Genomic DNA, 57671 nt, shown 5'->3' on the forward strand with positions numbered 1-57671 from the left:
CTAACGCTTTTTTTACCAAATCTTGCATTAACCCATGACCTGCATATTCAGGGTAAGTACCAACACCTGTAATGCCCCCCATTTTATATTCCGCACCATGAATATTGACCTCGCAAGGGTAAATAGCAATTTGCGAAATTAACTGATCTTTGTGAAACCAACCAAATACTTTTGATAACTCCAAAATTGGTTTTTTTGATTTAATCATCTCTTTTTTACTATCAAAGCCACTTTCTTCAATATCAGATTCGGTGATTTGAAAAACATAACTTAATAGTTCGTTAAATTGATCGACATCTTTTTCTTCCACTGGTAGAATTTGTAATTCGTCGCGAAAGTGTTCTTCCATAATTTCAACTCCAATTTTTGTTCTTAATTTTAGTATAACAAAGATTGCCAAATTTGTTGTTTACAAGCTAGGGAAAACTCTTTAAATATCTAAGTTTCGTTGGTATAATGAAAAGGCTGAAGTTAGCAGACCGCAGGGATTTTGTCGCGGTAATAAAGAAATGAGGGTATATATGAATCTAGCAGATATGAAAAAAAGACAGGAAATGATTCGGAACTTCTCCATCATTGCCCATATTGACCACGGAAAATCTACCTTGGCAGACCGTATCTTAGAGCAAACACACACGGTGACGAGTCGAGAAATGCAAGATCAATTGCTAGACTCAATGGATTTGGAACGGGAACGCGGCATTACCATTAAATTAAATGCTGTTGAATTAAACTACACCGCTAAAGATGGTCAAACATACATTTTTCATTTAATTGATACGCCAGGACACGTCGATTTCACGTATGAAGTTTCCCGTAGTTTGGCTGCTTGCGAAGGGGCTGTATTAGTAGTTGATGCAGCACAAGGAATTGAAGCACAAACCTTAGCCAATGTCTATTTGGCACTAGATAATGATTTAGAAATTTTACCGGTTATCAATAAAATCGATTTACCAGCAGCTGACCCTGAACGGGTACGTCAAGAAATTGAAGATGTGATTGGAATTGATGCCAGTGAGGCAGTATTAGCTTCTGCTAAAGCAGGGATTGGGATTGAAGAAATCTTAGAACAAGTTGTGGAATACGTTCCAGCTCCAAGTGGCGATTTAGATGCGCCTTTAAAAGCGTTAATCTTTGACTCTGTCTATGACTCTTATCGCGGCGTTGTTTTAAATGTGCGCGTAATGGATGGGGTAGTGAAACCTGGCGATAAGATCCAATTAATGAGTAATGGTAAAACTTTTGACGTAACTGAAGTGGGTGTCTTTTCACCCAAGGCAATCGCCCGTGATTATTTAATGGTAGGTGACGTTGGGTATATTACCGCTGCAATTAAAACAGTTCAAGATACACAAGTAGGGGATACCGTTACACTGGCCAATAATCCAGCATTAGAAGCATTGGATGGTTACCGAAAAATGAATCCAATGGTGTTTTGTGGGTTGTACCCAATTGATACTTCTCGTTATAACGATTTACGTGAAGCGTTGGAAAAATTACAATTAAATGACGCTGCTTTACAATTTGAACCAGAAACTTCACAAGCATTAGGTTTTGGATTTCGTTGTGGTTTCTTAGGTTTACTTCATATGGATGTTATTCAAGAGCGTTTGGAAAGAGAATTCAATTTAGAATTAATCACCACGGCGCCTTCGGTTATTTATCATGTTAACAAAACTGATGGCAGCCAAGTTATTGTGGACAATCCCGCTGATTTTCCTGATCCTGTCGCCATTCAAAATGTAGAAGAACCTTATGTGAAAGCACAAATTATGGTGCCAAACGACTATGTTGGTGCTGTGATGGAATTGTCTCAGCGTAAACGTGGAGACTTTGTCACGATGGATTACTTAGATGATTATCGTGTGAATGTTGTTTATGAAATTCCGTTGTCTGAGATTGTCTTTGACTTTTTTGACAAATTGAAATCAAGCACCAAAGGCTACGCTTCTTTAGACTATGAAATGTCTGGGTACCGCACCAGTAAGCTTGTGAAGATGGATATTTTATTAAATGGTGAAAAAGTCGATGCTCTAAGCTTTATCGTGCACCGCGATTTTGCTTTTGAACGCGGAAAAGCAATTGTTGAAAAGTTGAAAAAATTAATTCCCCGTCAACAGTTTGAAGTTCCCGTCCAAGCGGCGATTGGGCAAAAAATTGTTGCCCGTTCTGATATTAAAGCACTGCGTAAAAATGTTTTGGCCAAGTGTTATGGCGGGGACGTTTCCCGTAAACGTAAACTGTTGGAAAAACAAAAAGAAGGTAAAAAACGCATGAAACAAATTGGTTCAGTCGAAGTCCCACAGGAAGCCTTCATGGCCGTTCTGAAAATGGATGACCAGGATAACGCGAAATAGCTTGTTTCCAACGGAAAATCCTATTAAATCAATCTTTTCGAGTAGCGCAAAATTCGTGATTTACCCGTTTAAAAAAGTTTAAACTGTCATACGGTTGTCACGGTAGTATTGAAATTAACAAAAATGGAATATTTTCCTTGAAGGTTTTTAACCGTCAGCGTATGATGAAAGCATCTCATAGGAGGTGCTTTTTTCATGTCTGAAAATATAAGTGGAGAATTTCTTAAATCTTTAAGGAAAGAGAAAAAAATGTCTCAAAAGAATCTAGCCGACTTAGCGGGGATTTCGCAAAGTGCTTTAGTCAAGTATGAAAAAGGAACAAGGAAAATTCCAAAAGATGTAGATGATACACTAAGTAAAATTCTGAATGTAGAAACTCTATTAAAAGATGAGAAGAATAGAGTTGGGCTTCTTATTGATCAACTAATTGCATACAGAGACATGAACAAGTTACTCAATAAAGAGTTGGCTACTAAAGTAGGGACTAGTGAAGTATCACTTAGTTATGTTTTAAACGGAAAGAGAAAACCATCGAAGGAAATGCAACAAAAAATTGCTGTATTCCTCTCTAACGATGGTAAAGAAATTTTGATGGATATAAAACAAGATGACGGTTCGTTTAAATTACCCATCGTCGATAAAATAGCGATGGGAAAACGAATCCAAGAGATTCGGAAAAATCGAGGTGAGACACTGGAAAAATTTGGTAAGAACTTTACTCGACTAGCAGGTAAGAATGTTGTGAATAGATGGGAAAAGGGTGCGAACATTCCTGATATTGAAAGATTAATGAATGTTGCCTATCTTGGGAAAGTGACTGTCCCTTATATTTTGTATGGGGAGACTTTTAGCAAGATGTTGAAAAGGGGAAATAGGATTAACCAATTTGAAAAATTGGATCCTTTCCGAATGGGACTAAGATTTAGGAAGATTCGAAGGGATTATCGTTTAGAAAGAGAAGACTTTGGAAAGTTTTTTTCACCGCCTATTACAAAATGGTCGATGGATAAATACGAGAACGGTAAAGATATCCCAAATACAGATCGCATCATTCAATATGCCTATATCGGAAAAGTCTCCTTGGATTTTTTGATATATGGTGTTAATTAGTTTTTAAAAAGAATAGATTACTTGAATTTGAGATATTAAAAAAATATCTTAATACAATTTTGAGGAGAATCATCGTTTGTTATGAATTGGTGGTAAAATAATAGTGAATTCCAATTTTGGAGGAAACTATTATGACAATTTCAAAGGTAAAAGCTCTTAGATCTGTTCTTTCAGAGAAAAGAACGACATTCTTATTTGGAGCAGGAGCTTCGGTACCATTTTTTTCAAGCTTAGGAAAAATTGAGGAATATATGACTAGCAAAGATATAACTGAAGAAGGTAAAAGACTAGTTATGTTTATTTTTTATTATATAGCAATCAAAGATAATTCAATATTGGTTGAATATATAATAAAAGGTAAATCGGAAAACCACTTGGGTTCTGGGTCTTCTGTGATGAATCAATATTCAAGATTTATTTTTAATTGCGTGGAGTTCCTAAAACTAAGAAATAGTCGTGTTTCTCCAAGAAGAACTAATATCTTTACTACGAATTATGATTTGTTTCTTGAAATAGCTGTCGAAAAAAATATAGAATCGAATCCCAAAATTTTCTTTAATGACGGGACGAATGGTTATATGAAAAGATATCTTAGCACTGAAAATTTTAATAAGACAATGTTGTATGCTGGAGCCTTTGATAATTATGCCAACGAATTACCAACAATTAATTTGGTGAAATGTCATGGATCTGTGAATTGGATGAATGAGCAAAACTTTATCGGGAGAGATAGAGTGCTTGTTGATAACAGTCTTTTGGACACTATTAAAACTGCTAGAGAAGCAGAAGAAGTTTGGTCAGAACTTCAAAAAGATACAGCTTATGATACAACTTATCAATGGTTCTTTAACATGGATAAGTTGAAAGATGCCGTATTAGGTAAACGTATTGATGGATTTACTGAGAACCCTACTGAAGTGATTAATTATTTTGGTAACAAGTATTATGATCAATTACAAGGTATAAGTGAAAAAATTAGTGAAATACAGATTGTCTTACCCACAAAAAGGAAATTTCAGTCTACCTTAATTGAAGAACAGTATTTTAATATGCTTAGATTCCTGTCTTATGAGCTTGAGAAGGAACAATCAGTTTTAATAGCATTCGGCTTTTCATTTTTAGATGAGCATATAACAGACATTGTCCAAAGATCTTTAAATAATCCAAATTTATTAGTATTCATTTTCTGTTATAAAGACGGTACTAAAAGTGAAATAATAAATCAATTTAGCTTTGGAGCCAATGCGGTCCCATCCAATATTGTGTTTATAACACCTTCAGATTTTATTATGAAACAAACTGAAATCGAAGACGAGACTCGCCTACCGTTAGAAACAAATCAGATTAGATCAAATGATAGTACTATTGTCACTTATTCTGAGGAAGTATCAGTTTATGATAATAAAGATGCGGTTATAGATTTTGAAGCTTTTAACAGGATTATCGAAGGAAATCTTTCTGAAAAGTATATTGATAGTCAATATACGGAGGTAGTAGATGATGACGAATAATTCTAATATAGAGGTTGCTTTAGTTGTTGAAGTGAACGGAATCAGGTGTAAAGCTATCACTTTTGATGATATGAACCAAGCGACATATATTAATAATGGTGAAGTGATAAAAAACTTAAGTGTAAATAGTTTTGTAGTTATTCGTCAGAACTTTATTAAAATAATAGGCAGAGTCAATTCTGAATCAATTTGGGATACTCAAAATAACAAGCAGAACTATCAGTTGGATAACAGGTTCAGTAAGAATACCATCAAAAGAATTCTTGATATCCAAATTATTGGATATATTTCAGAAGGCTGTTTTACTACTGGTACAACATATATTCCAATGATTGGAAATATTTGTTCAATACCGACAACTGAGGAGACACAAACTATCTATGTAAATAGCTTTGATCATTTTAATGGAGATCAAACTATTAAAATCGGGAAAAGCTTAAATGAGCAAATTGAGGTTAACTTACCAATAAGTTCTTTTTTTGCGTCACATATTGGTATTTTTGGAAATACTGGTAGTGGTAAGTCAAATACACTTCATAAATTGTACTTTGAGCTATTTAAACAACCGTTCCCATTGCTAAGAGAGAAAAGTAGATTTGTTGTCATAGACTTTAACGGTGAGTACGTGCATGATAACTCATTTGGTGTACCTAAGAGCGAAAAAAATATATATGAATTATCTACTAGAACCGTTTCAAATAAAAGGTTACAGATTAAAAGGGATATCTTTTTTAGTTCTGAGATCTTGTCTATTCTTTTTTCCGCGACTCAACAAACTCAAAAACCTTTTTTGGAACGTGTTCTTAAAGGGATAAATAAGTTTGGTTTTGGTGAAGAGTCACTACAAAGATGGATAAGTTCTATACTCAGAGAGATATTTACGACTTTTCCCAATATGGATTTAAAGAATAGATTTGTAAGTATTCTGGATGAATTTTATGATTCTGGTGAAGCTTTGGAGCCAATCAAACAGGCACAGATATACAGCAGGGATGACCCTGCAAAATTTATTGTAAACAGTACTTTTTTTGATGGAAATTGGGAATGTAAACATATGCAGGCCGTTAATCTTAATCAGGTTGAAAATATGATTCTAACGGAAAAATTAAATATATTCAAAGAGTTTGAACTTAGATGTAAATTACAATTAGTCAAAGACTTACTATATCGAAATGTCATATCGGATCATATAGACCCGCTTCTAAAACGAATTGATAGCCGTATTGAAGGTTTTCAGAAGTATATAGAGATAGTGGAACAGATCGACAATGTCAAATTTCTTGAGATAATTTCTTTACGTGATTTGAATCAAGAAGCTAAACAAATTGTAGCGATGTTAACTTCAAAAATGTTTTTTGATGAGCAGAAGACGAGTAAAGATAAGATTAGTTTCCATCTTATTATCGATGAAGCACATAATATTTTGTCTGATCAATCAAGAAACGACAATACGTCATGGAAGGATTATAGACTTTCTACTTTTGAGGAAATCATTAAAGAAGGTCGGAAATTTGGTTTTTTCCTTACTTTATCAAGTCAAAGACCAGCAGATATTTCACCCACACTTCTCTCACAAGTTCATAATTTCTTTCTACACAAGCTAGTGAATGAGCGAGATCTTCAAATAATTGATAATTCATTATCAACTCTAGATAGAGTTTCTAAATCAATGCTTCCAGGTTTATCACAAGGTATCTGTATTATCACTGGGACAGCTTTGTCCTTACCAATGATTGTGAACGTTGATTTTATAAATGATAAAACTTTGCGTCCACAAAGTGATACTGTGGATTTAGTGGAAGCTTGGGTGAATGAATAACGTAAATTTTTACGATGAGACCTTCAAAAATTGAGGGTCTTTTTTTATGTTCAGAAAGAAAGGAAGGCTTTATGAATAAATGTAAGATGGATAAATACGAGGACGGAAAAGATATCCCGAATACGGATTGCATCATTCAGTATGCCTATATTGGAAAAGTCTCTTTGGAGTTTTTGATATACGGTATCTGACAATTTTTGAAAAGAATAGTTTTAAACATTTGAGACATTCAGAGATGGAAGTCTCTTTTTTTATTACCCAAATGGGAAAGGAGATTAATTATATGAAAAAGTCGAGATTTCAAAATTGGCGATTATTTGCCACTTTAGCTCTATTAGGTCAAACAATTGGCGGAGCGATTGGTCCTACGATTGCCTTCGCCGATGAAATTACTCATCCACAAACGGTAACCGTGGAATTAGATTTAGCGCATCAGTATGCTGTCGAAGGAACCTTTAGTGACGGCCGTCCAATGTCAGAAGTCACTGTTCCACATTATGCGGTGTACAATGGCGTGAAACAAGATATTTTCTGTATTGAACCAGGGGTGCCTATTTACAATGAATTCACTCCAGGCTATGAGAAAAATCCATTGCTGGATATACCGGAGAAAGCCAAATTAGTTTCCGTTTTATGGAAAAAAGCCGGCACAGATGTAGATACTCATATTGTGGCACAGAAGATGATCTGGCAAGAAGTTAACGGCTACACCCTTCACTCAATCAAACGTTCGGATGGTAGTGCCGTAAATATCCCAGCTATTGAAGCAAAAATTAACAAAGCAATCGCGAACTATCAGAAGAAACCAAGCTTCCATAATAGCACGGCTAAAACAGTGTTAGGTCAATCAACTACTGTAAGGGATACGAATAATTTGAATTTGTCAGAATTCGATGAAGTTGTGGAAAATACTGCAAACATTGATTATCGTGTCAATGGCAATCAGTTGGTCATCACCCCAAATGCCAATTCTAAAGAAAATGGTGTGCTGACGCTTAAGAAATCTGCTGGAACTGGAACACCGGTCGCCTATAAGATGGCTGGGCAACAAACCTTGATGGCCGGGGCGATTGATATACCGAACACTTACACGGTCAAAATTGATGTGGAAACTGAGGGTTCTTTAAAGATTAAAAAAATTGATAAAGAATCAGGTGCTATTGTACCAGGAACGGTTTTCCATTTAGACTTTGGAAAAACTTTACCTGCAAAAGATGTAACTACTGATAAAGAAGGGATTGCGACATTGGATGGGATTCCTCATGGTACAAAGGTAACCATTACTGAAAAATCAGTGCCGGCGCCTTATACGATTGATACCACACCTATGACTGCTACGATTAATGCGGGCGAGACCATTTCCGTGACTTCAAAAAATACGCGAGAAAAAGGTCAAATCATTCTGGATAAAACCGGGAGTGAAACAGGAAGTGATCTTTGGAACGACAATTACTCTTTAGCTGGAAACACGTTTGCTATTCGCAAGGACAATCCCACTGGTGAAATTGTTCAAGAAATGACCACGGATGAAAAAGGTCATGCGGAAACACCAAAAGAGATTGCCAATGCATTGGAATTGGGAATTTACTACGTGACAGAAACCAAAGCTAGTAATGGATTTGTAAATACCTTTAAACCCGTAAAAGTCGAATTGAAGTATGCCAATCAAACGATAGCCCTTGTGACCAGTAATGTAAAAGGGCAAAACCAAGAAATTACTGGAGAAACCACTTTGACGAAAGAAGACAAAGACACTGGAGATAAAACACAAGGAAAGGCAGTCTTTGAGGGTGCTGAATACACCTTGTTTACTGCTAAGGATGGAAAAGCGGTTAAATGGAGTGAGGACTTTAAACCAGAATTAGTTAAGGGAACGAAAGCTTCTGATGAAACGGTGACTTTGACTTTAGATGAAAAGAATCAAGCTGCCGTTAAACACTTAGCCATCAACGAGTATTACTGGCAAGAAACCAAAGCACCTGAAGGATATACCTTGGATGAAACGAAGTATCCTGTATCCATCAAAAAGGTGGATGATAGCGAAAAAAATGCCGTGATTACCCGAGATGTTACGGCAAAAGAACAAGTGATTCGCTTTGGCTTTGATTTCTTTAAATTTGCCGGATCAGCTGCTGGCACTGCCGAAACTGGCTTCAATGATCTAACCTTTAAAGTGTCACCATTAGAAGGGACCAATGAGATTACAGGCGCTGAAGATGAAGTGACCACAGCTTATAACGAGCAACTAGGTTTTGATGGCTATGGCAAGTTTGAAAATCTTCCTTATGGGGATTATTTACTTGAAGAAGTAGAAGCGCCAGAAGGATTTCAAGAGATTACACCATTAGAAATTCATTCTACTTTTAAAGAAAATAAAGAGGATTACGCCAAGAGTGAGTATGTCTTTACCATTACCGAACAAGGTCAAAAACAGCCAATTAAAACGGTGACCGTTCCTTACGAGAAACTGACGAACAAAGCATTTTCTGTTAGTTTGAACCGTTTAATGCTCTATGATTTACCCGAGGAAGAAGATAGCTTGACTTCCCTTGCGACTTGGAAGGATGGAAACAAAGAATTGAGTTCTCTAGATTCTACCGAACTAGTCGATAAATTGAGTTACAATCTACATGAAATCAAAGAAGACTGGTATGTGGTAGCGCAAGCCATTGATGTGGAAGCCACAAAAGCTGCCCAAGAAAAAGATGAAAAAGCCAAACCAGTGGTAATTGCCGAAACAACGGCTACCTTGGCGAATAAAGAGAAAACAGGAACTTGGAAAATTCTACATAAATTAACCGCTGAACAAGTTTTAGATAAAACTATTGTCTTATTCAACTATGTCTATAAAAACAAGGAAGCCTTTGAAGCAGGTGACGAGCCAGTAGCGAAGGATGCTAGTTTGAATAATCAAGCTCAAACTGTCAATTGCACAGTGGAACGTCATGTTTTCATCCAAACAAAAGCGCACTTAGAAGACGGTTCTCAGACCTTTACTCATTGTGACGTGGTGGCTATGTTTGATGATGTATCCATTACCCATGATGTACTGGATGGCTCAAAAGAAGCATTTGAAACAATTCTGTATGCACTACTACCAGATGGTACGAACAAAGAAATTTGGAAATCTGGCAAAATTGATTACGAAGTGAATGATAAAGAATTTACCAAAACCGTGCTTGCAGAAAAAGTGGACACAAGTAAATATCCAGAAGGCACAAGTTTTACCTTCAAAGAAATTAACTATGATAAAGATGGGAATATCAATGGGAAACACAATGAGGATCTAAAAGAAAAATCTCAAACCTTAACACCAAAAGAAGTGCCAACCAAACCAAGTACGCCAGAACAACCGGAAATGCTAACTGTTCCAAGCGACTCTCAAGAATCTAGTCCTACAGTGAAGACATTTCCTCAAACTGGGGAGAAAAATTCCAATGTGTTACTGTTCATTGGTTTTACTTTAATCTTTGCGACGGCTGGCTATTATTTCTGGAATCGCCGAAACTAAGGTGATGTGATAAAACCAGTAAATTATAAGAAACAACGTGCGCGACCGCCTCCTAAAAAAAGTGGTCGCGCTATTTTTGTATCCAAAACTAATAATGAAAAGAGGAAAAAAAGATGGAATTGAAATTTGTTGTGCCAAATATGGTTGAAACCTTTGGCAAGTTGAGTTACGCCGGTGAAGGTGAAATTTTAACAGAAGGATATGGGCGGAATACTACAGTAATTGGTCGTAGTTATCATTTGTATTCCAGTAAGCAACGAGCCGATGATATTGAAGTGGTGGTAGGTGCGGAAGCCGGAGAAAAGGATTTTGATCAAGATCAACCACTAAAAGCTGTAAATCCCCACTTGGTTGCCAAAGGGTATGAGATTGAGAATCGTGGGTTTACCGATTACGTGTTGTATGTCGATGATTTAGTGAAAGCATAGGAGGAAAAGAAGATGAGATTAACAGAAGGCATTGTTGTAGATTCAGGATTAACCTTTGGCAAGTTGCGTTTTTCCGCATTACGTCGGGAAGTACGCAAGCAAAATGAGGACGGAACGGTTAGTAACGAGGTAAAAGAACGGACCTATAATTTGAAATCCTCCGCTCAAGGTCGAATGATCCAAGTTAGTATCCCAGCAAATGTGCCCTTACGCGAGTTTGCCTATGATGCAGAGGTAGAGTTGGTCAATCCAATCGTGGATACCGTTGCCAATTATGTTTTCCGAGAAGGAACTACTGTCAATTGGTTCATTAAGGCAGATGATTTAGTCTTAAAGCGACAACCGAATCAAGGAAACCCTACGAACCAAAATGAAGGAAAGAAATAGGTGAAGAATATGGAAATTAATGTGGAACATATTTTAGATTGTCTCGATCAATATGGCAAAGGAGAACTAACCAAAGAGCAAGTCAACGAGGATTTGACGATAGACGAAAAAGTATTTCTTATTATGAATCAGGATTTTTTTGAAACCAATGAGGAAGATTTTGACTTACTCAAATGGTTGGATGAGGAAGAGTCCTTCTTTATGGTTGTCGAAGTAAATGAAAATTTATGTCGCCAGGCAGAATCTGTCTTGGAAGAAATCGGTGTAGAGATGCCGGATGCCATTGAAGGTTTTTTAACACAATTGGTTGAAACGAAACAACTTCCCGTGTCAGTAAATGACTAGCATAACTTTTTGAAATTGCCCAATAAAATTCTATTGGGCAATTTTCCATTGGAGGTGGAAACCATCAAAATGTACAAAGGGCATCGCATACGCGCAGGAGATCGGCACTTGGTTTATCACTTTGTTCTTGGATGGCTAATCGCTTTATTCATCGGTTGGATGAGCGTCTTTTATTTTCATGAGTTTAGACAATTTGAGATTTCTAAGCTATCACTTTCCACTATTGAAATTGTTTTGTCCATGAAAGATTTAATCTGCTTACTAGGAAGTCTCGCTCTTTCAGGAAGCATGATGTTGCTTTATATTCACTTTTTTCAGGACCATTGGCGAAGTTTATGGCATCGACAAAAGTTGGCTCGGATGATTCTAGAAAACCATTGGTATGAAGTGAAACAAACTCAAAGTGAAGGTTTTTTCAAAGATTTGAATAGTAGTCGAACCAAAGAGAGTATTAGTTACTTTCCCAAAATCTATTATCGAATGAAGGATGGATTACTTTCTATTCGCGTTCAAATTTCACTGGGAAAATATCAAGATCAGCTCTTGAAGTTGGAAAAGAAGTTAGAAAGTGGGCTGTATTGTGAGCTAGTAGAAAAGGAACTCAAAGACTCCTATGTGGAATACACCTTGTTATACGATATGATTGCCAATCGAATTGGAATTGAAGAAGTAGTGGCAGAAAACGGGACTTTGCGATTGATGAAAAATCAAGTATGGGCATATGACTCCTTGCCCCATATGTTAATTGCTGGCGGTACAGGTGGAGGGAAGACCTATTTCTTACTCACCATTATCGAAGCACTATTGAAGTCAGATGCAGAATTGTTTATCCTCGATCCCAAAAATGCCGACCTAGCCGATTTAGGTACAGTAATGCCTCACGTATACTCCCAAAAAGAGGAAATCTCTACTTGTGTGGAAGATTTCTATGAACGCATGATGGCTCGTAGTAAGGAAATGAAAGAAATGCCCGACTACAAAACAGGAGAGAATTATGCCTATCTTGGACTTCCGCCAACCTTTTTAATCTTTGATGAATACGTGGCTTATATGGAAATGTTAACGACTAAGGAGAGTGCGGTGATTTTGAATAAGCTCAAACAAATCGTGATGTTAGGTCGTCAATCTGGTTTCTATCTGATTTTGGCTTGTCAAAGACCAGATGCGAAATATTTAGGAGATGGGATTCGCGATCAATTCAACTTTCGCGTAGCTTTAGGACGTATGAGTGAACTCGGGTATTCCATGATGTATGGCGAGGTCGATAAAAATTTCTTTATGAAACACATCAAAGGTCGAGGTTATGTGGATACAGGAGGAAGTGTAATTAGTGAGTTTTATACGCCACTTGTACCAAAAGGGCATGATTTCTTGGAATCCATCAAACAAGTAGCGCAATCACAAGAAAAATGATAGCTACAGAGAAATTTAGTCTTCTAAGGTATCAGGCTAAAAGTATGATAAACTAGAGATGAAAGCGTCAGGAGGTGCAATAAAAATGACAGAGGATTATTCTTTACAGTATGCTAAAGAAAACAAAAAAGTATTAATTTCTTCGATTACTGATGGGAAAGAAAAAGAGGAAGAAAAGACTGCCATTTTTATGGCTGGAAGTCCTGGTGCTGGAAAGACTGAGGCTGCACAAACTTTGACGGCATTGAATAGTAATCTTTGTGTAATCGATGCTGATAAATTTCGTGAACTATTTCCAGGCTATGCTGGGAATAATTCAGATGAATTTCAACGAGGGTCAGCACTTTTAGTAGATGCTGGTCTCGATTTAGTTCTTAAAAAGGGTTATAGTTTTATTCTTGATGGCACGTTTGCGACTTCTAAGGTAAGTCAAAATATTGAACGGGCACTCAAAAAGAATTATAATGTGCTTGTCTATTATGTATATCAAGATCCATTTATTGCTTGGGACTTTACTAAAAAACGAGAAGAAGTTGAAGGCCGTTTTGTTCCTAAGGAACGTTTTATCAATGCTTTTTTTCAATCGAGAAAAAATTTGATGCAGGTGAAAAAGCAATTTCAAGAGAAAGTAACCATCAATATCTTAGTGAAGGACTTTCAAAATACGATTTCTGATTTTCTAATGGACATTGATAATGTTGAACTAGCATTACCAATCAGTTATACGAAAGAAAGATTGGAGGAAGCGCTACATGACTGAGAAAGAAAAAGTTGAAGAAATTATGGAGAAGTATAACCGTAACTTTTCTACACTACAAAAGAATGCCTCTGCGAAAGAGCTGAAGACAGTCTTTAAATTTGTAGCAGATGAATCCAATCGGAAACAACGAGAATTGATTGGTTTGGATAAAGAAAAATAAATTTGAAATTGAAATAGTTTTAAGAGCCAAGAGCAAAAATGTTCTTGGCTTTTTTCTTTGCAATGAATGAGGTGATTTATGACATTTTTAGATTTATTCGCTGGGATTGGTGGCTTTCGCTTAGGTATGGAACAAGCGGGTCACCAGTGTATCGGCTTTTGTGAAATTGATGAATTTGCTCGGCGGAGTTATAAGGCAATCCATGATACAAGAAAGGAGGTGGAAATGCATGACATCACAAGTGTACCAGACGAGTTTGTTCAATCCCTCGGACCAGTGGACATCCTTTGCGGCGGATTTCCGTGCCAAGCTTTTTCAATTGCGGGAAAGCGGCAAGGATTTTCCGATACTCGAGGTACTTTATTCTTTGAAATCGCTCGGTTCGCCACTCTTCTCCAACCTAAGTTTCTATTCCTTGAGAACGTCCGGGGATTGCTCAATCACGAAGGAGGGGCTACGTTCGAGACGATCCTCCGAACGCTGGATGGATTGGGGTATGATGTGGAATGGCAGGTGCTTAACTCAAAGGCCTACGTTCCCCAAAGCCGCGAGCGGGTCTTCCTTATCGGACATTCTCGAGACGCACGTACCAAACAAGTATTTCCTATCATTGGATCGTCTCCAACATCTGATCAAAACATCCGAAACTTGTTAAATATCAATCCTTCCAATCGAGGAATGGGTGGCCAAGTCTATGGTTCAGATGGGGTTGCCCCAACCTTAACCGGTGATGAAGGAATCAAAATCGCATTGCCGGTAAAGGATGGAATTTCTGTAGCCGGTATGTTATCAGGAAATTTTGAACAAGGCAATCGTGTTTATGAGGTAACTGGAACTGCCCCCACCTTGTCAACGAAACAAGGTGGAACAAAAATCATGATTCGCAAAAATGAAACAGAATATCAAGAGGTGAAGCCAGGGGACAGTGTGAACTTGGCTTTTCCTAATTCCATAAGTCGTCGAGGTCGTCTGGGAAAACAAAGTTTGCATACCTTACTAACAGGAGACCAACAAGCGGTCGTCACAGATCAGTATCAGATTCGGAAGCTAACGCCCAGGGAGTGTTGGCGACTTCAAGGCTTTCCCGATTGGGCTTTTGACCGAGCTTCTCAAGTCAATTCAGATAGTCAGTTATATAAGCAGGCCGGAAACTCAGTAACAGTTCCGGTCATTTTTGATATTGCCAGAAGATTAAAGGAGGTAAAACTAGATGATTTATGATGAGTTGATCGGAGAAATCTACTGGGTGATTGGCAAGATTCAGTCAGATCCGGAACTGGAAGAAGAACTGTACCGGCTCAATTTTGATATTCGAAAAAATGGGGTGAAGGTCCCTGGTGATTCATATGTAATGGATGAGGAAACCGATGCTCGAATTGAGTTGAATCAGGTTATCAGTGAATTCGAACGGATTGCGGACCTTGCCAAAGAACCTGATATCCGCCAATACTTGTTTGAGATAAAAGCAGAACTAGAAATTGAGGGTATTACTGCGGAGTAACAACCAAATAAACCACTGATAGGCGCTGACCGCGGGGGATTTGCGAAGCAGAAATCCTCCGTGGTGCTGTGCCTGTTCATGGACGGCGTTAGCCGGCCATGATGTCTCACCCCCCGTATCTAACAGGGGGGTACAAAAACACAAAAAATAAGCAAGTAACCATTAAGAATTACTGGTGTAGCAAGAATAGTAAGTAATTTGTATAGGTGTTAACTCATTTGAAAAAGTTAACACCTTGAATTTGGAGGTGAGAACTTGGCACAACGGAATTTAGATTACCGGTTATTAAAAGACCGACGCAACGAATATGGTGTTTCGCAAAATAAATTGGCTACGGCTTGCGGGCTTAGTCGTCCCTATTTAAATCAGATTGAAAACGGTGGCGTAACACCATCCGCAAAGACCATGAAGAAAATTTTTGACCAACTGGAAAGTTTCAATCCCGATTTGCCTTTGACGTTACTGTTTGACTATGTAAGGATTCGTTTCCCCACAACGGATGTACGGAAAATTATTCAAGAAATTCTCCATTTGAAATTTGAGTATATGCTTCATGAAGATTACGCCTTTTACTCCTATCAAGAACAATACGTCATGGGCGATATTGTGGTGATGTTGTCTCATGAAGAAGATAAAGGTGTGCTTTTGGAATTAAAAGGGCGAGGTTGTCGGCAGTTTGAAACTTTTTTACTCGCACAAAAGCGTAGCTGGTACGACTTTTTCGAAGATTGTCTAAAAGCTGGTGGCGTGTTGAAACGCTTGGATTTAGCAATCAATGATCGAGTGGGCTTGTTAGATATTCCTGAATTAACGAAAAAATGTCAGAAGGAAGAATGTATCTCCTTGTTTCGTACCTTTAAAAGTTACCGTTCCGGGGAACTGTTGAAAGCCGACGAAAAGGATGGCATGGGCAATACTTTATATATCGGTAGCCTCAAGAGTGAGGTTTATTTCTGTTTGTACGAAAAAGATTATGAACAATATATCAAGTTAGGGATTCCATTAGACAAGACCGAAACGAAAAATCGCTTTGAGATTCGACTGAAAAATGACCGAGCCTATCATGCGATTCAAGATTTGTTAAAAGGTCGTAGTATTGAAAGTACCACATTTTCCATTATCAATCGGTATTTGCGATTTGCGGATAAAGTAGATGGAAAACGGAGAACCAATTGGCCCTTAAATGAACAATGGGGTCGTTTTATTGGACGGAATCGGAAAGAGATTCAATTAACTTCTGAACCGAAACCGTATACCATTGAACGAACTTTGAATTGGCTAGGTAGACAAGTTGCCCCTACGTGGAAAATGGCTAAGGAGTTGGATCGTTTGAATCAGACAACCTATATACAGGATATGGTACAGAATGCCCGCTTATCAGACCGGCACAAAAAAATTTTGGAGCAACAAAGTATGGCAATTGAAAATTTGATTATATGAAAAGAGGAATTTTGATGGGAATTGTAAAAGATATTTTATTGGTATTTGGTGGCAGTATGCTTGGTGTTACTGTGATGTGCTTGATGAACGCAAGTGCAGCGGCAGACCGAGCAATGGAAAAGAAAGGAAAGTGACGAGATGAATTTCGGACAAAATTTATATCAATGGTTTTTAACTAACGCGCAATCGTTAGTCTTACTGGCAATTGTGGTCATTGGTTTATTTTTAGGATTTAAGCGTGAGTTTTCCAAATTGATTGGCTTTTTGGTGATTGCCTTGATTGCGGTCGGTCTAGTCTTTAATGCTTCTGGTGTGAAAGATGTCTTACTCAATTTGTTTAACCGAATTGTCGGAGCTTAGGGGGAATCACTATGGAACAGATGCGAGTATATATTGCGAACCTTGGAAAATACAATGAAGGGGAGTTGGTGGGGGCGTGGTTTACCCCACCTGTCGATTTTGATGAAGTAAAAGAACGGATTGGATTAAATGACGAATATGAAGAATATGCGATTCATGATTATGAACTGCCTTTTGAGATTGATGAGTATACACCAATTGAGGAAATTAATCGGTTGTGTGGTTTAGCAGAGGAATTAGAAGGAACGCCGATTGGTGAGGTTGCTTTAGAGATTCAACACGCTTTTTTCAATTCTTTTGAGGAGATGGTGGAGCATGTGGATGATATTATTTGTTATCCCGATTGTAATGATATGAGTGATGTAGCGTATTACTTGATTGTGGAAGCTGGTGATTTTGGAGAAGTACCGGAACATTTGAAGACGTATATTGATTTTGATGCGTGTGGTAGAGATTTGGAGATTGGAGGAAACTATTTGGTTACGAGTCGAGGGGTCTTTGAGTATGCAATATAAAGATATACGCCATTCAATTTGAATGGCGTATATCTCAATTTATTAATGGGAGTTTATCAGTGTTAGAAAGTGCCCAAACAATTGCGTTACCAGCTAAAGTAACAACTTTTGGATGTTTTTCGAGAAACTCAGAAAATCGTTCTAAAACGTTAGGCTTAAAATCTTTTGTTTCAACAATTTCGATAAGTTCTTTTCCTACTCGTTGGTCTTCAGGCGGTAAAGCATCAATATATTCTTTTAATTCCTCAAGAGAAGTATTCCAGCTGTTTGTGACAGTATTGTTGTTTCCAAACGCTGCTCCTCTATAGTCACCGGAAGAGTTAAAGTTAAAGGTATTTGTTGTCTGAATCGATTGATTATTTTTTTCTGAAGGATGAATTTTCTCAGCTCCAGCTTCTGTTAGTTCGACGTTGTCAGTCCAAATTATGGGTGTCATTTTGGTTTTTGTTATAGACGCACCTCGGATATAGCCAGAATTTGTTGCACTTTCTAATAATGATGCGAATTCTTGTTGGGACAGCTCCAATAAGTTTGATGTAACAGTAGTTCCGTCATAAACGAATTTTAAAAGTTGATTTAACTTCTTTTCTTTGGTTAGATAGTCCATACTAAACTCCTCTTGTTAAGTATTATTAGTTGTGTTATTACTACCGAAACTTGCACCCTTTTGATCCCCGCCATAGATATTGTAGATGTTACTAATGCTTGTATCGGATGCGTCTTTTTTTGGATAGGGGGTATCTAATACGTCGTATCCTTCTGTAGTAACCCTTGCAAATTGTGATAAAAAGAGATGAGGTTTGTTACTAGCATATTTAATAGCAATTCCTTTAACTAAATTTGAATCAATAGCATATTTAATTAAGTCGTAGTAGTCAATTTCTCGAACACGTTTGTTTGGAGTTCTTAAATCATCGTCTTGATCATCTAATCGTTTGAGAAATATCTGGAGTTGCTTATATCGATTCTCACGATTCATTTTAATAGGTTTATTCGATTCACTAATTTGCTCAATAAAGGCATATCCTTTATCTGTGATTATTGCCTGACTAGCATCTATATTTGGACCGCTGTAATAATATTCGATTTTTAAATTATGAACTAATCCTTTAGAAATAATATACTTATAAAGCTCTGCGTCTGATTCTGAGATATCAGCATTTGTGAGTATATCTGCTTCATTTTGGATTTTCAATAATAGCTCATACAATTTAAGATTAAGTTCTTCTTGTTTCAAACCGATCTACCTCCTAACTGCCTTTAATTATAACAGAATTTTCAACATGGATAATAATATATTTGGAGATGAGTCAATGAAAAAAATAAAAAGCTACACCAGTATTTGGGCAGTTGAAAAAGTCATTTACGCAATCAATGACTTTCAGTTGCCTTTTCCTGTGACCTTTAACCAGATGGCTTGGTTTGTTTTGTCCTTGCTGTTTGTCATCGTATTTGCCCATGTGCCTCCGCTATCTATGATAGAGGGGGCATTTTTAAAATACTTAGGCATTCCGGTTGCGGTTACTTGGTTTATGTCCCAAAAGACTTTTGATGGCAAGAAACCATTGGGATTTTTACGGTCTTTTATCAGTTATCACTTGCGGTTTAAGGTTACGTTTGCAGGAAAGAAAGTCAAAGAACAGAAGAAACGATGGGTCGAGCCTGTCACTTTAGTGAGGAGTGTGAACTATGTACCCAATTAAGTATATCGAAAACAATCTTGTGTTTAACCAAGAAGGTGAGTGTTTTGCTTACTATGAGTTAGTGCCTTATAACTACTCCTTTTTGTCACCGGAACAAAAATATCAAGTACATGATAACTTTCGCCAATTGATTGCGCAAAATCGTGAAGGCAAGATCCATGCCTTACAAATTGCTACAGAAAGTAGTATTCGTGCCACACAAGAGCGATCGAAGAAGGAAATTACCGGTAGACTCAAAGAAGTCGCGAAACAACGGATTGACCTACAGACAGATGCATTGGTATCTATGATTGGCGATAGTCAGATTGATTATCGCTTTTTTATTGGCTTTAAACTAATTGCGACAGATGAAGAAGTCAATCTAAAAAGTCTCAAGAAATCTTTCTTTTCTGGGTTTCAAGAATTTATCTATGGGGTGAATCATCATTTGATGGGCGATTTTGTTTCCTTATCCAATGAAGAAATTCGTCGGTATACTAAGCTTGAAAAACTAATGGAAAGTAAATTAGCTCGGAGATTTAAAGTCAGACGGGTGACACCGAGTGATCTGACGTATTTGATTGAACATATTTATGGCGAAAAAGGTACACCATTTGAAGAATATGAATTTCAGTTACCAAAGAAAAAGCTGAAATTAGAAACCCTAGTGAAACGTTATGACCTATTACGTCCAAGTCGTTGTTTGATTGAAGAAAAACCAAGGTACTTACGCATGGAACATGAGAATCATGAGTCGTATGTAGCGTACCTGACAATCAACACGATTGTGGGAGAGATGGATTTTCCTTCTTCGGAACTTTTTTATTACCAGCAACAACAATTCACATTTCCCATTGATACGAGTATGAATATAGAAATTGTCACTAACAAAAAGGCACTCGCTACTGTTCGTAATAAGAAAAAGGAATTAAAAGATTTAGACAACCATGCTTATCAATCCGACAATGAGACGAATTCCAATATCTTAGATGCTTTAGATTCAGTGGATGAATTGGAAACCACTTTGGATCAGTCCAAGGAATCCATGTACAAATTAAGCTATGTGGTTCGGGTGAGTGCGGAATCAGTAGATGAACTAAAACGCCGTTGTGATGAAGTATTAGATTTTTATGATGACACCAATGTGAAACTAGTTCGGCCCTTTGGCGATATGACGGGCTTACATGAAGAGTTTTTGCCTTCTAGTAAACGATACATGAATGACTATATTCAGTATGTTACCTCTGATTTTCTCGCCGGTCTTGGTTTTGGCGCTACCCAAATGTTAGGAGAATTAGAAGGCATTTACTTTGGCTACAATGTGGATACAGGTCGTAATGTTTACCTGAAACCGGCATTGGCTTCACAAGGAGTCAAGGGTTCAGTAACCAATGCTTTGGCTGCTGCTTTCCTCGGTTCTCTTGGCGGTGGAAAGTCCTTTAGTAACAATCTCTTAGTTTATTATGCCGTCCTTTTCGGTGGGCAAGCTGTAATTGTCGATCCAAAAGGAGAACGAGGTGGCTGGAAAGAAACGTTGCCAGAAATTGCGGATGAAATCAATATCCTCAACTTAACTAGTAAACCAGAAAATCAAGGCTTACTTGATCCTTATGTGATTATGAAGAAAAAGAAGGACTCGGAAAGTCTAGCGATTGATATCCTAACCTTTTTAACAGGGATTTCTAGCCGTGATGGGGAGAAGTTTCCCGTTTTACGCAAGGCCATTCGAACCGTTACACAGAGTAATCAACGAGGACTATTACAAGTCATTAACGAACTTCGAAACGATGGCTCACCAGTCGCGGAAAATATCGCCGATCATATCGAGTCTTTTACCGATTATGATTTTGCTCACTTGCTTTTCTCAGATGGTTCGATTACGCAATCGATTAGTTTGGATAAACAGTTGAATATCATTCAAGTGGCGGATTTAGTTTTACCAGATGCAGAGTCCACTTTTGAAGAATACACCACCATGGAATTACTCAGTGTTTCGATGCTGATTATTATTTCAACTTTTGCCTTGGATTTTATCCATAGCAACCGAGAAATCTTCAAAATTGTAGATTTAGATGAGGCGTGGAGTTTTCTTCAGGTAGCGCAAGGAAAGACGTTATCGAATAAACTTGTGCGTGCTGGTCGGGCCATGAATGCCGGTGTTTATTTTGTCACGCAAAATAGTGACGATTTATTGGATGAACGTTTAAAAAATAATATCGGGTTGAAGTTTGCTTTTCGCAGCACCGATATTCATGAAATCAAGAAAACCTTGGAATTTTTTGGATTGGATCAGGAAGATGAAAACAATCAAAAACGCCTGCGAGATTTGGAAAACGGTCAATGCTTGATGCAAGACTTGTATGGGCGAGTAGGTGTGGTTCAAGTCCATCCTGTCTTTGAAGAACTCTTCCATGCCTTTGATACCCGTCCGCCGGTTCAAGAGAGAATGGAGTGAGGGGATGAAAAAGAAACTTTTTCGGAGTGTGGGAATTGTTTTGGTTAGTCTAATTTCTCTTATCATTCTTTTGAGCTTAGTTGGGACGGTGGCGGAGGCAACGGGACTTGTTGATGATACAGTGAAAGCCGGAAATCTTTATTCCCAATATTCTCTAAACAACTACCAATTAGATTTCTTTGTTGATAGTTCTTGGGATTGGCTGCCTTGGAATTGGGGGGATGGCTTAGGCAAGAGCGTGATGTATGGCCTTTATGCCATTACCAATTTTATTTGGACGGTTAGTTTGTATCTGTCGAATGCCACGGGTTATGTGGTTCAAGAAGCCTATAAGTTAGATTTCATTTCAGATACGGCGGAAAGTATTGGGAAGAATATTCAAACACTCGCTGGCATAAACGAAAATGGGCTCCAGACCTCGGGATTTTACTTTGGGTTTCTATTATTGATGATTTTGGTTCTAGGAGCTTATGTGACGTATACCGGATTATTAAAACGAGAAACTACGAAAGCAGTCCGGGCTGTGATTAATTTTGTGATAATCTTTCTACTCTCAGGATCGTTTATTGCTTATGCGCCTACCTATATTGCGAAAATCAATGACTTTAGCTCGGATGTTAGTGAAGCTGCTCTTAGCCTTGGAACCGAGATTGTGGTCCCCAATTCGGAAAGCCAAGGAAAAGATAGTGTGGATTTGATCCGGGATAGCTTGTTTTCCATTCAAGTGCAACAACCATGGCTACTGTTGCAATTTGGTGATTCCAATATTGAAGAAATTGGGGAGGAGCGAGTCAACAAGATTTTATCTGTCAGTCCAGATGAAAAGAAAGGTAAGGATCGAGAAGAGGCAGTCAAAGCGGAAATTGAAGAAAACGACAATGCGAATCTAAGTATTACCAAGACCATGAACCGCTTAGGGACCGTGGTCTTTTTGGTGTTGTTCAATATTGGCATTTCCTTCTTTGTTTTTCTTCTGACAGGGATTATGTTGTTCTCGCAAATACTTTTCATTATTTTTGCAATGTTTCTACCGATTAGTTTCTTATTGTCCATGTTGCCGACTTATGAAAGTTTGGGGAAGAAAGCAATCATTCGTTTGTTCAATACGATTATGATGCGAGCTGGAGTTACGTTGGTGATTACGACTGCATTTAGTGTTTCCACCATGTTTTTCAATATTTCGGCAACCTATCCTTTCTTTATGGTGGCCTTTCTGCAAATTGTGACTTTTGCTGGAATCTATTTCAAATTAGGGGACATTATGAGCATGTTCAACCTTCAAAACAATGATAGCCAGTCAATGGGAAGGCGCGTCATGCGAAAACCTCAAATGTTAATGAATCGAAAGTTACGGCAACTTAATCGAAATGTAGGACGAACATTGGCTTTTGGTGGTGGTGCAGCAGTTGGCGGAAAACTAGCAAAAGATCAATCAATATCCAGATTGAAGTCTCCTGGTTTTTCTCCACGAAAGAATCCATCATTATCTAACAATAAAGAGGTAATATCTGACCCGAATAAGGAAAATCCAATTTCAATAAATAAGAAACAATCTCGAATGAATTTGACCGGAAGAAAAATCGGCAAGGTACTAGATACCCAATCAATGGTAAAAGACAAAGCACAACGAGCAAAGGATCAAGTGCGGAATACGCCAACTAATTTGAAATACAATCTGCATAAAGAAATCGAAAAGACGAAAAAAGCACCAGAAGAATTCAAGCGTGGACTTGTCCAAGAAAAAGCGAATCGAGCGGAGTTGCGAGAAAAACAACGACAACGTAGAGATGAAAAAATGGCTGAAAAGCGGAAAGTATTGGGAGATCTAGCAAATCGTCATAGAAAAGGTAGGACCAATGTTCCGATAAAAGAGGAATCCAAATCTCAGAAAAGTAAGATACCAAAGAATGCACCGGCTAATCGAATTGTAAAAGTAAATTCGAATCCTGAAATCAAACGAAGACTCTCAAATCAAAAATTGAGTACGAAAGAAAACAATCAACCAGTAAGAAAAGTGACTCCTATCCAACAGGCGAAGAAGCGATCCATTCTTGCAAAAGCAGGCAATCGAAAAGTACAAAGAAGAATAAAAACTCGTCCAAAACCAAGGTCGGGTGAGTCTAAATGACCATAAGAAAATTGAGTACAATCTCGTTATCAATTTTGACGATTTCTTTTATGGGCATCTTGTTGTGTGTCGGCTTATTATTTGGTGAGGATAGTGAAGGAAGCAACAGTTCTGGTACCTCTCCCGGTGGCAGTAGTGTCTCTGAGGAAGTTTTAAAGCATCGGTCACTGGTAGAAAAGTATGCCAAGGAATCGGACATTTCAGATTATGTACCGATTCTTTTGGCAATTATTCAAGTGGAGTCGGGTGGTACAGCAAAAGATGTGATGCAAAGCTCTGAATCAGCTGGCTTACCACCTAATTCATTAAGTACTGAGGCATCCATTAAACAGGGGTGTCTCTATTTTGCTTCCTTGGTTAAACGAGCCAAAGAGTTAGGTTGTGATCAAGATAGTATTATCCAAGCCTATAATTATGGTGGCGGCTATATAGATCACGTCGCAAAAAATGGAAAGAAGCATAGTTTTGCTTTGGCGGAATTCTTTTCAAAAGAAAAATCAGGTGGTCAAAAAGTTGATTACCCCAATCCAATCGCGATTAAGGAAAATGGTGGGTGGCGTTATAACTATGGGAATATGTTTTATTGTTTGTTGGTAAAACAATATCTCACCACTAGTAAATTTGATGACGAAACCGTACAAAAGATCTTTGATGAAGCTTTTAAATATGAAGGAACCGCTTATGTATTTGGCGGTTCGAGTCCGGAAACTGGTTTTGATTGTAGTGGCTTGACTCAATGGTGTTACGCCAAAGTTGGCCTGAAACTTCCACGAGTGGCACAGGATCAGTATGATGCCATGACTCATATTGACCTAAAAGATGCCAAACCAGGTGATTTGGTTTTCTTTCACTCAACTTATGATGCAGGTACTTACGTGACTCATGTCGGAATTTATGCAGGAGAGAATCGGATGTTTCATGCGGGAGATCCAGTGGGCTGGATGAATCTTACAGAACCCTATTGGCAGCAGCATCTTATTGGAGCAGGGCGATATAAATAAGAGAAAAGAGGAATGAACATGAAGATAAAAATTGAACGAAGACAGAAGGAGAAGATTCCAAAAAAGAAGAAAGAACGAGTAATTACAGTGGGCAAGCATCGAAAAATGGTGCTTGCCCTTTGGTTTTTATTGTTTTGCAGTCTCACTTTTGGAATATACAAAAATTTCACGGCGATTGATCAGCACACGGCTCATGAGAAAGTGGTTGTGAAAGAAAAAATAGTGAATACTTCTGGAGTTGAAAATTTCACGATGGATTTTGCGAAAGAGTATTTTTCATGGAAGAATGATAAAGAAGTCATTGAAAAGAGAATGGATAATCTTGAACAATATCTGACTGAGGAAGGGGTGACTTTAAGTCAAGATATGGTTCGAGCGGATATTCCCACTAGTTCTGAGGTACAGTCAGTCAAAATTATTAATGTGGAAAAACACTTGGAAGAATTTGTTGTTTCATTTTTAGTAGATCAAAAGATTACAGAAGGGAAAAAAGTACAGCAAGTTTCATCTGCATATCGAGTGACAATATATGAAGATAAGAAAGGCAACCATATTGTGTCCAGCTTGCCCACAATGATTGGAAAACCAGAGAAAGCGAAATATGAAATAAAACAAGTAGAAAATGATTCAGAAATTGATGCTAAAACGACTGAAGAAATCACCGAGTTTTTAGAGACATTTTTCAAGATTTATCCAACAGCGTCAGCAAAAGAACTTGAGTATTATGTAGAGAATGATGTAATGCAACCAATCAATAGTAACTTAAATTTTGTAGAATTAGTTAGTCCTATCTATCAACGAAAAGGAGATGTAATTCAGACAATAGTTGTAGTGAAATATCTCAATAATACATCTAAAATAATGCATAATTTTGAATACAATATCATTTTACAAGAAGTAGAGAATTGGAAAATAATTGGTATTGCTTATTAGATAGATTCAATAAATTCTTGATAAGATTCCTATAAACTAGTTGCTCATCAAAAGAAAATGAGTTGTCCAATTGTTTTAATTTAGTAATTAGAAATGAAGAAGGTATTTTCAAAGACTAAAAAAGATTTCTTGACGAATTCTTATCTGAAAGGATCATTAATTTATTTTAATCATCATGCTAGTCTAAAGTGTTTGGTAATGAGGATTGATTTTTTTAGAACGGGCTTCATTTTAATAAACTTATTGATTGTAAAAGAGTAGAATAAAGCTCATTTAGTTAGTTTTATTCTACTCCATTGTAAGGGGTTACTGTAAACTATTCCTATTGTTACAACGATCCAAATAGTTATTGGAATTGAGTTGTGACATCATATTACCGTTTCGAACTGTTCGGTTCTCATATTTAGAACTGGATAAATTTGCTAGTGCTGAATATCCAAGATTAAATAGGCTAAATAATCCAATTAATGATAGAATGCTCATACTAATAAACAATATTTTCGCTTTTTTTGTCATTTTTTATTCTCCTTTCTCATTAATTTTCATTTCATCTTCAGTTACCCACATGTGATTTTTTACCATCTCATCACCATTGGTTGGTGTGTAGTCAACTACGTATACTGTACCGTTAATAGCATCATCAACAGTCGCAGTTGCACCCATCATTCCGTCCATATGTTCAGCGTTCAATATGACTGTATCACCCTTTGCTGCAATATTGCTTGGGTCTTTGAGTTCTTCTTGTACAACCCATTTATGATTACTTACTTTTTCTCCACCATTTGTAGGATCATAACTCACTTCATAGATTGTAGTTTTGTAAGCTCCTACAACATATCCCTCAGCACCATTCATTCCATCCATATGATCGTCCAATAATATAATAGAACTTCCTATTGGAAACTTTGGGTTAGAGTCGTCTTTCATACCATCAGGAACAACACCATCATGATTCATTCCAGCCATACTGTCCATAGTACTACTAATTGTCGTTTCATTTTTTTCAGAAGAAGTTGTAGATGATTTCGTTGTATTAGGAGTGGAGCAAGCTGCCAGGGTTAAAATTGTACCTAGGCTAAGGAATATAATACTAATATTTCGTTTCATGAAATACCTCCATAATAATTAATTTTTGTTAATCACTGACTATTTCAAAATCAAAAAAATGTTTTGTTTGAAGGGTCTCCTCAAAAGATTCAATCGATAAACGTGTTTTTGAGAATACGATTACAGAGCGTGTTTGTATGTCCAAAAGTATTTTATCAACTTGTTCAAGAAAAATTAATTGATAAAATATCTTTTTAGCCCAGCATTCGCAAATCAAATTGTAAATTTTTAGATGTTGTTGAAACAATAAATTCACCACCTTTCCATCTGGTTTATTACAAAGGAATGCTAATAGTAAAGATTGTTCCTAATCCTAAATTACTTTTTGCTTCAATAGTACCATTATGTGCTTCTACAACACTTTTTACAATTGCAAGCCCAATACCTTGTCCACCCAAATTTCTGCTCCTAGAAGGATCGGCCATATAAAATCGATCAAATATATGAGTCAATTGATCAATTTCAATGCCAATGCCATTATCTTCAATAATCAAAAGAGCATTTTTGTTTTCTTTCTTCACTGTGAATGTTATTTTCCCTTCTTTTTGAGTGAATTTGATGGCATTACTTAACAGGTTTGTTAGTACTTGATTTATTTTATCTTTATCTGCAAAAAGATTAACTTTTTCGCCATGTACATTCACAGTTAGAGCTTTTTCTTCAATTTTACTTGCAAAATTATCTATAACAGATTCACAAAGTTGATATAAATCAAAATTAGTTTTTTCCAAATTATCATAATTTGTCTCGATTTTGTTGACTAGTTCAATATTTTTTATTAGGCGAGTTAAGCGATCTACTTCATCATAACAAGACTGCAAACGATCAGGAGTTAGCTCCCAAACTCCATCAATCATAGCTTCAATATTTCCTTTTAAAGTAGCTAATGGAGTACGTAATTCATGAGAAATATCCGTAGTTAATCTTTTGCGGAGACCCGCTTGTTTTTCAAGTTGGCTACTCAAATCGTTTAATGAATCAATTAGCGAATTAATTTCAATGATTGAAGTCTCTTGTGGGATTTTTAATGAATATTCTCCTCGTGTTAGTTGATGTGTCAAATCACTTACATGTTTTAGAGGCAGGCCCAATCTTTTTGATATCCATGATGCAAAGATAAATGAAACAAGAAAGGCAGTAAAAGCTACATACATTAGACTTTGCTTCATACTTGAAATGAACATTGCATCATGTTCAGTATATGCAAATGGCCCCAAATAATAAAATGTTATTACACCAAATACTTTATCATTACTAATCAAATCTTTTGTTACTGTAATGGTCTTATCTAGTTCTACACTTTTTGTTTCAGATACTCTTAACGCGTTCTCTTTTAACTTTATTTGAGCTGCTTCCAATTTTTTTCCTTGAAGTTCCCAAATGGTATTTTGTTGTTTATCTTCTATAGAAAAATAGAAATTACTTTCAATTGCTTTATCAGAGAGAGTAGAGAGTTCATCAAGATTCCAAGTATCATTGTTATTTATCCAAAGCAAATCAATTGTGTTTACATATTGATTTAGCAAGTCCTCTTGTCGCTCGTTTACATATTTACTGAAATGATTATTAGTTAGGCCAAGTGTAATCAAGCTTAAGGAACCTATAATTAGAGTAGCTATTACTAAAAAGGAAACAGTTAGTTGCGTTCTGATCGTTCGTTTTTTCATTTTTGATAACCAAATCTATAACCAGTTCCATGCACTGTTAATATATAGTTAGGCGTTTTAGGATCAGCCTCAATTTTGTGTCTTAGATTTTTTATATGAGAGTCAATGCTCCGATCTAATCCATCAAATTCTGTTCCTTTAATTTTCTCTATCAAATCACCTCTAGAAAAAACTTTATTGGGAGTAGAAGCTAAAGTATATAGAATATCAAATTCCGTTGTTGTAAGATTAAGTTCAATTTGATGAAGATATACTTGACGACTCTCTGGGTAAATCAGTAACTCCCCCTTATTGATGGAGAGTTTATTGGGATTCGTTAATGTCTCAGATCTGCGTAAAACTGTTTGAATTCTTGCAACTAATTCTTTAGGGCTAAAAGGTTTTACCATGTAATCATCTGCGCCCAATTGAAGTCCTGTAAGTATATCCTCTTCATCAGATTTGGCAGTTAGCATAATGATCGGGATGTTTGAACTTTCTCTGATTTTTCTACAAACAGTTAATCCATCCGTATCGGGTAACATTAAATCTAATACAACCAAATCGGGATTAATAGATTCAAACTTACTTAATGCCATAGATCCATTTGTTGCTTTATAAACTGAGAATTTGTTAGCGACTAGATATGCGTCAATGATTTCCAATATTTTAGCTTCATCATCCACAATTAAAATTTTCATATAAAATCTTTCCTTTACCACATTTATTTTATTTCCATTTGTCCCATCATTCCATATTCCTCATGTTCTAATATATGACAATGATACATGAAAACACCTTCATGGTCGAATTCTACGAGTAGTTCAACTGTTTCCTCTGGATTTACTAAAACAGTATCTTTCCATCCACGTTCATTAGCTTGTGGGAGCTGCCCGTTTCTTGAGATAATTTGAAACTGAACACCGTGAATATGAAAGGGATGGATCATGCCACCCATCATGCCCGAAATGTTGTTTACTTCCCAGACTTCTTGAGTGTTCACTCTTTTGTAGAGATCAATTCTATCTGCATCAAACTGTTTATTATTAATACTTACCATATGCGACATACCTTTTAGATCTATTTTTTGTCTATCTAGTTTATCCAAATTTTCTGTATCTATGTCTTTTATAGAATTAAGCTTCTTTGAAGGCTCAAAGGTGGTATTCGATTTATTTTTATTTATTTTCATCGTCAGTGCAACTGTGTTGTTTGCCAATAATTTTAGAGTATCACCATTTTTGTAATCATTAGTATCTACTAAAATTTCAGCACGTTCTCCGGGTGATAGCGTTAATGAAGTCAATTTAGTAGAAGAATTTAGTAGACCTCCATCTGATGCTATCTGGTAAAATGGTTGATTATCTTTTAAGGAAAAGGTAAAATTTCTTGAGTTGGAACCACTGATTATTCGATATCTCATCCATCTACTATTTACTTCAATATAAGGATTGATAGTGCCGTTTACAAGCAAAGTATCTCCTTGGGTTCCATCCGAATAAAAATCGGTTTCATAATCAATTTGGTTATCGGAATCAAATGATTTATCTTGAACTATTAGCGGAATATCATCCTTTCCATAATTGTTCGGAAGATTTAAAGAATCCGAATTTTCATCATCTATATACATTAATCCTGCTAAACCTCTGTAAACTTGCGATGCAGTTTCTCCTTCCGGATGTGGGTGGAACCATAGTGTAGAGGCATCCTGGTCGACAGTGAAAGAGATCACTTTTTTCTCTCCGGGTTCTACGACTTGATGAGGTCCACCATCAACTTCTGAAGGGATTTTTAAGCCATGCCAATGAAATGAAGTTTTAGACTTCAATTGATTTGTAGTTGTTAATGTCACTTTTTGGCCTTGTTTCATTCTAATGACAGGGCCTAGAAAATCACGGTTATAACCTAAAGTTTTTGTTTTTTTTCCTTCTTTGATTTGAAACTCGCCCTCTTTGGCAGTTATATTATAAGATATATTTTCATCGTCTTCTGAACCAGGTTCTAATAGTGGTGGTATAAGTAAGGGCTGCTCTGACTGACTAATATTTTTCAGTTCAATATTTTGCTCGTTTGTCATCATATTTCCCATCGTATTTCTATTAGGTCTTTCTTCTTGCATTGTTTCTTTTGATGGGGAATCTGAGAAGGAAGTACGAATATTTTTTTGCTGAACAATAAAAATTCCTAATCCCCCAAGTATTAATGCTATTGCAGCAATTAATAATATCCAATTTCTACTTAGTTTATTCATAAAAATCCTCCTATATTGATTTCACAAATAGAATAAATAAAAGATGTGGAGATTTTGTGTAATTATCTCCACATCTTTTATTTATTAATTGAATTCTTTAGTAGCTGTATATTTAGTATCTTTTAATAATTGATTGATTAAAGTAAGAGATAATCTAGAGTCCGTTTTAAAAGTAACAATTCCTTTTTTCAAATCAATTTTTTCTACAGACAGTGGCTTGTTAGTTTCTAATGTATTTCTAACAGTTGTTGCACAACCAGTGCATTTCATTCCATCTATAGATACAGTTTGCATATATGATGTCATAATGTTTCCTTCTTTCTTGTTCTTGGTTTAAATTTTTTTAGTCGAAGTGCATTTAAAAGTACTGAGACTGAACTGAAGCTCATTGCTGCGCCAGCTATGATCGGACTTAGAAGAGGGCCACCAAAAATGTATAAAACTCCCATTGCTACAGGTATTCCCAATATATTATATGCAAAAGCCCAGAAGAGGTTCTCCTTAATGTTTCGGATTGTTTTTTTGCTCAATTCAATTGCTGTAGGAACAGATTGAAGGTCATCTTTCATCAATATTATATCTGCTGATTCGATTGCGATATCTGTTCCAGAACCAATTGCTATACCTATGTCTGCTTGAGCAAGTGCTGGAGCATCGTTAATACCATCTCCAACCATAGCAACTTTTTGCCCTTCTGCCTGATAAGTCTTTACATGTTGAGCTTTATCCTGAGGTAATACTTCACTAATAACATAATCAATACCTACTTGTTTTGCAATTGCTTTTGCCGTGCGCTTATTGTCACCTGTTAACATAATTACTTTAATTCCTAGTTTTTTTAGTTGTTCAATTGCAAACATGCTAGTTGGTTTGACGGTGTCTGCAACGGCGATAATTCCAAGAAGTATTTGATTGTTTGAAATAAACATAGGGGTTTTTCCTTCAGAGGCTAGCCTGTTTGAATCTTCTTTCAATTTACTAATATCAATATTTTGGGTTTCAAAATATTTTTCATTTCCAAGACTAATGTCTAGCCCATCTAAGTTTGCTTTGATTCCCAAACCAGACAAAGCTTCGAATGAAGTCGGATCAACTAATTCAATGCTGTTTTTCTTTGCTTCTAATACAATTGCCTCACCTAAAGGATGTTCAGAACCTTTTTCAGCAGAAGCAGCTAAAAATAAAAGGAAATTTTTGTCAATATTTTCTGTTGTTACGATATCGGTCACAATTGGTTTCCCCTCAGTTATTGTTCCAGTTTTATCAAAAATTATTGTTTTTAACTGATGGGTAGTTTCTAATGCTTCTCCACTTTTAATTAAAATTCCATTTTCTGCTCCTTTACCAGTTCCTACCATAATTGCAGTTGGTGTTGCAAGACCTAAAGCACAAGGACAGGCGATTACTAGCACTGAAATTAGAATAGTTAGAGAAAATAGAATACTCTGTCCTGATATAAACCAGAGTACGCTAGCTACTAATGAGACAAGAATTACAATTGGCACAAAATAACCTGAAATAATATCAGCTAATTTTGCAATAGGAGCTTTAGAAGTTTGTGCATCTTCCACCAATTTTATAATTTGTGATAATGTCGTATCTTCACCAACTCGAGTTGCTTCATACTTAATTAATCCATTTTTATTTATACTAGAACCAATAACTTTATCCCCAATTTTTTTCTCAACAGGTATGCTTTCACCAGTAAGCATGGATTCATCTATTGAAGTTCTCCCATCAATAACTATGCCATCAACTGGTAATTTTTCACCAGGTTTTGTGATAATCGTATCTCCCACTACAACTGCTTCAATTGGAAGCGATAATTCAGTGCCATCTCTAATTATTGTTGCAGTTTTAGGTGCAAGTCCCATGAGTTTTTTTATAGCTTCAGAAGTTTTTCCTTTTGTTAAAGATTCAAGGTACTTTCCTAAAGTTATCAAAGACAAAATTACTGCTGCTGCTTCAAAGTACAATTCATTTGTATATGAATCGTTTCCTTGAATGATTTGCCAAGTTGCAAAAACGCCATATGAGAAAGCAGCACTTGTACCCAGAGCAATCAAAGAATCCATGTTTGGATGTCCTTTGATAAGCGAAGAAAATCCTATCGTGTAGTAAGAATGACTCACAAAGATAACAGGTATAGTGAGAAATAGCTGTATTAAAGCGAAAGTAATTGGATTTACCATAGGATCAATTATTTGAGGAAGAGGTAAATTGAGCATGTGCGCACCAGCAATATACAAAACGGGTATTGTGAAAATAGTGGATACAATGAATCGTCTCCAAATATTTTTTAGCTCATTTTTCTTTTTTTCTTCCTGATCGGTGTTTTCCTCAAGTGAATATAGAGTATAGCCAAGTTTTGAAACAACTTCATCAACTTTGCTAAGTACATTTGGATCTGAAGTAGTTAGTGAAAGTTTTTCTGTTGCTAAATTCACACTGGCATATGTTACATTTTCAATAGAAGACACTGCTTTTTCAATTTTACTTGCACAGGATGCACAAGTCATTCCACTAATTCCAAAATTAGTGGATTCAGTTTGACTCCGTAATTCGGCATCATATCCAATACTCTTCATTGTCTTGATAATAGTATGATTATTTATTTTGGTTTCATCGTACTCCAATTTTAATATTTCTGTAGCCAAATTGACATTGGCTGATTTTACCCCGTTCAATTCACCAATACTCTTCTCTATTGTTGCTGCGCAAGATGCGCAGGTCATTCCATAAATATTAAGTTTTGTTATCATGAATTACCTCCATTTTATTTGAGTTATCCAACTCAGCTAAATAGCTGCTTATTTCAGCAATACATTCACTATTCATTCCTGACATTATTCGTTGGATTTCAAATAATAAAAATTCCTGTTCAGAAATTATTGCTGAATAATAGCGCCGCCTGTTTACTGTACTGTAACAAATTGTTTGTTTGTTTAATAATCTTTTAATGAGCGTTTTTGAGGTAGATGGGTGCCAATTATTACATAACTTCATTTCATGTGTAATAGAACCAGATGGAACAGGTTCCGATTTCCAAATAAATTTTAGGACTTCTAATTCAGAATTAGTCACTTGAATTTGTCTACTTGACATTTTTATCCTCCTTTCGCTAGTGGGAACATCAAGTGTATTAAATTATTAAACCAAATCTTTCTTATTAAATAGCAAGTGGATTTTGGATAACGTAAAGAAATTTATCAAGAAAATTAATACAAAACATGCTAGAAAAAAGGATTCTGGTAAGAAAAGTATAATTGGATCTGTTTCATAGTTAAAGATCCAATCGTTGTTAGTGAAAAATAATTCATGAAAAACAACAAAAGATTTTTCAAAGAATAGTAATGCTATCAGACAAAATGATATCCAAAAAATCTTAAGATAGTGAGATACTATTTTTGCTTGTTCGCGTAGTAAGATTTTTTTGTAGAATAACCAAAATACTACTAATCCAGACAAGATAAGAATGGAATAATTTAGTTGGAAAAGCAATTTAACATCTTTAAAATGATTAATTCCTCTATTAGATAGAAATAAATAATCAAATTTTAGTGATTTTTGAAAGGGATTGTTTAAGTAGCTCATCAAATTCCTAAAATCAATATTCACCTGACTTCTATTCCAAATGTCAAAATTTGAAGCATCTTGAAATAGCAAATTTATTTTGAGCAAACCAGGAAAATTAATTGTAACTGAAATGGCATGCGACAAAGCAAAGACAAATATAGTAAGAAAACTAAATCCTATTTTCAATCGATTAATATGAATAGTACATCCCTCCTTGAGAGAATCATAATAGAGAATTATGTAGAAAATATGTATAGACGTAAAGATATAAAATAATTTGATTCTACATAAAATTTCCATAATCGGCTGATATAGTCATTGCAAGATCAAGAAGGAGGAATGACTTTGAGAGAACCATACAATAGAGTGTTCATATCTTTTGGACCGTTTACTATATACTGGTATGCTGTTTTTATAGTTAGCGGAATTTTGTTAGGATACTTTATTGCTAGTAAAAGGGCAAAGAAAGAAGGGATATCAGAAGATGTAATCTCTGACTTATTGCTGTACGGATTGCCAGTCTCTATAATTTCAGCTAGATTGTACTATGTTTTTTTTGAATTAGATTCTTATATAAGAAATCCAGTAGACATTCTGAAAGTATGGGAAGGTGGACTTGCTATTCATGGAGGCTTGATTGGTGCGGTTGCTACAGGAGTAATCTATTGTAGAAAAAAAAACCTTTCGTTTTGGAAAGTAGCTGACATTGTTGCTCCAAGCATTGTGATCGGTCAAATTATTGGTCGCTGGGGTAACTTTATGAATCAAGAAGCTTATGGTGGTGAAATAAGTAGAGAAGCTCTAAAAGGATTTTTGTTGCCAAATTTTATTGTAAACCAAATGTATATCGATGGAGCTTATAGACAGCCGACATTTCTTTATGAGTCTTTATGGAATATAGGAGTCCTCATCATATTGATATTACTAATTAAGAGAAAGGCATTTAATGGTCAACTCTTCTTGGTATATATTATCATGTACTCAATTGGAAGATTCTGGATAGAGGGCCTGAGAACGGATAGTTTGATGTTGACTCAAAACTTACGGATGGCACAGGTACTATCTATTTCTTTGATCTTTAGCGCTCTTTTAGTATATTTTTATTTAAAAAAAAATAAGGAGGAACACTATAATGGAAACTATACTTAATTATTTACCATTTTTATTGTTGTTAATCTGTCCCATTTCAATGATGTTCATGCATAAAGGGCATGGACATGGAGGGCATAATCATGATAAGGAAGAGGACCATACTAAGCATACAGAAGCCAATCATGAATTGATACTTTTGAGAAAACAAACAGAACAATTAAAAGAAGAAGTGTCAATTTTAAAAAATTTAGTTAAGGAGCGAATCTAATGCAGTGGCTATTACTTTTACTTTGTCCTATCATGATGATTTTTATGATGAAAGGAATGCACTCAGTTGCTAAAAGTGACAATGATGATCCAATGATGAAAAAGGAATTGGAAAATCTAAAAGCTCAAAATGAAATTTTAAGTAGCGAGTTAAGTGATTTAAAATCTAAATTGAAATAGGAAAACAGCCCAAAAAGTTTTTGGGCTGTATTTTCTCAAAATCCTTTCTGCAAGTATAATAGTTGACATTCTAAAATAATCAGTTATTATTAGTGTGAACATATCGTTTACAAATGTAGTCGTTTTTGAAGTTGAATTTAAGGAGGAACGTAACATGTCTAATAAAGAAACTCATTCTCAACATAATGGACATCATCATGCTACCATGAATCACGAAGATCATCACAATGGACATGATCATGAAAAAATGCATCATACAAATCATGAACATGGGGGAATGGACCATTCAATGCACATGGGTAATCTTAAAGTAAAATTCATTGTATCTCTTTTTCTTTCCATCCCAATTATTCTATTATCTCCAATGATGGGTGGAAAACTGCCATTCCAATTAACTTTTCAAGGATCTGAGTGGATAGTTCTAATCTTAGCTTCAATATTATTCTTTTACGGTGGCATGCCTTTTTTAAAAGGGGCTAAAATGGAATTAGAAATGAAGAATCCAGCAATGATGACATTAATTTCATTAGGTATATCTGTTGCTTACATATACAGTGTATATGCTTTTATTGCTAATAATATAACAAAGAGTAATACTCACGTAATGGATTTCTTCTGGGAGCTTGCTACATTGATATTAATTATGCTATTAGGACACTGGATAGAAATGAATGCTATTAGCAACGCTGGCAATGCGCTCCAAAAAATGGCAGAATTACTACCTAACTCGGCAATAATAGTAGATGAATCTGGCAATACTAAAGAAGTTGATCTGAAAGACGTTCAAGTGGGAGAAAGAGTACTTGTAAAAGCAGGTGAAAAGATTCCAACTGATGGAGTTATTGTAGCCGGAAATACCAATGTCAATGAATCTATGGTAACTGGTGAGTCAAAAGATGTACAAAAAGGATTGAATGATAAGGTTATTGGTGGATCGGTAAATGGTTCAGGTACAATAACCGTAGAAGTAACGGGAACAGGAGAATCTGGTTATCTTTCACAAGTTATGGAATTAGTAAGTAACGCTCAGAAAGAGAAATCTAGAGTGGAATCCTTATCAGATAAAGTTGCAAAACTTTTATTTTATGTTGCATTGATTGTCGGTATTGGCGCGTTCATAATTTGGATGGTCCTTACAGGTGATTTGAATATAGCTCTAGAAAGAATGGTTACTGTGTTAATAATCGCTTGTCCACACGCATTAGGACTTGCTATACCTTTAGTAACAGCTAGATCCACTTCACTGGGAGCGAAGAATGGTTTATTGATTAAGAACCGTCAAGCACTGGAAGTTGCCAAAAAAGTTGATGTTATTATGATGGATAAAACAGGAACTTTGACTGAGGGTAATTTTGCAGTTAATGAGTATCTTTCATTTAGCACTCAGTACACTGAAGAACAAGTACTTGAATTCATGGCAGCACTTGAGCAAAATTCCAGTCATCCACTTTCAGTTGGTGTATTGAAAAAGATAGATGAACTACAGTTGACTATTCCAAAAGCAGAAGATGTAACAAATTTACCTGGTATTGGTTTGGAAGGTCGAGTTAATGGAAAAGATATAAAAATTGTTAGTGTTTCTTATTTAAACAAGAAAAGTATTTCGTATGATAAACAGATGTTTAATGATCTATCTAATCAAGGAAATTCAATTAGCTTTCTACTTTTGGATGATCAGAGTATTGGCCTAGTAGCACAAGGAGATCAAATAAAACCGGAAGCAAAACTCATGGTTGAAAAAATGAAGGCCAGAGGGATTAAACCTGTAATGTTAACAGGGGATAATAAGCAAGTTGCTTCAGTTGTTGCAAAACAATTAGGAATCGACGATGTTCACGCAGAACTTATGCCAGAGGATAAAGAAAAAATTGTAAAAGAATATAAAGATAAGAACTTAATAGTTATGATGGTTGGTGATGGAGTCAATGATGCTCCAAGTTTAGTAAGAGCGAGCATTGGAGTGGCTATTGGTGCCGGGACCGATGTGGCGATAGATTCAGCAGATGTTATTTTGGTGAAAAGTAACCCTTCTGATATATTACATTTTCTATCATTAGCAAAGAATACTCAAAGAAAGATGGTACAGAACTTATGGTGGGGAGCAGGCTATAATATTTTAGCAATACCATTGGCTGCTGGGATATTGGCAAGCTGGGGTATTATTCTTAGCCCGGCTATTGGAGCTATCTTCATGTCACTGAGTACGGTTATAGTTGCTATAAATGCTATGCTACTAAAGATTGATTAAAATATCATTTCAAATTAGTGCTCTGAGAATTGTATAAAATGCTTTAAATACTCTATTTCTATTGTAATTAATAACATAACTTTTTCGGAGTAGTATTTTTCTACTCCGTTTTTTTCAATGAAGTTTAAAGATAGGATCATTTTTTCTAGAAAACGCCATTGTAGTAAAACATAAGAGTGAACTAGTAATCTAAACAATTATTTTATAATATGGATTTCGTTTTTTATGATCTTAAGGCTTTTCCAAAAGCCTTAAGATCATAAAAAAAACCATAAGATCAGTTTGTTAAAACATTGACTTTAGGGAATTTATGTTTTGTTAATTTCGTGATATTAATATGAAAAGTTACTTTTGGGTCAGCCTCTTTTAAGTTGAATTAACCTTGATTTATTTTATGGATAACAGTAATAATTTCTGCAAGTGTGTTGATTTAAGTAAAAAAATGGTATTTCCACACTATTTAAAGTTTATAAAATAGATTTAGTGACTACTTAATAGAGAGTTGAAATCATGCGTTATAACAATTCTCCTAGTGATAATATAGTAAAATTTCTTTTTAAATATTCTTTCCCGGTAAAATTTTTTATAAAAAGAGAACTACTTTCATCTGCAAGAGCAAGGTTGACAAATACAATTTTTTCTTAAAACTTCTCTCATTAGCTCATCAATTAATTGAGAGATCTAGTCTTTGAAAGATTTGTTGTTGTAATTCTTCATATGGTTCCAACTATTAACGGTTTCTACTTTTATATTTTTTAAAGACTCGTTACTAAGTTGGTTATTAGCTGTTACAGCCAATCCTTTAAAAAAAATCGTTATCAAAAGAGATAAAACTATGGTCCTAATTTTATCTCTTTTTTTGTTTGTAATTTGTCACTTGACTGTTTGTCAAAATCCTTGTTCATCTGTAGCAATCCTCCATAATTCAAGTTCTGTATTGATAAATTGATGTTGAGCAGTGTAGGCATGAAAAAATTTCAGTAAATTAATGGATTTTCATCAACACCTAATACTTCAATAATAAGTTTATGGGGAAGACAGATACTCGTATCACCTGGTCTACTAATCCAACTAGTACGAACTGCAACTTGGTCTGGGCTGTTATCTTCTTTAACTCGAATTTTTCCAGGAGCAACTTCAATAATGTTATATTTCTCTTTGGCCGGGTAATAAGTTTTCTCAAACGATTTTTTGGTAGTAGTTAAGTTAAACTCATCTACTATTTTCCCATCGATTTTAACTACTGCAATAACTTCTGTCATTTTATTTGAATCACTTTTGACAGACGCTTTCCAAGCAGCAATGCCTACGGGAGAAAATGAAGAGATTGATATCAGGATAATGAGGATAATATCCCAAGGTTTTAACATTTTTCTAAAACTATGCATATTTATTATCTCCTATATTAACTTTCTATATCATACATTACAATTATGTGATTTTTATGGAGCTTTCAAATTTTTACATAAAATCTCCATAACTATTAGTTACCTTAATTCTAACTTCAGAGTTTAATAGATATAGTTTTTCGTTTTAAAGGGTAATATTTCCCAAAAATATAAAGTTTGAAAGGAGGATTAATAAAATTAATGAACTCTGACAATTTTAAGTAAAACAGGAAAGAAGTGAAAGATTAGTTTGAAGAAGTCGCTTATTTTAGTATCTTTAGTAGTCTTACTCTCAGTTTTTGGTAACAGTACTTTTGCTGCTGCACAAACAATTGATGAAAAAATACAAGAAAAAGATAGAGAAATCGAAACTATTGTTAAAGATCAGCAGTCAGCAGAAACTTATTTGGCAGAATTGAATAACCGAATTTCTACTCTACAAAATGAATACCAAAATGCGTTAAATGAGAAAAACTCTCTTGAAGAAGAGCTTAACAGTTTGGGAAATGAAATTACTGAGCTTGAACAAAAGATTGAACGTAGAGACGAAGTGATAGATAAACAAGCCAGAAATGCGCAAGTGAATCAATTAAACGGGTCCGTTCTTTCATTATTGATCAATTCAGAATCTTTAACTGATGTTGTTAATAAAACAATAGGCATGGCAAAACTTGTAAATGCAAATAACGAGATAATGAGTGCCCAAAAAGATGACAAAGAAAAATTAGAAATATTAGAAAATGATATTGAAAATAAATTAATTGAGGCTGAAAAAAAGACGAATGAATTAGAAGAGAAAGAAATGGCCCTTGCAAATGACAAATTAGACCAAGATATTAAGATAAAAGGAATCTCTGCAACTTTGGCAACTGAAAAAGCTGAAAAAGAAAAGTTTGAAATTCAAAAAATTGAAGCTGAAAAAAAGAAGCAGGAAGAGCTAAGAGTTTTAGAGGAAGAGAAGAGAAAAGAAGCCGAAGCACAAGCGATATTAGAAGCCCAAGAAGCTGAATTAATAAAAAAAGAAACGTCTAATGTAAATTCAACTAATCAAGTTGTTGATTCTAAACCTTCAATAAGCAATCCTAATATAACTGATGTGAAACCAGCACCAACCCCAAGTACATCAGGGTGGGGAGCACCAGTATCTAACATTATTGTGACAAGTCCATTTGGTTCTAGACCAGACCCTACTGGTATCTCTGGAACTTTTCATAAGGGGATCGACATGGGTGGTACATCAAATACTCCAATTCTAGCAACTAGGAGTGGAACTGTTTTGCAAGCAGCTTTTGAAGCAACTGCAGGAAATTACATTATTATCGATCATGGTGACGGCTACTATTCATACTATTTTCATATGAGTAGCCTTGTCGCATCTGCAGGACAAACAGTTAGTGCTGGACAGACTATCGGTGTGATGGGAACAACAGGAAATTCTACAGGCGTTCATCTCCATTTTAGTGTAGCAACAAGTCAAAATTGGACTGGATTTGTTGATCCTGCACCTTTACTTGGAATATAGATGTATAAAAGAAGCAAACTAAAAAGAATTACTATTAATGTGTTAATGGTAGTAATGTTGGTTATTGGTTTTGGATTGATTTTCAATAATCAAATTCGATCGTACATGTTGAGTCAACGAACGAAACAATACAATCTTACAAATTTCACTCAGGAGAAACTCGAAAAAAATTTAAAGAAATCAGGAAACTTTGATTTTGACTCTGTAGAATCAATATCAAATGAGCTAGTATTAAAAACCCAATTTGATAATACAGAGCTTCCTGTAATTGGTGGAATTAACATACCATCAGTGAAAATATCGTTACCAGTACTTAAAGGATTGGATAACATCTCACTTCTCACGGGAGCAGGAACTATGAAATCAAGAAGACTTTGGAATTCTTTGGCTTAGATCAAGGAGATGAAAACAACCAAAAACGCTTGCGAGATTTGGAAAACGGTCAATGCTTGATGCAAGATTTGTATGGTCGAGTGGGTGTGGTCCAAGTTCATCCAGTCTTTGAAGAACTCTTCCATGCTTTTGATACCCGTCCACCGGTTCAAGAGAGAATGGAGTGAGGGGATGAAAAAGAAACTTTTTCGGATTGTGGCAATCGTTTTTATTAGCATCATCATCCTGACAATTCTATTGAGTTTAGTCGGTACGGTAGCAGAGGCGACAGGTCTGGTTGATGATACAGTTGAAGCAGGAAATTTATATTCTCAATATTCACTGAACAACTATCAACTAGATTTCTTTGTGGATAGTTCATGGGATTGGTTACCTTGGAATTGGGGTGATGGCTTAGGCAAGAGCGTAATGTATGGTCTTTATGCCATTACTAATTTTATTTGGACTGTGAGTCTGTATTTGTCGAATGCCACGGGTTATGTAGTTCAAGAAGCTTACAAGTTGGATTTCATTTCAGACACAGCTGAAAGTATTGGGAAAAACATTCAAACCTTAGCCGGCATTACCGAAAATGGACTTCAGACCTCGGGTTTTTACTTTGGGTTTCTATTATTAATGATTTTAGCTCTAGGAGTTTATGTGGCGTATACGGGTCTACTCAAACGAGAAACTACCAAAGCAGTTCGAGCCGTATTAAATTTTGTGATGATTTTTCTACTTTCAGGTTCGTTCATTGCGTATGCGCCCACCTATATCACAAAAATCAATGACTTTAGCTCAGATGTTAGTGAAGCGTCCCTTACCCTTGGGACCGAGATTGTTGTACCGAATTCGGAAAGCCAAGGAAAAGATAGTGTGGACTTGATTCGAGATAGCTTGTTTTCCATTCAAGTCCAACAACCCTGGTTACTATTGCAATTTGATGATTCCAACATAGAAGAAATTGGCGAAGACCGGGTCAACAAGATTCTATCTGTAAGTCCAGATGAAAACAAAGGCAAAGATCGGGAAGAAGCAGTCAAAGCGGAGATTGAAGACAATGACAATGCGAATTTAAGTATCACCAAGACCATGAACCGATTAGGGACCGTGGTCTTTTTGGTGTTGTTCAACATTGGTATCTCCTTCTTTGTTTTTCTACTGACAGGGATTATGTTATTCTCGCAAATTCTCTTCATTATCTTTGCGATGTTTCTTCCTATCAGTTTTTTATTGTCCATGTTGCCAACTTATGAAAGTTTGGGAAAGAAGGCGATTATTCGCTTATTTAATACGATTATGATGCGAGCGGGAGTAACATTAGTCATTACGACTGCATTTAGTATTTCCACGATGTTTTTCAACATTTCCGCAACCTATCCATTCTTTATGGTAGCCTTTCTACAAATTGTGACCTTTGCCGGCATCTATTTCAAATTGGGTGACATTATGAGTATGTTCAATCTCCAAAGTAATGATAGCCAATCAATGGGCAGACGTGTTATGCGGAAACCCCAAATGTTAATGAATCGAAAATTGCGGCAACTCAATCGAAATGTAGGGCGAACTTTAGCTTTTGGTGGAGGTGCAGTAGTTGGAAATAAGTTGTCAAAGGAACAATCGAAATCCAAATTTAAGCCATCCGGTTCTGCTCTACGAAAGAATTCACGATTAGCTAACGATCACGAGGTACCATCTGACTTGAATAAGGAAAATCCAATTTCAAATAATAAAAAACAATCTCGAATGAATTTGGCCGGGAGAAAAATAGGCAAAGTTCTGGATACCCAAGCTTTGGTGAAAGATAAGACCAAACAAGTAAAGGATCAGGTACGAAATACACCAACTAACTTGAAATGCAACCTCTATAAAGGAATCGAAAAGACGAAAAAAGCACCAGAAGAGTTCAAGCGTGGACTGGTTCAAGAAAAAGCAGATCGAGGAGAGTTACGAGAAAAGCAACGACAACGTAGAGACGAGAAAATGGCTGAAAAGCGTAAAGTATTAAACGAAACAGGGAATCGCCATGGGAAAAGAAGGGAAAATGTTTCAATAGATAAAGCGGCTCAATCTCAAAAAGATAGGACGCTGAAAAAAGAAGCACCAAAGCGGACTAAGAGAGTAAATTCGAATTCCGAAATCAAACGAAAACTCGCTAGTCAAGAAATCATTTCAAAAGGGAAAAGCCAATCATCAAGTAAGAAAAATTATTTCCAACAAGTGAAACAGCGGTCTACTCTTTCAAAGCGAACCAATCAAAAAGTACAAAAAAGAATGAATCCCCATCCGAAATCAAGGTCGGGTGAGAAAAAATGAATGTAAAGAAAGTAAGTGCCATTTCGCTAGCTTTTCTGACCATCTCCTTTATGGGCATCTTGATGTGTGTGGGCTTGTTGTTTGGGGAAGACAGTGAAGGAAGTGATAGTTCTGGCACTACTCCTGGGGGAAGTAGTGTCTCAGAAGAAGTATTGAAACACCGTACAATGGTGGAAAAATATGCTAAAGAATCGGATATCTCAGAGTATGTCCCAATTCTTTTGGCGATTATTCAAGTGGAATCTGGTGGCACAATGGAAGACGTTATGCAGAGTTCTGAGTCAGCCGGCTTACCACCGAATTCATTAAGTACCGAGGCATCCATCAAACAAGGGTGTCTCTATTTTGCGTCTTTGGTTAAGCGTTCTAAAGAATTAGGTTGCGATCAAGATAGTATCATTCAGGCCTATAACTATGGTGGCGGGTATCTGGATTATGTTGCGAAAAACGGGAAGAAGCACAGTTTTGCTTTAGCAGAATCTTTTTCAAAGGGAAAATCAGGTGGTCAAAAAGTCGATTACCCAAATCCCATCGCGGTTAAAGAAAATGGTGGTTGGCGGTATAACTATGGCAATATGTTTTATTGCTTATTAGTGAAGCAATACCTAACTACAACACAGTTTGATGATAAAACCGTCCAAAGAATTTTTGACGAGGCGTTTAAGTATGAAGGAACAGCTTATGTATTTGGTGGATCAAGTCCCGAAACGGGGTTTGATTGTAGTGGATTGACCCAATGGTGTTATGCCAAAGTTGGTTTGAAACTCCCACGGGTGGCTCAGGATCAATATGATGTCATGACCCATATTGATCTAAAAGATGCCAAACCAGGTGATTTGGTTTTCTTTCATTCAACCTATGATGCCGGTACTTATGTAACCCATGTCGGTATTTATGCAGGGGAGAATCGCATGTATCACGCGGGAGATCCAGTAGGTTGGACGAATCTAACGGAAAACTATTGGCAGCAGCATCTTATCGGAGCTGGACGGTACAAATAAGAGAAAAGAGGAAAAATAATGAAGATAAAAATTGAACGGAATCAAAAGGAAAAGATTCAAAAAAAGAAGAAAGAACGAATCTTTTCAGTGGGCAAGCATCGAAAAATGGTACTTGCTCTTTGGCTTTTGTTGACTTGTAGCCTTGTTTTTGGCATCTACAAAAATTTCACTGCTATTGATCAACACACGACTCATGAAAAAATAGTTGTACAAGAGAAGGTAGTGAATACTTCTGGCGTTGAAAGTTTTACGAAGGATTTTTCGAAAGATTACTTTTCATGGAAGAATAATAAAGATGTAATTGAAAAGAGAATGAGTAATCTCGGACAGTACCTCACAGAAGAAGGTCTCGCTTTAACCCAAGAGATGGTTCGAGCGGATATTCCCACTAGTTCCGAAGTTCAATCCGTAAAAATCTTAGACGTTGAGAAGAGCTCGGAGGAATTTGTCGTTTCATTTTTAGTAGATCAAAAGATTACAGAGGGGAAAAAGACACAATCAGTTTCTTCTGCTTATCGAGTGACGATCTTTGAAGATGAAAATGGGAATCATGTTGTAACGAGTTTGCCTACCATGGTTGCAAAACCAGAAAAAGCGGAGTATGAAGTAAAACAAGTAGAAAGTGACTCAGAAATTGATGCCAAAACAACGGAAGAAATCACTGAATTTCTAGAGACATTTTTCAAGCTTTATCCGACCGCATCAGAAAATGAACTCGATTATTACGTAAAATCTGATGCAATGCAACCAATCAACTCTAACTTAAAATTTGTGGAAATATTTAACACTGTTTTTCAAGGAATTGGCGAAGATATTCAAGTCAATGTTGATGTGAAATACTGCGATGTTTTTTCAAAAGCAATTAATTATTTTCAATATAGATTGAAAATACAAAAATACGGAACCTGGATGATTATTGAATCAAAAAAAAAGATTTATAACTAAGAGATGACTAACCTAGTTTTTTGAGTATTGTAAATTAGTCATGGGAAACCGTATCGTAAATGATGCGGTTCCTTGTAATTTATATTTCATATATCAGAATCGATATAGTTTTTTAGAAATGAAATGATGAGGTAATAATTCAGATAGTGGGCTAATACTCATATACAAGTAATTTTGAACGAATATAGTTTTGTAAAAAAACTGTGGAAGGTATTGATTACGCTTGGATATAGGTCTTCTTGTACGTCTTTTTTCAATCGTTGAGATATTTTACTATTGAAGTATACTGGAGTGGTAGAAAGAAACTTTTTATGAAAGTGTGGTTGGTACAATGAAAAGAGAAGTCATTTTAAGCAAATTAAAAAGGCAGATTTATGGTGGCAAGTTTCTTTTAGGTATTGCTACGGCAACTGGGATGAGTGCAGTTAACGCTAAACAAGGTGGAGCAGATTTAATACTAGCCTTAAATTCGGGCAAATTCAGACAAATGGGGAGGAGTTCACTGGGAGGTTATTTACCATTTGCTAACAGTAATGACCTAGTAAAGGAATTTTCTACAAAAGAATTGTTGCCTGTGTTGGATGATTTCCCTGTATTATTTGGAGTAAATGCAACGGATCCCTTAATAAAATCAGATGAATTGATTCGTTATATCAAAGAATACAATTTTGCAGGGGTTGTAAATTATCCGACGGTTAGTTTGATTGATGGCAAGTTTAGAGAGGCTCTAGAAGAAGAGGAAATTACCTTTTTTCAAGAGGTAGAGTTTATAGAGCTTGCCAAAAATAATGGGTTATTTACTATGGGGTTTGTAACAAATAAGAAGGAAGCTGAACAAATGGATAAGGTTGGACCAGATATTGTGTGTATACACTTAGGTCTTACTGAAGGAGGAAATTTAGGTGCAAAAAAAATGCACTCCTTTGAAAATATGCTCAGTACTATTCAAGAAATTTGTGCAAAGTTGATTGAGCGGAAATCGAAGAGCATCATCATGGTTTACGGCGGTCCAATAAATGACTTAACAGAAGTGCGCTACATTTATAATAAATTTCCTGAAATAAAGGGATATATTGGTGGATCAACCTTCGAAAGAATTAATTCAGAACAAATCCTCTCTTCTCAGATTAAATCATTCAAAGATGCTACGCACACACAACACGATAACTTAACTATCCAGATTTTAGAAGGTATTGAAAAATATTATGATTATGTTGACTTTGTAAAAAAATACATAAGTGAAAATTATTCGACAACCATTTATATTAGTGATTTAGCAGATTTTACCAATTTATCTTCAAGCTATCTAAGTGATCTTTTTAAACGAAAAGTAGGTGTAAGTTTTACTGAGTACCTAATCAAGTTTCGGCTAAATAAGGCTATTGAATTAATGAACTCAACGAACTTAAGATTGGTAGAAATTGCAAGTAGCGTCGGTTATTCTGATTACGCACAATTTAATAAGATTTTCAAAAAATATATGAAACAATCACCAAAAAAGTACAGAGAATCTAATATATAAACTATTTCATCACGATGTGAAACGTTTTCAATCGGTCCTGATATACCTATAATCAACTTGTAAGCAGTTAACTGTGACTAAATAAGGAGGTAAAAACGATTGAAAACTGTTGCCTTAGTAGGAACTTTTGATTCAAAAGGGACAGAGTACCAGTACATTAAACAGCTTTTAGAAAAACTTGATTTGAATGTATTTACCATTCATACAGGGGTATTTGAACCATTTTTTACTCCAGATGTTGATGTTTCTGAAATTGCTGCCGAGGTTCAAGAAAATATTGAGACAATCCGTAAGCGCAATGATCGAGCTTATGCCACGGATGTTTTGTCTAAAGGGTTAGAACAGTTGCTTCCTAAACTATTTAAAAAAGGGCTTTTTGATGGGGTTCTATCCTTTGGGGGAACTGGCGGGACTTCGCTTGTGGCACCTGGCATGAGAAAATTACCGATTGGTATTCCCAAAATGATTGTTTCAACAGTCGCTTCAGGAGATACTAGTGTTTATGTTGGGACCAGTGACATCATCATGATGCCTTCAATTGTAGATGTATCAGGATTAAATAAGATATCAAAACGAATTTTTGGGAATGCTGTTTCAGCGATAGCTGGATTGCTAAATTATCGTATTGAAAATGAAGTGGATGAACATCCTCTAGTGGCCGCTACTATGTTTGGTGTGACAACGCCTGCTGTAAATTTTGCTCGAGAATATCTTGAGCAAAATGGTTACGAAGTATTGGTATTTCATGCAACTGGGATTGGCGGTCAGACCATGGAATCTCTAGTTTCGGATGGGTATTTTGCAGGAGTACTTGATTTGACGACGACTGAATGGGCCGACGAGTTGGTCGGTGGAGTTTTAAAGGCAGGTGAAAATAGGTTAGAAGCTGCAGCTTTAGCAAAAGTTCCTCAAGTTGTATCTTTAGGTGCAATGGATATGGTAAATTTTGGACCATTTGATACAGTTCCAGAGAAGTTCAAAAATAGGAACTTCTATAAGCATAACCCAACAGTAACTCTGATGAGAACTTCTGTTGAAGAAAGTCGAGAATTGGGCAAAATCGTAGCAAAAAAATTGAATATGGCACAGATAGAGACAGTACTGCTTATCCCAAACGGTGGTTTTTCTTCTATTGATGTTGTAGATGGCCCATTCTATTATCCAGAAGCTGATAAAGCGCTAATTGAATCAATTAAGGAAAATCTTGACAATGACAATGTAAGAATAATTGAAAAAGAACAAGCAATAAATAATAAGGAATTTGCAGAACTTTCTGCGCAACAATTAATTAATTTAATGAATAAAGAAGGAGACATAATCAATGAATAGTCAAACACGAAAAGAAGTCATTACGAATTTTAAAGAGAAAGTTAATAAGGGAGAGATTCTTGTTGGCGTAGGCGCTGGAACAGGGATTACTGCAAAAAGTAGTGAAGCTGGCGGAGCTGATATGTTGATTGTTTACAACTCTGGTCGTTACAGAATGGCAGGGAGAGGTTCATTAGCAGGCCTTCTTTCCTATGGAGATGCAAATCAAATTGTTGTTGAGATGGGACAAGAAGTTTTGCCCGTTGTGAATGAAACGCCTGTATTGGCCGGTGTTTGCGGAACGGATCCTTTCCGAGTAATGGAGATCTATTTGAAACAGTTGAAAGAACAAGGATTTAATGGAGTTCAAAATTTTCCTACAGTTGGTTTAATCGATGGTGTATTTAGACAAAACTTGGAAGAAACTGGGATGGGGTACGATTTAGAAGTTGATATGATTAAAAAAGCACATGAATTAGACATGTTAACAACACCGTATGTCTTTGATCCTGAACAAGCCCGAAAAATGGCAGAAGCTGGAGCGGATATTCTAGTTGCACATATGGGATTAACCACTAAAGGTACAATTGGTGCCAAAACAGCATTGACCCTTGACGATTGTGTAGAAAAAATTGAAGCAATTATTGATGCCGGTAGAAAAGTGAACCCTGAAATCATGGTAATTTGCCATGGTGGCCCAATTGCTGAACCCGAAGATGCTAAATATATTATTGAAAAAACAAAGGGAATTGATGGTTTCTTTGGTGCTTCCAGTATTGAGCGCTTTGCAGCTGAAAAAGGTATCAGAGAACAAACAGCTGCATTTAAAAAGATTAAGAATTAATAGAGTTTGTTTTTTATATCAAAATCGTTAATAAAAATTTTCTTGGTTTTTCTAATTGGGACATCTAATGAAATTTGTTTCTAGCATATATTGACGATTTTGTAAGAAATCAGTATATATAACATACTAGATACTTTTTTTTAAAATATAGTTAAGTTGTTTATAGTTTTAAGCAAAGACTAACTTCAAGAGAGAGAGAAAAGATAGTATGAGGTTTTTATGTGAACTGATGAAACAAAACTACAGTCCAGCACTCTTTTGAGTGCTGGACTTATTTTAATACTTATAAATACTGTTCTGCTTTTGTACTATGGACAGATCAAAGTCTTGTTTATTATTCACGATTTCATTGTAGACAGTGAGTATGTTCTCAAAATCTTTTGGAGTAGGATTTGAATGGATAGATACTACGGTACACTCTGGTACGAACAGTGAGGGAAGATTAGTTATCAAAAGATCGTACTTGCACATTCTTTCTCTAACTGAGGTAAGGCTAGTAGCATCAATCAAATCCACATTCACTCGCGTTTTTAAATGATATATAATATCTTCTTTCAAAAAATTACAGTGTTCGTAGCTCGTATTGAAAAAGAGTCCAGTCTTAATAGTTGGTGATTTTTGTTCCAATTGATCAGATAATGAGTCCCATGAAGTGACCACCATAAATAGTAGTCGATTAATAACGGAATCATCTACGTAAATTGGTAAATCATTATTTAAAAAATAACGATTTATGATTTCTTTGACTCTTTGTGTAAATCCTTCGTAATAATTATTGAGATTGATAAAAAATTCTTCATTAGGATTATAAAGGATTTTTGCAGGTCCCCAAATATAAGTGGTTGCGTTGTATAGATAAAGCATAAGTTCTTCTTTATTAGAAAGGATTAGATTTTCCTTTTCAATAATTGAATTTAGTGTATTTTCTATCGCGACACGAAGATGATTAATTTTTGGATTTAAGGAGCATTTTTGTTTTAAATCTGTCATTGACCATGCATATTTGTCGTTGAAAAATATATAAAATAATCGATATATGCTCTTTGAGGTTATCTCAGTGTGATAGTGTTGAAAAAGTTTTTGAGTTAACTCTTCTGAAAAAGTAAACCCATGTTTTTGGTCATTTTGTGATTGGCTTGGAAGTAAATGACCTCTACGAATGCGTATAAAATTAATAAATAACATAGTTCTAAATTTATTTACATAAGAATAGGTTTGGCGTGCAGGAGTTTGTAAAAATGGGTAGCAATGCATAAACTCTTGCATGACCTCATCCATCAATTCAACATCTCTCTCAGTAATTACTTTTTCAATGAGTCCATATTTTTCGATTAAGTAGCAAAAATAGAACCAGCATATTTTTCTTTCATCACCGATTATGTCCATATAAGTACAGTCAATGTGAAAGTCGAAAGGTGCTAAAAGTTCATTGATTGTTCCTATCTTTCTTTTCAATGTAGAAATGCTGAGGAAAAGATGATCAGCTAAAGAGGGCAAGTTGGTATGTCTACTTAAAAAGATTTCTTCAAGTATGGAGAATCTTGCAGACTGATTGTAAAGTGCAGAAAAAATAAAAAAAGGATTTTGATCAGGCATGAGAATTAGCCGTACCCCAAGTTGTTTACTACTTTCCAGTTTAGCTGGGTTGATGTATCGGTTGATATCTCCAATGCTTTTACGAACTGTGCTTTCAGAGATTTGGGTAAATTTCGAAATAGTACTTATTTTTTCCCAGTCTCTATAAATGAGAAATTTAATGATTTGATAGTGTCGTTGTAAGCTTTTTTCTAATAATGTTTCCATATGGAGCCTCCAATAGTTAACGAACGTTAGATTAAAAATGAACTTTCTCGATGAGAAGGATTGTTCTATAGTTATTACCGTTGTTGGAAACATAGGTAAGCTGACAAGCTACAATTATTATAACAACATTAGAGTAAGAAAAACAATGGAAGGTAAGGAGAATGGAAAGAAAAAAACGGTCAAGAGTTGTTATCCTTTTAATTTTGTTGATAGCTCTGTTAGTGGGAAGTGTGTACTACTATTTTTTAACTCATCAAACTGCTCCCAATGTAGTTGCTGGCGAAACTGGTGGAAAATCAGGTGAGTTTGTAAAGGATATGAGCGAAAAAGAGTTTGAAGAGCTTCTTCAATCAAAGGCGGATAAAAGCGAAGTACGTTTGAAAATGAATTCTGATATGGTTTTTGAATCATCATCAGAGGTTGGCGAGGTAAGTATATTAAATCCGGCAGGTAATCAATATGCTATACGCGTTCAGACTACAATTGATGGAGAGAATAAAGTTGTTTATGATTCAGGTCTCATTAAGCCAAAACAATATGTATCCCAAGGAAAATTAAGCACTACCATCAAAAAAGGTGTTTATAAAACTCAAAATTTAGTCACCTATTATGAGAACGATAAGGCACAAAAAAAGGTTGGAGAAACCCTGGTAGTAGGGCAATTATCTGTGAATAACTAGAATATCTAGTTATAAATAATAGAAACAATGGAGGAACAAAAATGAAAAAAACGCAATTTGTAGCACTTTTCGGTGTAGTCGCATTTGGAGGAGCAGCATTATTAGGGCCATCAGCTGCGTTTGCCTATGAAGATGGTCAACCAGATCCGAATACCCAACCACAGGAAGTCAAAAAACAAGATTCTGCTACTATTCCGGCAGAAGGAACATTTAAAGAATTTGACCCAACAGATCCAACAGACCCGACTCAACCAGATCCAGATCCAACAGATCCTGCATGGGTTGATGTTAAAATTCCAACAAAAATCTTATTTGGTCAAACGGATGTAAGTACAGGTATTATTTCTCCACTATATGAAATTGAAAATCTTTCCTCAAAAGGAGTTAAGATTTCTGTTAACGATTTTAAGGATAGTGGTACACCGGGAGGATCTGGAAGTCAAACGGATGCTGAAAAAATTAGTGATAAGTTGACTTTGAACTTAACCAATAAAACTGCAAACAGAGACATTGCTTTGCACACGACAGATCCGCAAAATCCTGCTCAATTCCCGGCGGAAATTGGTACTTTGAATCCAACTGGAGACAAGCTTGAATTTAAATTAAGCGGTGGAGTAGCAACAGGGTTTAATTTTGAAAAGAATGCTTTAAATCCACAATATGATTTAGTTCTTAAGTTTGAAGTTCAATAGGAATTGATATGAAAAAATACTATGGTTTTATAGTGCTATCGTTAGTAATCATTCTAACTTTTATTTGTCCAATCGAGACCTTCGCTGAGTCATCAAGTATTCAGTTTAATCATATTCCGATTGAGGGAATCATTGGCAAAGGAAGCGACCAACATTCTAATGTAATTGATGAAAACCAAAATGATAAGATGGATAAATTACCACAATTAGGCAATGAAGGAGATAATAGTAAATTTCTCTCCTTCATTGGAGTGGTCCTTATGCTTATCGCTTTAGAGCTGAGGTTTCTATTGGGAGGTGCTTATGAAAAAAAGTAGCTTTTCTTTGATTATGGCTTTCGTTTGCATTATTGGAAGTTTGTCATTTCCCACATATAGCTTTGCAAGTGATTCTGGTGATACTGCTAGAGACGTAGCGCAAGATGCAACACAGAAAGAATGGAATGACATGAAAGTCTATTTTGAGCAAACTGTGCTTCCAGCTGATGAGGGTTATACTCGAGGATACCAAACATCTACTGATTTTGAATTTTATTGTAATGATTGGTATAAAAATGAGTATGCATATACTGGACCAGCTAAAAGAATTATCAAAAGCATGACTAGTAGTGATCCAAATACTGTGAGTATTAGCTATAATTCAAATAATATTCAATTAAAAAGAGGAAGTGGCTCCTCACCTAAGGTAACAATAAATATTGAATATCAACTAGATTGGTCTTTTCACGTTAAAGAGAATGTGGCTGGAGTTTGGTGGACAGTAAATGATCGCTTTGGTCCAAGCGGGACAATAAAGGATTCTTTTACAGTGAATGTAGCACAAAAACATCTTACAGTAATTCCAAAACAGACAAATAAAATCCAATTAAATCTATTCGATATCAAGGTAGACGATCCTTTAAGCTTCGTGGATTATAGTGGAAACACAGGTGAAGTATCTTATTACATGAAAGAGAAACCTGATGATACAAAAATAGGGGAAACTAGTGGGAAATTTATTTTTTTTGACGATAGCCATACAGTACCTGTTGATATTCCCTTTACTGTTATTGATACCACTCCTCCAACGGGACAGTTGATTAATCCAATTTTCTTGGAATTGGGCACGAATGCTGAAATCAGAGACTTTCTTGAATATGAGCCTTGGGATAATGACACAAAACCTGTTTCTATTTATTCAGATACTGATCCTAACAGTTTAGGCTTGGGAAATCATCCCTTTGAAATGAAGTTAACAGATAGTTCAGGTAATGCATCTTTATTGAAGTCAACAATTGGTGTACAGGATTCTACTCCACCACTAGTTAACACAAAGGAAAAAATCATTGAGTATGGATCAAAAGTAGATGCAAATGATTTTATTCGTTCAATTACTGATAATGATAAAACCGGAAAAATGAGAACTTCGTTTGATCCTTCAAAACCAGCTCCTGATGTAAAAAAGATTGGAAGCCAGGATGTTTTTCTTGTCGTGAGCGATCCGTCTGGAAACAGTACTAAAGCACAAGCAAAGCTAACCGTGAATCCTGATGCTATTGCACCTATCGGGGATGGTATTTTACAAATGGTGCCTGTTAACGGCAGTATATCAACTAACCCACTTGATGTAGTAAAAAATTTGCAAGATAACGATGATACTTCAAAAATAACGGCAAAATATGTAAAAATACCTGATACATCTAAAATTGGTTTGACGGATGCGAAAGTTGAATTATCTGATCAAAATGGGAATAAGTCAGAAGTGACTGTGCCTGTTTTTGTACATGATCATCATAGTATCTTTGATAATCAATATGTATTGAGTTCGCAAAATTTCACTGCCTATTCTAACCAAGTTCCTGCTTCAAAAATTGAAGAATGGATTTTGCAAGAAAGCCAATCTAAAGCGTGGGAACTTTCAAGTGGAAATGAAATATCTAAGCAAATTAAAGTGATTAAGCATGATGTAAAGCCTCAGTTTGGCTCCTATACTGCTACGATCCAACTTGGCAATCTTACGAAAGATATTACGATTAATATTTTAGATGCCAAAGATTTAATTGATGTTACTATCCCGCAAAAAGTAATTTTTGGATCAACAGATGTTCAAAACGGTAAGGTATCATCACCTAGTTACGAAGTGAAAAATAATTCAACTGCAAAGCTCAAAGTATCTTTAGCCAAAATGCAAGTGGATTCTAGTTCAACGATTGATGTCATTCGAGCTAATGATATCGAACCTAGTGGGAAAGATGAAAAAGTGAAATTAAGTTTGAGTTCATTGGAAGAATTTCAGTTTCCGATGATTGAGTTACATCCATCAGTTGTAAATCAAGAATTGGGAATTTTAAATTCTCAAGCAGTTGGTGGCTTTCAAATTAAAGGAGCGTATTACGGAAAATATCAAAATACAAAATGTAACATCCAAATGACCTTCAAATTTGAAGCGATTTAGTAGAGATAACTAGGGTGGTCCCCTGGTTATCTCAATACATAGATTTCATGAGTAATGAGGCGATTGGTTATGCAAAGAAGATATGGTCATCTGATTATTTTAGATAAATTAATTCAAAATGGTTATAAAAAGTATCACTGCCTTTGTGATTGTGGACAAGAAACAGTTGTTTATCATTCCAATTTAGTATCAGGTCGAACAAAAAGCTGCGGGTGTGGAAATGTTAAAAATCGGCATAGATATAAGGATTTATCTAATAAAAAATTTGGTGAACTAGTTGCCCTTACCCCAACAGAAGAACGTAGCGAAGGAACCGTTGTATGGAAATGCCTATGTTCGTGTGGCAATGAAATAATAGCATCGGCAAAACGATTGCAACGAGGAGAAATCCGGAGTTGTGGATGTCTTAAGGAAAAAAAGTTTCACATTGAAACACAAATATTCGGTAACCTGACCGTCATTGAACCATTAAATAAGAAGTTAGATTGGAAAACAAAATGGAGATGCAAGTGTAGCTGCGGTCAATTATGTGAAGTAAGCTATGGTAACTTATCATCGGGTCACACAAAAAGTTGTGGTTGTTTGAAAAGAGTTGAAAGTAGAACTTGTGTAAAAGGAACAATTGTCGAATGTTTGAAAGCTAAATTGGCCAAAAACAATACTAGTGGCGTAAAAGGAGTTTATCGATGTAAGGGAATGTGGGTAGCTTATATTACTTTCCGTGGAAAGCGACACTATCTGGGTACGTATGACAATCTAAGTGAAGCGGCGCTGGCGAGAAAAAAAGCCGAAGATAAGTATTTTTTGCCATTGTTAAAACAATTTTCGAGCTGATAGCCGAATTTCCTGATTGCTTTTATTTAAACCATTGAAAAAGTAAAAGAAATATAGATTTTAGTAATAGTAAATACTGAATGTGAGATTGTTAGAATCAACGATGAAAAATAGGAGGATAGTATAATGTGGCAGGCCAGCCTTAGACATCTATTTAAGAAGAAAAGGTTTCAAGACGTTCGACTTCAAGAGTATTCAGAGAACATTTTGAGAGAGTTTGATTTTCTTATAGAAAATATTTCGCCAGATAATCTAAGAACAACAATCACAAAAATTAATGTAATAAAGGAAAAAGCTAGTTTACTAATGTTTTTTCTAGAGATAAATGAGGAAGAACAATTAACGAGTGATAGAATTATTGAAATAATAGAAAAGGGGTATCCAGATACATTTCTGGAAAAGATATCTTTTGGAAATGATTTAACTAATAGGTATTCATTACTCGAAGAGAGTGTAAAATATTTTGTGTAAATGAATAAAATCCATACAAAAAAGGAAGTCCCTTCTGTAGAATTAAGTTTACGACAACCAATTCACAGAAAAGAGGACTTCCCTATGAATGATTTTACTACAGAAATTGTGCAAACTCTAGTCACTAAAGGAGATTTAAATGAATTATTCCGTTCACACTTAGAAAGAGCGGTAAACACCCTCCTACGGACTGAATTAACGGCTTTCTTAGAGTATGAAAAATATGACCGCACTGGTTTTAATTCAGGTAATTCGAGGAACGGTTCTTATTCTCGATCCATCAAAACCGAATATGGTGAATTAACATTGGAGATACCTAGAGATCGAAATGGCGAGTTCAAGCAACAGACTGTTCCTGCTTATAGACGGACGAATGATACCTTAGAGGAGACCGTCATTCACCTCTTCCGAAAAGGTATTACCATGTCGGAAATCGCAGACTTGATTGAGAAAATGTATGGGCATCACTATACTCCACAAACCATGTCCAACATGACTAAAGTGCTGACTGAAGAAGTAAATGCATTTAAAGTTAGAACTCTAAATGATAAGTATGTCGCTATTTTCATGGATGCTACTTATATTCCTTTAAAACGGCAAACCGTCTCCAAAGAAGCAATCTATATTGCCATTGGTATACGAGAAGACGGCACTAAAGAAGTACTAAGTTATGCGATTGCTCCGACTGAATCGACCTACGTTTGGAATGAGTTGTTACAGGACATTTACTCCAGAGGGGTTCATGATGTCTTACTATTTATTACCGATGGCTTAAAAGGCATGAAAGATAAGATTTACCAGATTTATCCTAAAGCTAAATACCAACATTGCTGTGTTCGCGTTTCCCGTAATATTGCTCATAAAGTACGTGTCAAAGATCGAAAAGAAATCTGTGATGATTTTAAGCTGTTTATCAAGCTAGCTCAAAGGAAGAGGCAAATACCTTTTTAGGGAGTATGATTGAGAAGTGGCAGAAAACTTATCCTAAAGTGACGCAGTCACTGATAAAAAATCAAGATTTATTGACTTTTTATGAGTTTCCGCCTGGTATCCGCCGAAGCATTTACTCAACTAATTTAATCGAATCTTTCAATAAACAAATCAAGAAATACAGCCACCGCAAGGAACAGTTCCAAAATGAAGAGTCGATGGAACGTTTCTTAGTCTTGCCTTTTGATACTTACAACCAAAAATTCCTAGGTCGCAGTCATAAAGGTTTCCAACAGGCCGAAGGCGAGCTCGAACAAATGCTGAGTCAACCGATGGAGAATTAGAAACAATCTACAGTAGGGAAGAACCATTTACACAAAATTATTGACGCTCCCAAGCTAAAACTCCTATTAATCGATCTACTAAA

At 35.8% G+C, this 57671-nt stretch carries 53 protein-coding genes and 2 pseudogenes (1 of these 55 cut by a window edge); 42 read left to right on the plus strand and 13 right to left on the minus strand.

All coding sequences use genetic code 11. The features are described 5' to 3' along the window. A protein-coding gene (locus tag RK01_RS02915; RefSeq protein WP_016171799.1) for a GNAT family N-acetyltransferase crosses the window boundary here: on the minus strand, nucleotides 1-349 show its 5' portion. It extends 872 nt beyond the left edge of the window; 349 of the gene's 1221 nt are visible here — the first part of the coding sequence; it begins with the start codon at nucleotides 347-349; its stop codon lies off the left edge, out of view. Nucleotides 350-521: 172 nt separating this feature from the next. Between RK01_RS02915 and lepA the strand changes: the two genes are divergently transcribed. From lepA to RK01_RS02990, 17 genes are all read left to right on the plus strand, one after another. Further along, nucleotides 522-2357, plus strand: coding sequence for a translation elongation factor 4 (lepA, locus tag RK01_RS02920; protein ID WP_016171800.1), 1836 nt, complete (start codon nucleotides 522-524; stop codon nucleotides 2355-2357). A gap of 195 nt (nucleotides 2358-2552) precedes the next feature. Further along, nucleotides 2553-3467: a helix-turn-helix domain-containing protein gene (locus RK01_RS02925; RefSeq protein WP_016171801.1), complete on the plus strand. Its 915-nt coding sequence runs from the start codon at nucleotides 2553-2555 to the stop codon at nucleotides 3465-3467. A 131-nt stretch (nucleotides 3468-3598) separates the two neighbouring features. After that, nucleotides 3599-4978: an SIR2 family protein gene (locus RK01_RS02930; protein WP_016171802.1), complete on the plus strand. Its 1380-nt coding sequence runs from the start codon at nucleotides 3599-3601 to the stop codon at nucleotides 4976-4978. Further along, nucleotides 4965-6797 carry an ATP-binding protein gene (locus tag RK01_RS02935; protein WP_016171803.1) on the plus strand — a complete coding sequence of 611 codons (1833 nt, stop codon included), beginning with the start codon at nucleotides 4965-4967 and terminating at the stop codon, nucleotides 6795-6797. Before RK01_RS02930 ends, RK01_RS02935 begins: the two co-directional genes overlap by 14 nt. 283 nt (nucleotides 6798-7080) lie before the next feature. Then, complete coding sequence (gene fss3 / locus RK01_RS02940; protein WP_034864568.1) at nucleotides 7081-10308, plus strand: fibrinogen-binding MSCRAMM adhesin Fss3; 3228 nt, start codon at nucleotides 7081-7083, stop codon at nucleotides 10306-10308. Nucleotides 10309-10421: 113 nt separating this feature from the next. After that, on the plus strand, nucleotides 10422-10736 hold the full coding sequence (locus tag RK01_RS02945; protein WP_016171806.1) for a YdcP family protein: 315 nt from the start codon (nucleotides 10422-10424) through the stop codon (nucleotides 10734-10736). A 12-nt stretch (nucleotides 10737-10748) separates the two neighbouring features. Continuing rightward, nucleotides 10749-11123, plus strand: a complete 375-nt coding sequence (locus tag RK01_RS02950; RefSeq protein WP_002335604.1) for a YdcP family protein — start codon at nucleotides 10749-10751, stop codon at nucleotides 11121-11123. A 9-nt stretch (nucleotides 11124-11132) separates the two neighbouring features. After that, complete coding sequence (locus RK01_RS02955) at nucleotides 11133-11468, plus strand: type II toxin-antitoxin system RelB/DinJ family antitoxin (protein ID WP_016171807.1); 336 nt, start codon at nucleotides 11133-11135, stop codon at nucleotides 11466-11468. 69 nt (nucleotides 11469-11537) lie between these two features. Next, on the plus strand, nucleotides 11538-12881 hold the full coding sequence (locus RK01_RS02960) for an FtsK/SpoIIIE domain-containing protein (RefSeq protein ID WP_016171808.1): 1344 nt from the start codon (nucleotides 11538-11540) through the stop codon (nucleotides 12879-12881). An 85-nt stretch (nucleotides 12882-12966) separates the two neighbouring features. Further along, the gene (locus tag RK01_RS02965; protein WP_016171809.1) at nucleotides 12967-13641 is read left to right on the plus strand and encodes a zeta toxin family protein; all 675 of its coding nucleotides are present in this window, start codon (nucleotides 12967-12969) and stop codon (nucleotides 13639-13641) included. Further along, nucleotides 13634-13801, plus strand: a complete 168-nt coding sequence (locus tag RK01_RS13590) for a hypothetical protein (protein ID WP_002298811.1) — start codon at nucleotides 13634-13636, stop codon at nucleotides 13799-13801. Before RK01_RS02965 ends, RK01_RS13590 begins: the two co-directional genes overlap by 8 nt. Nucleotides 13802-13879: 78 nt before the next feature. Then, complete coding sequence (locus RK01_RS02970) at nucleotides 13880-15022, plus strand: DNA cytosine methyltransferase (protein WP_016171810.1); 1143 nt, start codon at nucleotides 13880-13882, stop codon at nucleotides 15020-15022. Next, nucleotides 15012-15302: a hypothetical protein gene (locus tag RK01_RS02975; protein WP_002390861.1), complete on the plus strand. Its 291-nt coding sequence runs from the start codon at nucleotides 15012-15014 to the stop codon at nucleotides 15300-15302. Before RK01_RS02970 ends, RK01_RS02975 begins: the two co-directional genes overlap by 11 nt. Nucleotides 15303-15557: 255 nt before the next feature. After that, entirely contained in the window at nucleotides 15558-16742 is a 1185-nt protein-coding gene (gene mobT / locus RK01_RS02980) for a MobT family relaxase (protein ID WP_016171811.1), read from the plus strand. Further along, on the plus strand, nucleotides 16739-16876 hold the full coding sequence (locus tag RK01_RS13450; RefSeq protein WP_080114501.1) for a DUF3789 domain-containing protein: 138 nt from the start codon (nucleotides 16739-16741) through the stop codon (nucleotides 16874-16876). Before mobT ends, RK01_RS13450 begins: the two co-directional genes overlap by 4 nt. A gap of 4 nt (nucleotides 16877-16880) precedes the next feature. Beyond that, nucleotides 16881-17102: a hypothetical protein gene (locus RK01_RS02985; protein ID WP_002298822.1), complete on the plus strand. Its 222-nt coding sequence runs from the start codon at nucleotides 16881-16883 to the stop codon at nucleotides 17100-17102. A gap of 11 nt (nucleotides 17103-17113) precedes the next feature. Beyond that, entirely contained in the window at nucleotides 17114-17617 is a 504-nt protein-coding gene (locus RK01_RS02990; protein ID WP_016171812.1) for an antirestriction protein ArdA, read from the plus strand. A 34-nt stretch (nucleotides 17618-17651) separates the two neighbouring features. Here RK01_RS02990 and RK01_RS02995 read toward each other — a convergent pair whose 3' ends face one another. Further along, the gene (locus RK01_RS02995; protein WP_016171813.1) at nucleotides 17652-18224 is read right to left on the minus strand and encodes a hypothetical protein; all 573 of its coding nucleotides are present in this window, start codon (nucleotides 18222-18224) and stop codon (nucleotides 17652-17654) included. A gap of 15 nt (nucleotides 18225-18239) precedes the next feature. Continuing rightward, complete coding sequence (locus RK01_RS03000; RefSeq protein ID WP_016171814.1) at nucleotides 18240-18854, minus strand: hypothetical protein; 615 nt, start codon at nucleotides 18852-18854, stop codon at nucleotides 18240-18242. Nucleotides 18855-18930: 76 nt separating this feature from the next. On the opposite strand from RK01_RS03000, the gene RK01_RS03005 reads away from it, so the two are divergent. The 5 genes from RK01_RS03005 to RK01_RS03025 are packed head-to-tail and all read left to right on the plus strand — an operon-like array spanning nucleotide 18931 to nucleotide 25816. Then, on the plus strand, nucleotides 18931-19320 hold the full coding sequence (locus RK01_RS03005; protein WP_010776408.1) for a conjugal transfer protein: 390 nt from the start codon (nucleotides 18931-18933) through the stop codon (nucleotides 19318-19320). After that, on the plus strand, nucleotides 19307-21754 hold the full coding sequence (tcpF, locus tag RK01_RS03010) for a conjugal transfer ATPase TcpF (RefSeq protein WP_016171815.1): 2448 nt from the start codon (nucleotides 19307-19309) through the stop codon (nucleotides 21752-21754). Before RK01_RS03005 ends, tcpF begins: the two co-directional genes overlap by 14 nt. Before the next feature lie 4 nt (nucleotides 21755-21758). Then, a complete protein-coding gene (locus RK01_RS03015; RefSeq protein ID WP_016171816.1) occupies nucleotides 21759-23882 on the plus strand; it encodes a CD3337/EF1877 family mobilome membrane protein in 2124 nt (707 codons plus the stop codon). Then, nucleotides 23879-24883, plus strand: a complete 1005-nt coding sequence (locus RK01_RS03020; protein WP_010776405.1) for a bifunctional lytic transglycosylase/C40 family peptidase — start codon at nucleotides 23879-23881, stop codon at nucleotides 24881-24883. The genes RK01_RS03015 and RK01_RS03020 overlap by 4 nt, the downstream gene beginning before the upstream one ends. Before the next feature lie 18 nt (nucleotides 24884-24901). Next, nucleotides 24902-25816, plus strand: coding sequence for a conjugal transfer protein (locus tag RK01_RS03025; protein ID WP_016171817.1), 915 nt, complete (start codon nucleotides 24902-24904; stop codon nucleotides 25814-25816). A 519-nt stretch (nucleotides 25817-26335) separates the two neighbouring features. Here the strand turns inward: RK01_RS03025 and RK01_RS03030 are convergent. The 8 genes from RK01_RS03030 to RK01_RS03070 all read right to left on the minus strand — a co-directional run bounded on the left by RK01_RS03030 (nucleotide 26336) and on the right by RK01_RS03070 (nucleotide 34582). Next, nucleotides 26336-26923, minus strand: a complete 588-nt coding sequence (locus RK01_RS03030) for a YdhK family protein (RefSeq protein ID WP_016171819.1) — start codon at nucleotides 26921-26923, stop codon at nucleotides 26336-26338. Nucleotides 26924-27198: 275 nt separating this feature from the next. Next, nucleotides 27199-28590 carry a sensor histidine kinase gene (locus RK01_RS03040; protein WP_016171820.1) on the minus strand — a complete coding sequence of 464 codons (1392 nt, stop codon included), beginning with the start codon at nucleotides 28588-28590 and terminating at the stop codon, nucleotides 27199-27201. Then, entirely contained in the window at nucleotides 28587-29270 is a 684-nt protein-coding gene (locus RK01_RS03045) for a response regulator transcription factor (protein WP_016171821.1), read from the minus strand. Before RK01_RS03045 ends, RK01_RS03040 begins: the two co-directional genes overlap by 4 nt. Before the next feature lie 23 nt (nucleotides 29271-29293). Next, nucleotides 29294-30820, minus strand: coding sequence for a multicopper oxidase family protein (locus tag RK01_RS03050; protein ID WP_016171822.1), 1527 nt, complete (start codon nucleotides 30818-30820; stop codon nucleotides 29294-29296). 84 nt (nucleotides 30821-30904) lie between these two features. Next, nucleotides 30905-31126: a heavy-metal-associated domain-containing protein gene (locus RK01_RS03055; RefSeq protein ID WP_016171823.1), complete on the minus strand. Its 222-nt coding sequence runs from the start codon at nucleotides 31124-31126 to the stop codon at nucleotides 30905-30907. Beyond that, nucleotides 31123-33582 (minus strand): heavy metal translocating P-type ATPase, encoded by a 2460-nt coding sequence (locus RK01_RS03060; protein ID WP_016171824.1) that lies wholly within the window; start codon nucleotides 33580-33582, stop codon nucleotides 31123-31125. The genes RK01_RS03055 and RK01_RS03060 overlap by 4 nt, the downstream gene beginning before the upstream one ends. Next, entirely contained in the window at nucleotides 33566-33925 is a 360-nt protein-coding gene (locus RK01_RS03065; RefSeq protein WP_010776396.1) for a BlaI/MecI/CopY family transcriptional regulator, read from the minus strand. The genes RK01_RS03060 and RK01_RS03065 overlap by 17 nt, the downstream gene beginning before the upstream one ends. 45 nt (nucleotides 33926-33970) lie before the next feature. After that, on the minus strand, nucleotides 33971-34582 hold the full coding sequence (locus tag RK01_RS03070; RefSeq protein ID WP_025192750.1) for a TIGR01906 family membrane protein: 612 nt from the start codon (nucleotides 34580-34582) through the stop codon (nucleotides 33971-33973). A 159-nt stretch (nucleotides 34583-34741) separates the two neighbouring features. On the opposite strand from RK01_RS03070, the gene lgt reads away from it, so the two are divergent. From lgt to RK01_RS03090, 4 genes are all read left to right on the plus strand, one after another. Further along, nucleotides 34742-35545, plus strand: coding sequence for a prolipoprotein diacylglyceryl transferase (lgt, locus tag RK01_RS03075; RefSeq protein ID WP_010776395.1), 804 nt, complete (start codon nucleotides 34742-34744; stop codon nucleotides 35543-35545). Beyond that, nucleotides 35529-35756 carry a DUF2933 domain-containing protein gene (locus RK01_RS03080; RefSeq protein ID WP_010776394.1) on the plus strand — a complete coding sequence of 76 codons (228 nt, stop codon included), beginning with the start codon at nucleotides 35529-35531 and terminating at the stop codon, nucleotides 35754-35756. The genes lgt and RK01_RS03080 overlap by 17 nt, the downstream gene beginning before the upstream one ends. Then, entirely contained in the window at nucleotides 35756-35935 is a 180-nt protein-coding gene (locus RK01_RS03085; protein ID WP_002363628.1) for a DUF2933 domain-containing protein, read from the plus strand. The genes RK01_RS03080 and RK01_RS03085 overlap by 1 nt, the downstream gene beginning before the upstream one ends. Nucleotides 35936-36089: 154 nt before the next feature. Further along, nucleotides 36090-38183, plus strand: coding sequence for a heavy metal translocating P-type ATPase (locus RK01_RS03090; protein WP_010776393.1), 2094 nt, complete (start codon nucleotides 36090-36092; stop codon nucleotides 38181-38183). 977 nt (nucleotides 38184-39160) lie between these two features. Here RK01_RS03090 and RK01_RS03095 read toward each other — a convergent pair. Beyond that, nucleotides 39161-39571, minus strand: a complete 411-nt coding sequence (locus RK01_RS03095) for a NusG domain II-containing protein (protein ID WP_010776392.1) — start codon at nucleotides 39569-39571, stop codon at nucleotides 39161-39163. 250 nt (nucleotides 39572-39821) lie between these two features. Here RK01_RS03095 and RK01_RS03100 point away from each other — a divergent pair, with 250 nt between their 5' ends. The 9 genes and pseudogenes from RK01_RS03100 to RK01_RS03140 all read left to right on the plus strand — a co-directional run bounded on the left by RK01_RS03100 (nucleotide 39822) and on the right by RK01_RS03140 (nucleotide 49401). Next, nucleotides 39822-41093: a murein hydrolase activator EnvC family protein gene (locus RK01_RS03100; RefSeq protein ID WP_016171826.1), complete on the plus strand. Its 1272-nt coding sequence runs from the start codon at nucleotides 39822-39824 to the stop codon at nucleotides 41091-41093. Continuing rightward, nucleotides 41094-41486, plus strand: a complete 393-nt coding sequence (locus tag RK01_RS03105) for a hypothetical protein (RefSeq protein ID WP_010776390.1) — start codon at nucleotides 41094-41096, stop codon at nucleotides 41484-41486. Further along, a pseudogene (locus RK01_RS03110) lies at nucleotides 41450-41653 on the plus strand (ATP-binding protein); the annotation flags it as partial. The gene RK01_RS03105 and the pseudogene RK01_RS03110, both read left to right, overlap by 37 nt. 4 nt (nucleotides 41654-41657) lie before the next feature. Further along, nucleotides 41658-43781, plus strand: a complete 2124-nt coding sequence (locus RK01_RS03115) for an FUSC family protein (protein WP_016171827.1) — start codon at nucleotides 41658-41660, stop codon at nucleotides 43779-43781. Nucleotides 43782-43831: 50 nt separating this feature from the next. Next, nucleotides 43832-44782, plus strand: a complete 951-nt coding sequence (locus RK01_RS03120; RefSeq protein WP_428829707.1) for a bifunctional lytic transglycosylase/C40 family peptidase — start codon at nucleotides 43832-43834, stop codon at nucleotides 44780-44782. Between the two features lie 18 nt (nucleotides 44783-44800). Continuing rightward, nucleotides 44801-45727: a conjugal transfer protein gene (locus RK01_RS03125; protein WP_016171829.1), complete on the plus strand. Its 927-nt coding sequence runs from the start codon at nucleotides 44801-44803 to the stop codon at nucleotides 45725-45727. Between the two features lie 331 nt (nucleotides 45728-46058). Beyond that, a complete protein-coding gene (locus tag RK01_RS03130) occupies nucleotides 46059-47249 on the plus strand; it encodes a phosphoenolpyruvate hydrolase family protein (protein ID WP_016171830.1) in 1191 nt (396 codons plus the stop codon). A gap of 99 nt (nucleotides 47250-47348) precedes the next feature. Then, the gene (locus RK01_RS03135; protein ID WP_002390848.1) at nucleotides 47349-48578 is read left to right on the plus strand and encodes a Tm-1-like ATP-binding domain-containing protein; all 1230 of its coding nucleotides are present in this window, start codon (nucleotides 47349-47351) and stop codon (nucleotides 48576-48578) included. Further along, nucleotides 48571-49401, plus strand: coding sequence for a phosphoenolpyruvate hydrolase family protein (locus RK01_RS03140; RefSeq protein ID WP_002390847.1), 831 nt, complete (start codon nucleotides 48571-48573; stop codon nucleotides 49399-49401). The genes RK01_RS03135 and RK01_RS03140 overlap by 8 nt, the downstream gene beginning before the upstream one ends. A gap of 276 nt (nucleotides 49402-49677) precedes the next feature. Here the strand turns inward: RK01_RS03140 and RK01_RS03145 are convergent, their stop codons facing one another. Then, complete coding sequence (locus RK01_RS03145) at nucleotides 49678-51204, minus strand: AcpB/EbpR/MafR family transcriptional regulator (protein WP_016171831.1); 1527 nt, start codon at nucleotides 51202-51204, stop codon at nucleotides 49678-49680. A gap of 161 nt (nucleotides 51205-51365) precedes the next feature. Here RK01_RS03145 and RK01_RS03150 point away from each other — a divergent pair, with 161 nt between their 5' ends. The 7 genes and pseudogenes from RK01_RS03150 to RK01_RS03180 all read left to right on the plus strand — a co-directional run bounded on the left by RK01_RS03150 (nucleotide 51366) and on the right by RK01_RS03180 (nucleotide 57588). Then, nucleotides 51366-51884, plus strand: a complete 519-nt coding sequence (locus RK01_RS03150; protein WP_016171832.1) for a hypothetical protein — start codon at nucleotides 51366-51368, stop codon at nucleotides 51882-51884. A gap of 41 nt (nucleotides 51885-51925) precedes the next feature. After that, nucleotides 51926-52576, plus strand: coding sequence for a hypothetical protein (locus tag RK01_RS03155; protein ID WP_016171833.1), 651 nt, complete (start codon nucleotides 51926-51928; stop codon nucleotides 52574-52576). 8 nt (nucleotides 52577-52584) lie between these two features. Next, on the plus strand, nucleotides 52585-52893 hold the full coding sequence (locus RK01_RS03160; protein WP_016171834.1) for a hypothetical protein: 309 nt from the start codon (nucleotides 52585-52587) through the stop codon (nucleotides 52891-52893). Further along, nucleotides 52880-55009, plus strand: coding sequence for a hypothetical protein (locus RK01_RS03165; RefSeq protein ID WP_016171835.1), 2130 nt, complete (start codon nucleotides 52880-52882; stop codon nucleotides 55007-55009). Before RK01_RS03160 ends, RK01_RS03165 begins: the two co-directional genes overlap by 14 nt. A gap of 69 nt (nucleotides 55010-55078) precedes the next feature. Beyond that, nucleotides 55079-55843, plus strand: a complete 765-nt coding sequence (locus RK01_RS03170; protein WP_016171836.1) for an AP2/ERF family transcription factor — start codon at nucleotides 55079-55081, stop codon at nucleotides 55841-55843. A 126-nt stretch (nucleotides 55844-55969) separates the two neighbouring features. Then, nucleotides 55970-56314 (plus strand): DUF7006 family protein, encoded by a 345-nt coding sequence (locus RK01_RS03175; RefSeq protein ID WP_016171837.1) that lies wholly within the window; start codon nucleotides 55970-55972, stop codon nucleotides 56312-56314. A gap of 84 nt (nucleotides 56315-56398) precedes the next feature. After that, nucleotides 56399-57588, plus strand: a pseudogene (locus RK01_RS03180) (IS256 family transposase). Nucleotides 57589-57671 lie beyond the last annotated feature (83 nt).

It is taken from the genome of Enterococcus dispar ATCC 51266, assembly GCF_000406945.1.
GTDB classification, from domain to species: domain Bacteria; phylum Bacillota; class Bacilli; order Lactobacillales; family Enterococcaceae; genus Enterococcus_C; species Enterococcus_C dispar.

Bases quoted from the DNA above. Each gene is read 5' to 3' on its own strand.
- lepA (WP_016171800.1), top strand. From the start codon at position 522: ATGAATCTAGCAGATATGAAAAAAAGACAGGAAATGATTCGGAACTTC.
- RK01_RS02925 (WP_016171801.1), top strand. From the start codon at position 2,553: ATGTCTGAAAATATAAGTGGAGAATTTCTTAAATCTTTAAGGAAAGAG.
- RK01_RS02930 (WP_016171802.1), top strand. From the start codon at position 3,599: ATGACAATTTCAAAGGTAAAAGCTCTTAGATCTGTTCTTTCAGAGAAA.
- RK01_RS02935 (WP_016171803.1), top strand. From the start codon at position 4,965: ATGATGACGAATAATTCTAATATAGAGGTTGCTTTAGTTGTTGAAGTG.
- fss3 (WP_034864568.1), top strand. From the start codon at position 7,081: ATGAAAAAGTCGAGATTTCAAAATTGGCGATTATTTGCCACTTTAGCT.
- RK01_RS02945 (WP_016171806.1), top strand. From the start codon at position 10,422: ATGGAATTGAAATTTGTTGTGCCAAATATGGTTGAAACCTTTGGCAAG.
- RK01_RS02950 (WP_002335604.1), top strand. From the start codon at position 10,749: ATGAGATTAACAGAAGGCATTGTTGTAGATTCAGGATTAACCTTTGGC.
- RK01_RS02955 (WP_016171807.1), top strand. From the start codon at position 11,133: ATGGAAATTAATGTGGAACATATTTTAGATTGTCTCGATCAATATGGC.
- RK01_RS02960 (WP_016171808.1), top strand. From the start codon at position 11,538: ATGTACAAAGGGCATCGCATACGCGCAGGAGATCGGCACTTGGTTTAT.
- RK01_RS02965 (WP_016171809.1), top strand. From the start codon at position 12,967: ATGACAGAGGATTATTCTTTACAGTATGCTAAAGAAAACAAAAAAGTA.
- RK01_RS13590 (WP_002298811.1), top strand. From the start codon at position 13,634: ATGACTGAGAAAGAAAAAGTTGAAGAAATTATGGAGAAGTATAACCGT.
- RK01_RS02970 (WP_016171810.1), top strand. From the start codon at position 13,880: ATGACATTTTTAGATTTATTCGCTGGGATTGGTGGCTTTCGCTTAGGT.
- RK01_RS02975 (WP_002390861.1), top strand. From the start codon at position 15,012: ATGATTTATGATGAGTTGATCGGAGAAATCTACTGGGTGATTGGCAAG.
- RK01_RS13450 (WP_080114501.1), top strand. From the start codon at position 16,739: ATGAAAAGAGGAATTTTGATGGGAATTGTAAAAGATATTTTATTGGTA.
- RK01_RS02985 (WP_002298822.1), top strand. From the start codon at position 16,881: ATGAATTTCGGACAAAATTTATATCAATGGTTTTTAACTAACGCGCAA.
- RK01_RS02990 (WP_016171812.1), top strand. From the start codon at position 17,114: ATGGAACAGATGCGAGTATATATTGCGAACCTTGGAAAATACAATGAA.
- RK01_RS02995 (WP_016171813.1), bottom strand. From the start codon at position 18,224: ATGGACTATCTAACCAAAGAAAAGAAGTTAAATCAACTTTTAAAATTC.
- RK01_RS03005 (WP_010776408.1), top strand. From the start codon at position 18,931: ATGAAAAAAATAAAAAGCTACACCAGTATTTGGGCAGTTGAAAAAGTC.
- tcpF (WP_016171815.1), top strand. From the start codon at position 19,307: ATGTACCCAATTAAGTATATCGAAAACAATCTTGTGTTTAACCAAGAA.
- RK01_RS03015 (WP_016171816.1), top strand. From the start codon at position 21,759: ATGAAAAAGAAACTTTTTCGGAGTGTGGGAATTGTTTTGGTTAGTCTA.
- RK01_RS03020 (WP_010776405.1), top strand. From the start codon at position 23,879: ATGACCATAAGAAAATTGAGTACAATCTCGTTATCAATTTTGACGATT.
- RK01_RS03025 (WP_016171817.1), top strand. From the start codon at position 24,902: ATGAAGATAAAAATTGAACGAAGACAGAAGGAGAAGATTCCAAAAAAG.
- RK01_RS03030 (WP_016171819.1), bottom strand. From the start codon at position 26,923: ATGAAACGAAATATTAGTATTATATTCCTTAGCCTAGGTACAATTTTA.
- RK01_RS03040 (WP_016171820.1), bottom strand. From the start codon at position 28,590: ATGAAAAAACGAACGATCAGAACGCAACTAACTGTTTCCTTTTTAGTA.
- RK01_RS03045 (WP_016171821.1), bottom strand. From the start codon at position 29,270: ATGAAAATTTTAATTGTGGATGATGAAGCTAAAATATTGGAAATCATT.
- RK01_RS03050 (WP_016171822.1), bottom strand. From the start codon at position 30,820: ATGAATAAACTAAGTAGAAATTGGATATTATTAATTGCTGCAATAGCA.
- RK01_RS03055 (WP_016171823.1), bottom strand. From the start codon at position 31,126: ATGACATCATATATGCAAACTGTATCTATAGATGGAATGAAATGCACT.
- RK01_RS03060 (WP_016171824.1), bottom strand. From the start codon at position 33,582: ATGATAACAAAACTTAATATTTATGGAATGACCTGCGCATCTTGCGCA.
- RK01_RS03065 (WP_010776396.1), bottom strand. From the start codon at position 33,925: ATGTCAAGTAGACAAATTCAAGTGACTAATTCTGAATTAGAAGTCCTA.
- RK01_RS03080 (WP_010776394.1), top strand. From the start codon at position 35,529: ATGGAAACTATACTTAATTATTTACCATTTTTATTGTTGTTAATCTGT.
- RK01_RS03085 (WP_002363628.1), top strand. From the start codon at position 35,756: ATGCAGTGGCTATTACTTTTACTTTGTCCTATCATGATGATTTTTATG.
- RK01_RS03090 (WP_010776393.1), top strand. From the start codon at position 36,090: ATGTCTAATAAAGAAACTCATTCTCAACATAATGGACATCATCATGCT.
- RK01_RS03095 (WP_010776392.1), bottom strand. From the start codon at position 39,571: ATGCATAGTTTTAGAAAAATGTTAAAACCTTGGGATATTATCCTCATT.
- RK01_RS03105 (WP_010776390.1), top strand. From the start codon at position 41,094: ATGTATAAAAGAAGCAAACTAAAAAGAATTACTATTAATGTGTTAATG.
- RK01_RS03115 (WP_016171827.1), top strand. From the start codon at position 41,658: ATGAAAAAGAAACTTTTTCGGATTGTGGCAATCGTTTTTATTAGCATC.
- RK01_RS03120 (WP_428829707.1), top strand. From the start codon at position 43,832: ATGGGCATCTTGATGTGTGTGGGCTTGTTGTTTGGGGAAGACAGTGAA.
- RK01_RS03125 (WP_016171829.1), top strand. From the start codon at position 44,801: ATGAAGATAAAAATTGAACGGAATCAAAAGGAAAAGATTCAAAAAAAG.
- RK01_RS03130 (WP_016171830.1), top strand. From the start codon at position 46,059: ATGAAAAGAGAAGTCATTTTAAGCAAATTAAAAAGGCAGATTTATGGT.
- RK01_RS03140 (WP_002390847.1), top strand. From the start codon at position 48,571: ATGAATAGTCAAACACGAAAAGAAGTCATTACGAATTTTAAAGAGAAA.
- RK01_RS03145 (WP_016171831.1), bottom strand. From the start codon at position 51,204: ATGGAAACATTATTAGAAAAAAGCTTACAACGACACTATCAAATCATT.
- RK01_RS03150 (WP_016171832.1), top strand. From the start codon at position 51,366: ATGGAAAGAAAAAAACGGTCAAGAGTTGTTATCCTTTTAATTTTGTTG.
- RK01_RS03155 (WP_016171833.1), top strand. From the start codon at position 51,926: ATGAAAAAAACGCAATTTGTAGCACTTTTCGGTGTAGTCGCATTTGGA.
- RK01_RS03160 (WP_016171834.1), top strand. From the start codon at position 52,585: ATGAAAAAATACTATGGTTTTATAGTGCTATCGTTAGTAATCATTCTA.
- RK01_RS03165 (WP_016171835.1), top strand. From the start codon at position 52,880: ATGAAAAAAAGTAGCTTTTCTTTGATTATGGCTTTCGTTTGCATTATT.
- RK01_RS03170 (WP_016171836.1), top strand. From the start codon at position 55,079: ATGCAAAGAAGATATGGTCATCTGATTATTTTAGATAAATTAATTCAA.
- RK01_RS03175 (WP_016171837.1), top strand. From the start codon at position 55,970: ATGTGGCAGGCCAGCCTTAGACATCTATTTAAGAAGAAAAGGTTTCAA.